The 57,671-nt window shown below is 38.9% G+C and carries 65 protein-coding genes and 2 riboswitches (1 of these 67 cut by a window edge); of the genes, 11 read left to right on the forward strand and 54 right to left on the reverse strand.

What is annotated here, in order from left to right; translation table 11 throughout:
- Positions 1 to 175: 175 nt before the first annotated feature.
- The gene (locus OMHG_RS12170) at positions 176 to 1,123 is read right to left on the reverse strand and encodes a DHH family phosphoesterase (RefSeq protein WP_010651144.1); all 948 of its coding nucleotides are present in this window, start codon (positions 1,121 to 1,123) and stop codon (positions 176 to 178) included.
- 145 nt (positions 1,124 to 1,268) lie between these two features.
- Between OMHG_RS12170 and OMHG_RS12175 the strand changes: the two genes are divergently transcribed.
- Entirely contained in the window at positions 1,269 to 1,565 is a 297-nt protein-coding gene (locus tag OMHG_RS12175) for a YtpI family protein (RefSeq protein ID WP_010651145.1), read from the forward strand.
- A gap of 276 nt (positions 1,566 to 1,841) precedes the next feature.
- Here OMHG_RS12175 and OMHG_RS12180 read toward each other — a convergent pair whose 3' ends face one another.
- From OMHG_RS12180 to OMHG_RS12235, 12 genes are all read right to left on the reverse strand, one after another.
- Entirely contained in the window at positions 1,842 to 3,149 is a 1,308-nt protein-coding gene (locus OMHG_RS12180; RefSeq protein ID WP_010651146.1) for a DRTGG domain-containing protein, read from the reverse strand.
- Between the two features lie 70 nt (positions 3,150 to 3,219).
- The gene (locus OMHG_RS12185) at positions 3,220 to 3,447 is read right to left on the reverse strand and encodes a hypothetical protein (RefSeq protein WP_010651147.1); all 228 of its coding nucleotides are present in this window, start codon (positions 3,445 to 3,447) and stop codon (positions 3,220 to 3,222) included.
- 89 nt (positions 3,448 to 3,536) lie between these two features.
- On the reverse strand, positions 3,537 to 4,076 hold the full coding sequence (locus OMHG_RS12190; protein WP_010651148.1) for a hypothetical protein: 540 nt from the start codon (positions 4,074 to 4,076) through the stop codon (positions 3,537 to 3,539).
- Complete coding sequence (locus OMHG_RS12195) at positions 4,069 to 4,611, reverse strand: hypothetical protein (protein ID WP_010651149.1); 543 nt, start codon at positions 4,609 to 4,611, stop codon at positions 4,069 to 4,071. Before OMHG_RS12195 ends, OMHG_RS12190 begins: the two co-directional genes overlap by 8 nt.
- A gap of 12 nt (positions 4,612 to 4,623) precedes the next feature.
- A complete protein-coding gene (gene pilM / locus OMHG_RS12200) occupies positions 4,624 to 5,529 on the reverse strand; it encodes a type IV pilus biogenesis protein PilM (protein WP_010651150.1) in 906 nt (301 codons plus the stop codon).
- A 12-nt stretch (positions 5,530 to 5,541) separates the two neighbouring features.
- Positions 5,542 to 6,297 carry a prepilin peptidase gene (locus OMHG_RS12205; RefSeq protein ID WP_010651151.1) on the reverse strand — a complete coding sequence of 252 codons (756 nt, stop codon included), beginning with the start codon at positions 6,295 to 6,297 and terminating at the stop codon, positions 5,542 to 5,544.
- Positions 6,298 to 6,634: 337 nt separating this feature from the next.
- Entirely contained in the window at positions 6,635 to 6,961 is a 327-nt protein-coding gene (locus tag OMHG_RS12210) for a competence type IV pilus major pilin ComGC (protein WP_237566185.1), read from the reverse strand.
- 65 nt (positions 6,962 to 7,026) lie between these two features.
- Positions 7,027 to 7,110, reverse strand: a riboswitch (cyclic di-GMP riboswitch).
- A gap of 73 nt (positions 7,111 to 7,183) precedes the next feature.
- Positions 7,184 to 8,380: a type II secretion system F family protein gene (locus OMHG_RS12215; RefSeq protein ID WP_010651153.1), complete on the reverse strand. Its 1,197-nt coding sequence runs from the start codon at positions 8,378 to 8,380 to the stop codon at positions 7,184 to 7,186.
- A 3-nt stretch (positions 8,381 to 8,383) separates the two neighbouring features.
- Complete coding sequence (locus tag OMHG_RS12220) at positions 8,384 to 9,424, reverse strand: type IV pilus twitching motility protein PilT (RefSeq protein ID WP_010651154.1); 1,041 nt, start codon at positions 9,422 to 9,424, stop codon at positions 8,384 to 8,386.
- A 10-nt stretch (positions 9,425 to 9,434) separates the two neighbouring features.
- The gene (locus OMHG_RS12225; protein WP_010651155.1) at positions 9,435 to 11,057 is read right to left on the reverse strand and encodes a GspE/PulE family protein; all 1,623 of its coding nucleotides are present in this window, start codon (positions 11,055 to 11,057) and stop codon (positions 9,435 to 9,437) included.
- Positions 11,050 to 11,529, reverse strand: a complete 480-nt coding sequence (locus OMHG_RS12230) for a hypothetical protein (RefSeq protein ID WP_010651156.1) — start codon at positions 11,527 to 11,529, stop codon at positions 11,050 to 11,052. The genes OMHG_RS12225 and OMHG_RS12230 overlap by 8 nt, the downstream gene beginning before the upstream one ends.
- Entirely contained in the window at positions 11,529 to 11,990 is a 462-nt protein-coding gene (locus OMHG_RS12235; RefSeq protein ID WP_010651157.1) for a prepilin-type N-terminal cleavage/methylation domain-containing protein, read from the reverse strand. The genes OMHG_RS12230 and OMHG_RS12235 overlap by 1 nt, the downstream gene beginning before the upstream one ends.
- A 59-nt stretch (positions 11,991 to 12,049) precedes the next feature.
- Between OMHG_RS12235 and OMHG_RS12240 the strand changes: the two genes are divergently transcribed.
- A complete protein-coding gene (locus tag OMHG_RS12240; protein WP_010651158.1) occupies positions 12,050 to 12,916 on the forward strand; it encodes a PulJ/GspJ family protein in 867 nt (288 codons plus the stop codon).
- 51 nt (positions 12,917 to 12,967) lie between these two features.
- On the opposite strand, the gene OMHG_RS12245 is transcribed toward OMHG_RS12240, so the two are convergent.
- The 6 genes from OMHG_RS12245 to OMHG_RS12270 all read right to left on the reverse strand — a co-directional run bounded on the left by OMHG_RS12245 (position 12,968) and on the right by OMHG_RS12270 (position 18,874).
- Complete coding sequence (locus OMHG_RS12245) at positions 12,968 to 13,648, reverse strand: metal-dependent hydrolase (protein WP_010651159.1); 681 nt, start codon at positions 13,646 to 13,648, stop codon at positions 12,968 to 12,970.
- Between the two features lie 268 nt (positions 13,649 to 13,916).
- Positions 13,917 to 15,473, reverse strand: a complete 1,557-nt coding sequence (locus tag OMHG_RS12250) for a polyamine aminopropyltransferase (protein ID WP_010651160.1) — start codon at positions 15,471 to 15,473, stop codon at positions 13,917 to 13,919.
- Positions 15,474 to 16,523: 1,050 nt separating this feature from the next.
- Positions 16,524 to 16,919: a DUF350 domain-containing protein gene (locus OMHG_RS12255; RefSeq protein WP_010651161.1), complete on the reverse strand. Its 396-nt coding sequence runs from the start codon at positions 16,917 to 16,919 to the stop codon at positions 16,524 to 16,526.
- A 14-nt stretch (positions 16,920 to 16,933) separates the two neighbouring features.
- The gene (locus OMHG_RS12260; protein ID WP_010651162.1) at positions 16,934 to 17,602 is read right to left on the reverse strand and encodes a DUF4247 domain-containing protein; all 669 of its coding nucleotides are present in this window, start codon (positions 17,600 to 17,602) and stop codon (positions 16,934 to 16,936) included.
- Between the two features lie 69 nt (positions 17,603 to 17,671).
- Positions 17,672 to 18,337 carry a PspA/IM30 family protein gene (locus tag OMHG_RS12265; RefSeq protein WP_010651163.1) on the reverse strand — a complete coding sequence of 222 codons (666 nt, stop codon included), beginning with the start codon at positions 18,335 to 18,337 and terminating at the stop codon, positions 17,672 to 17,674.
- Between the two features lie 27 nt (positions 18,338 to 18,364).
- Positions 18,365 to 18,874, reverse strand: a complete 510-nt coding sequence (locus OMHG_RS12270; protein WP_010651164.1) for a DUF4178 domain-containing protein — start codon at positions 18,872 to 18,874, stop codon at positions 18,365 to 18,367.
- A 155-nt stretch (positions 18,875 to 19,029) separates the two neighbouring features.
- Between OMHG_RS12270 and OMHG_RS12275 the strand changes: the two genes are divergently transcribed.
- Positions 19,030 to 20,127 (forward strand): M24 family metallopeptidase, encoded by a 1,098-nt coding sequence (locus OMHG_RS12275; protein ID WP_010651165.1) that lies wholly within the window; start codon positions 19,030 to 19,032, stop codon positions 20,125 to 20,127.
- 40 nt (positions 20,128 to 20,167) lie between these two features.
- Here the strand turns inward: OMHG_RS12275 and ald are convergent, their stop codons facing one another.
- Complete coding sequence (gene ald, locus OMHG_RS12280) at positions 20,168 to 21,286, reverse strand: alanine dehydrogenase (RefSeq protein WP_010651166.1); 1,119 nt, start codon at positions 21,284 to 21,286, stop codon at positions 20,168 to 20,170.
- A 143-nt stretch (positions 21,287 to 21,429) separates the two neighbouring features.
- Positions 21,430 to 21,585, reverse strand: a complete 156-nt coding sequence (locus tag OMHG_RS18775; RefSeq protein WP_202594347.1) for a hypothetical protein — start codon at positions 21,583 to 21,585, stop codon at positions 21,430 to 21,432.
- 125 nt (positions 21,586 to 21,710) lie between these two features.
- Here OMHG_RS18775 and OMHG_RS12285 point away from each other — a divergent pair, with 125 nt between their 5' ends.
- On the forward strand, positions 21,711 to 22,139 hold the full coding sequence (locus OMHG_RS12285; protein ID WP_010651168.1) for a universal stress protein: 429 nt from the start codon (positions 21,711 to 21,713) through the stop codon (positions 22,137 to 22,139).
- Between the two features lie 8 nt (positions 22,140 to 22,147).
- Here the strand turns inward: OMHG_RS12285 and OMHG_RS18370 are convergent, their stop codons facing one another.
- From OMHG_RS18370 to OMHG_RS19085, 25 genes are all read right to left on the reverse strand, one after another.
- Entirely contained in the window at positions 22,148 to 22,300 is a 153-nt protein-coding gene (locus tag OMHG_RS18370; protein ID WP_154648235.1) for a hypothetical protein, read from the reverse strand.
- A gap of 230 nt (positions 22,301 to 22,530) precedes the next feature.
- Entirely contained in the window at positions 22,531 to 23,124 is a 594-nt protein-coding gene (locus tag OMHG_RS12290; protein ID WP_010651169.1) for a hypothetical protein, read from the reverse strand.
- 241 nt (positions 23,125 to 23,365) lie between these two features.
- On the reverse strand, positions 23,366 to 23,710 hold the full coding sequence (locus OMHG_RS12295; protein WP_010651170.1) for a hypothetical protein: 345 nt from the start codon (positions 23,708 to 23,710) through the stop codon (positions 23,366 to 23,368).
- A 123-nt stretch (positions 23,711 to 23,833) separates the two neighbouring features.
- Entirely contained in the window at positions 23,834 to 24,103 is a 270-nt protein-coding gene (locus tag OMHG_RS12300; protein WP_010651171.1) for a hypothetical protein, read from the reverse strand.
- A 743-nt stretch (positions 24,104 to 24,846) separates the two neighbouring features.
- Positions 24,847 to 26,166 (reverse strand): phage portal protein, encoded by a 1,320-nt coding sequence (locus OMHG_RS12305; RefSeq protein WP_010651172.1) that lies wholly within the window; start codon positions 26,164 to 26,166, stop codon positions 24,847 to 24,849.
- Between the two features lie 21 nt (positions 26,167 to 26,187).
- Entirely contained in the window at positions 26,188 to 27,771 is a 1,584-nt protein-coding gene (locus tag OMHG_RS12310) for a terminase large subunit (RefSeq protein WP_010651173.1), read from the reverse strand.
- Between the two features lie 15 nt (positions 27,772 to 27,786).
- Entirely contained in the window at positions 27,787 to 28,182 is a 396-nt protein-coding gene (locus OMHG_RS12315; protein ID WP_010651174.1) for a hypothetical protein, read from the reverse strand.
- On the reverse strand, positions 28,182 to 28,355 hold the full coding sequence (locus OMHG_RS18375) for a hypothetical protein (protein ID WP_154648236.1): 174 nt from the start codon (positions 28,353 to 28,355) through the stop codon (positions 28,182 to 28,184). Before OMHG_RS18375 ends, OMHG_RS12315 begins: the two co-directional genes overlap by 1 nt.
- A gap of 62 nt (positions 28,356 to 28,417) precedes the next feature.
- Positions 28,418 to 29,866, reverse strand: coding sequence for a hypothetical protein (locus OMHG_RS12320; protein ID WP_010651175.1), 1,449 nt, complete (start codon positions 29,864 to 29,866; stop codon positions 28,418 to 28,420).
- A 293-nt stretch (positions 29,867 to 30,159) separates the two neighbouring features.
- Complete coding sequence (locus OMHG_RS12325) at positions 30,160 to 30,360, reverse strand: hypothetical protein (protein ID WP_010651176.1); 201 nt, start codon at positions 30,358 to 30,360, stop codon at positions 30,160 to 30,162.
- Positions 30,361 to 30,374: 14 nt separating this feature from the next.
- Positions 30,375 to 31,178, reverse strand: a complete 804-nt coding sequence (locus tag OMHG_RS12330) for a hypothetical protein (RefSeq protein WP_044476972.1) — start codon at positions 31,176 to 31,178, stop codon at positions 30,375 to 30,377.
- Between the two features lie 204 nt (positions 31,179 to 31,382).
- Positions 31,383 to 31,556: a helix-turn-helix domain-containing protein gene (locus tag OMHG_RS12335; RefSeq protein WP_010651178.1), complete on the reverse strand. Its 174-nt coding sequence runs from the start codon at positions 31,554 to 31,556 to the stop codon at positions 31,383 to 31,385.
- 79 nt (positions 31,557 to 31,635) lie between these two features.
- Positions 31,636 to 32,508 carry an SU10 major capsid protein gene (locus OMHG_RS12340; protein WP_010651179.1) on the reverse strand — a complete coding sequence of 291 codons (873 nt, stop codon included), beginning with the start codon at positions 32,506 to 32,508 and terminating at the stop codon, positions 31,636 to 31,638.
- 80 nt (positions 32,509 to 32,588) lie between these two features.
- A complete protein-coding gene (locus OMHG_RS12345; protein ID WP_010651180.1) occupies positions 32,589 to 33,014 on the reverse strand; it encodes a hypothetical protein in 426 nt (141 codons plus the stop codon).
- A 20-nt stretch (positions 33,015 to 33,034) separates the two neighbouring features.
- Entirely contained in the window at positions 33,035 to 33,313 is a 279-nt protein-coding gene (locus OMHG_RS12350) for a hypothetical protein (RefSeq protein WP_010651181.1), read from the reverse strand.
- A complete protein-coding gene (locus OMHG_RS12355; RefSeq protein WP_010651182.1) occupies positions 33,310 to 34,509 on the reverse strand; it encodes a GLUG motif-containing protein in 1,200 nt (399 codons plus the stop codon). Before OMHG_RS12355 ends, OMHG_RS12350 begins: the two co-directional genes overlap by 4 nt.
- Positions 34,510 to 34,524: 15 nt before the next feature.
- Positions 34,525 to 34,935: a hypothetical protein gene (locus tag OMHG_RS12360; RefSeq protein ID WP_010651183.1), complete on the reverse strand. Its 411-nt coding sequence runs from the start codon at positions 34,933 to 34,935 to the stop codon at positions 34,525 to 34,527.
- Between the two features lie 4 nt (positions 34,936 to 34,939).
- Positions 34,940 to 35,179, reverse strand: a complete 240-nt coding sequence (locus tag OMHG_RS12365) for a BhlA/UviB family holin-like peptide (RefSeq protein WP_010651184.1) — start codon at positions 35,177 to 35,179, stop codon at positions 34,940 to 34,942.
- Between the two features lie 1,605 nt (positions 35,180 to 36,784).
- A complete protein-coding gene (locus OMHG_RS12375; RefSeq protein ID WP_010651186.1) occupies positions 36,785 to 37,381 on the reverse strand; it encodes a tyrosine-type recombinase/integrase in 597 nt (198 codons plus the stop codon).
- Positions 37,378 to 37,812 carry a site-specific integrase gene (locus OMHG_RS12380; RefSeq protein ID WP_010651187.1) on the reverse strand — a complete coding sequence of 145 codons (435 nt, stop codon included), beginning with the start codon at positions 37,810 to 37,812 and terminating at the stop codon, positions 37,378 to 37,380. Before OMHG_RS12380 ends, OMHG_RS12375 begins: the two co-directional genes overlap by 4 nt.
- A gap of 130 nt (positions 37,813 to 37,942) precedes the next feature.
- Positions 37,943 to 39,127 (reverse strand): acetate kinase, encoded by a 1,185-nt coding sequence (locus tag OMHG_RS12385; protein WP_010651188.1) that lies wholly within the window; start codon positions 39,125 to 39,127, stop codon positions 37,943 to 37,945.
- 45 nt (positions 39,128 to 39,172) lie between these two features.
- Positions 39,173 to 40,126, reverse strand: a complete 954-nt coding sequence (locus tag OMHG_RS12390; RefSeq protein WP_010651189.1) for an N-6 DNA methylase — start codon at positions 40,124 to 40,126, stop codon at positions 39,173 to 39,175.
- Positions 40,127 to 40,306: 180 nt separating this feature from the next.
- A complete protein-coding gene (gene tpx, locus OMHG_RS12395) occupies positions 40,307 to 40,807 on the reverse strand; it encodes a thiol peroxidase (RefSeq protein WP_010651190.1) in 501 nt (166 codons plus the stop codon).
- 143 nt (positions 40,808 to 40,950) lie between these two features.
- Positions 40,951 to 41,403: a GerW family sporulation protein gene (ytfJ, locus tag OMHG_RS12400; protein ID WP_010651191.1), complete on the reverse strand. Its 453-nt coding sequence runs from the start codon at positions 41,401 to 41,403 to the stop codon at positions 40,951 to 40,953.
- Positions 41,381 to 41,983: a DUF2953 domain-containing protein gene (locus OMHG_RS19085; RefSeq protein ID WP_010651192.1), complete on the reverse strand. Its 603-nt coding sequence runs from the start codon at positions 41,981 to 41,983 to the stop codon at positions 41,381 to 41,383. The genes ytfJ and OMHG_RS19085 overlap by 23 nt, the downstream gene beginning before the upstream one ends.
- A 141-nt stretch (positions 41,984 to 42,124) precedes the next feature.
- Between OMHG_RS19085 and OMHG_RS12410 the strand changes: the two genes are divergently transcribed.
- A complete protein-coding gene (locus OMHG_RS12410; protein WP_010651193.1) occupies positions 42,125 to 42,925 on the forward strand; it encodes an NAD kinase in 801 nt (266 codons plus the stop codon).
- Positions 42,926 to 43,097: 172 nt separating this feature from the next.
- Here OMHG_RS12410 and OMHG_RS12415 read toward each other — a convergent pair whose 3' ends face one another.
- From OMHG_RS12415 to refZ, 6 genes are all read right to left on the reverse strand, one after another.
- Complete coding sequence (locus OMHG_RS12415) at positions 43,098 to 44,699, reverse strand: amidohydrolase (protein ID WP_010651194.1); 1,602 nt, start codon at positions 44,697 to 44,699, stop codon at positions 43,098 to 43,100.
- A gap of 189 nt (positions 44,700 to 44,888) precedes the next feature.
- Positions 44,889 to 45,089, reverse strand: coding sequence for an alpha/beta-type small acid-soluble spore protein (locus OMHG_RS12420; RefSeq protein WP_010651195.1), 201 nt, complete (start codon positions 45,087 to 45,089; stop codon positions 44,889 to 44,891).
- 117 nt (positions 45,090 to 45,206) lie between these two features.
- Positions 45,207 to 46,409: a tRNA uracil 4-sulfurtransferase ThiI gene (gene thiI, locus OMHG_RS12425; RefSeq protein WP_010651196.1), complete on the reverse strand. Its 1,203-nt coding sequence runs from the start codon at positions 46,407 to 46,409 to the stop codon at positions 45,207 to 45,209.
- Positions 46,410 to 46,415: 6 nt separating this feature from the next.
- On the reverse strand, positions 46,416 to 47,555 hold the full coding sequence (locus OMHG_RS12430) for a cysteine desulfurase family protein (protein ID WP_010651197.1): 1,140 nt from the start codon (positions 47,553 to 47,555) through the stop codon (positions 46,416 to 46,418).
- Between the two features lie 95 nt (positions 47,556 to 47,650).
- A complete protein-coding gene (gene ezrA, locus OMHG_RS12435; RefSeq protein ID WP_010651198.1) occupies positions 47,651 to 49,345 on the reverse strand; it encodes a septation ring formation regulator EzrA in 1,695 nt (564 codons plus the stop codon).
- A 167-nt stretch (positions 49,346 to 49,512) separates the two neighbouring features.
- The gene (gene refZ, locus OMHG_RS12440; RefSeq protein WP_010651199.1) at positions 49,513 to 50,178 is read right to left on the reverse strand and encodes a forespore capture DNA-binding protein RefZ; all 666 of its coding nucleotides are present in this window, start codon (positions 50,176 to 50,178) and stop codon (positions 49,513 to 49,515) included.
- Positions 50,179 to 50,350: 172 nt separating this feature from the next.
- Between refZ and OMHG_RS12445 the strand changes: the two genes are divergently transcribed.
- Complete coding sequence (locus tag OMHG_RS12445; protein WP_010651200.1) at positions 50,351 to 50,833, forward strand: GAF domain-containing protein; 483 nt, start codon at positions 50,351 to 50,353, stop codon at positions 50,831 to 50,833.
- Between the two features lie 40 nt (positions 50,834 to 50,873).
- Here OMHG_RS12445 and OMHG_RS12450 read toward each other — a convergent pair whose 3' ends face one another.
- On the reverse strand, positions 50,874 to 52,721 hold the full coding sequence (locus OMHG_RS12450) for a sensor domain-containing diguanylate cyclase (protein WP_010651201.1): 1,848 nt from the start codon (positions 52,719 to 52,721) through the stop codon (positions 50,874 to 50,876).
- A 420-nt stretch (positions 52,722 to 53,141) separates the two neighbouring features.
- On the opposite strand from OMHG_RS12450, the gene rpsD reads away from it, so the two are divergent.
- The 5 genes from rpsD (at position 53,142) to queE (ending at position 56,982) form a co-directional block, all read left to right on the forward strand.
- Complete coding sequence (gene rpsD, locus OMHG_RS12455; protein WP_010651202.1) at positions 53,142 to 53,744, forward strand: 30S ribosomal protein S4; 603 nt, start codon at positions 53,142 to 53,144, stop codon at positions 53,742 to 53,744.
- Between the two features lie 262 nt (positions 53,745 to 54,006).
- The gene (locus tag OMHG_RS17550; protein WP_010651203.1) at positions 54,007 to 54,594 is read left to right on the forward strand and encodes a hypothetical protein; all 588 of its coding nucleotides are present in this window, start codon (positions 54,007 to 54,009) and stop codon (positions 54,592 to 54,594) included.
- A gap of 403 nt (positions 54,595 to 54,997) precedes the next feature.
- Positions 54,998 to 55,042, forward strand: a riboswitch (PreQ1 riboswitch).
- An 83-nt stretch (positions 55,043 to 55,125) separates the two neighbouring features.
- Positions 55,126 to 55,794 carry a 7-cyano-7-deazaguanine synthase QueC gene (gene queC, locus OMHG_RS12465; protein WP_010651204.1) on the forward strand — a complete coding sequence of 223 codons (669 nt, stop codon included), beginning with the start codon at positions 55,126 to 55,128 and terminating at the stop codon, positions 55,792 to 55,794.
- Positions 55,794 to 56,261 (forward strand): 6-carboxytetrahydropterin synthase QueD, encoded by a 468-nt coding sequence (gene queD, locus OMHG_RS12470; protein WP_010651205.1) that lies wholly within the window; start codon positions 55,794 to 55,796, stop codon positions 56,259 to 56,261. The genes queC and queD overlap by 1 nt, the downstream gene beginning before the upstream one ends.
- Positions 56,254 to 56,982 (forward strand): 7-carboxy-7-deazaguanine synthase QueE, encoded by a 729-nt coding sequence (gene queE / locus OMHG_RS12475; protein WP_010651206.1) that lies wholly within the window; start codon positions 56,254 to 56,256, stop codon positions 56,980 to 56,982. Before queD ends, queE begins: the two co-directional genes overlap by 8 nt.
- A 516-nt stretch (positions 56,983 to 57,498) precedes the next feature.
- Here the strand turns inward: queE and tyrS are convergent.
- Positions 57,499 to 57,671: the end of a tyrosine--tRNA ligase gene (tyrS, locus tag OMHG_RS12480; RefSeq protein ID WP_010651207.1), read on the reverse strand. Its footprint extends 1,099 nt past the window's final position; the window shows 173 of its 1,272 coding nt (coding positions 1,100-1,272); its start codon lies beyond the right edge, outside the window — the gene reads right to left on this strand; its stop codon occupies positions 57,499 to 57,501.

The raw sequence follows: 57,671 nt of genomic DNA on the forward strand, positions 1-57,671 counted from the left end.
GGTTCCAGTTGGAAGCCATCACCTTTTTTAGGATAGTGCACCTATTATCAGTTTCTTTGCTGGGGTTGCAGCACAATAGAAAGGATTGTCTCACTTGCAAAAAAAGCAGATTGCATAACCCGCAGAACAAGAAATTTTCCAGCATTACGCCGTCGGGATTCCTTATGTCAGTAAATTATTTTTCAAAGTTCTTACAGACATTTTCCAGATCGGCTGTCATATTGTCCGCTTCATCCCAAGAATAGACGGTCGCTCCAGAAGCAAGCGGATGGCCGCCACCATTATAATCGGCTGCAATGCCATTGATGACAGGACCATTTGAACGCAGCCTTACACGGATCTTATCCTTCTCTTCGATAAAAAATACCCATGCCTTAATCCCCTTAACATCACGGATAATATTAACCAGCTGTGCCGATTCATCAGATGTTACAGCAAATTTGTCCAATATCTCTTCTGTCAGCCTGATCGTACATAGCCCTGAGGGAAGTAATTTAAACTGCTGCAAAATATAGCCGCTCAAACGGGATATCTTATCTTCCACACTATACAATTCCGCATATAGTTCCGAGCGTTCAAAGTCGTATGCCACTAGTTCAGCAGCATATTGAAAGGTTTTCTTTGTTGTATTTGGGTACATAAATCTCCCGGTATCTCCCACAATTCCAGCATATAACAGACGCGCTGCCCGGTCATTCATGATAAGTCCCGCGTCTTTGCCATGCTCATAAAATTCCCAAATCATCTCACTTGCCGAGCTTGCATCGGTGTCTACCCAACGTATCTCACCGTATTCATCTACATTTGGATGATGGTCAATCTTAATTAGCTTCGCACCAAGCTGGTAACGTTCGTCGTCAATCCTGGCAGCATTTGCTGTATCACAGACAATGACTAGAGCATCTCTATACATGGTATCTTCCACTTCATCCATTCGAATAAGAAAATTTAATGATGGCTCTTCATCCCCCACCGCATAGACTTGTTTCTGCGGGAACGATTGCTTGATGATTTCCTTCAGGCCACCCTGTGATCCGAGCGCATCCGGATCTGGTCTTACATGACGATGAATGATAATGGTATCGTATGACTTGATAGTTTCCATAATTTTATTTATTTCCATGTTTTTACCCCTATCCTGTTAATAATTCATGAATATGTATAACTTATCTGGCTATATTTTTGAAAAAAAGATACAATTGAATGGTGTTTTACGGATTTCCCATAAATCTAACCACAATACTTTAGAACAAATTAGGAGAGATCAAATGGTTATTTTCCCGATTATCATCGTTGTATCAGCAGTACTCTATATTTATTATAAGGTTGCCATTCTGAAAAGCAATGATGAGCTTACCCAGAAATACTTTAATGGAAAAGCCCGGTTATGTCTAGGGACATTCCTTTTATTTTTTGGCATCAATCAATATCTATTTTACAAGACACAGCTTTCTTTATTCATCGGCATATTATTTCTTATTCTTGGAGGACTTCAGGCATATAGAGGTTTTAAAGAAGCAAAACATTATCGCAATGAATGGCGCAGACTCAACCCAAATGAATAAATTCCTATAAAATAAGAGAAATACAACTTGATAGAGATATAGTTGACGTGATTTCCATCAGAAAGCATAGCTTTCATCTAGAAATCGGCCACACTGGTCGATTTCTTTTTTTAATCTCTTATCATTTGTTTACGATAATAGCTTCGGCCGATTTTCGCTATGGACAATTGCTTTCGGGTGGAGGGCGCATTCAGCTTCCTCTGAAGCACAAACCGGGAAGATAAAAAAAACGGAAAGGCTCTTTAACGAGAGCCTTTCCGTTTAACCGGCTTCCAATCAGCGATTGATCAGCTGGGCCATAATCAATCCCTTTCCTACCAGGTTACGCTCGCTGAATACTTCCACATCTATTTTCGCGTAAAGCCTGCCGACATCGAGCAATTTCGGCTTTATGATTAGCTTGCTTTCGATTTGTACTGGTTTGCTGAAATAAACAGTCAAATTTTCCACTGTAATGTCCGCCTTTTTCACTCTCATCAATAATCTGCTGCTCGCTTCGGTGATTAATGCCGTGAAAACACCATTCGATAACGTGCCCAATTGATTGGTCATCTGCGGGATAACTTTTGACTCATAAACAGCCTCGTCATCTTCGCTTGCTATCAGATTACTCGAAACAATATCATCAATAGTATCCCCAACCTGTGGCTGGCGCTGGATTTGCTGCATAGCCTTTAATACATCTTGCCTCGAGACAACGCCCTGCAGTTGGTTTGACTGATCCACTACCGGAATAAGCTCAATGCCTTCCCATACCATCGTATGTGCAACAGAAGCCAGCGATGTCTTAGCCTGGACAACTTGCGGCTTTCTGCTCATAACACGGTCAATAACAATATTTTTATCCTTCCCAACAATATCTTTGGATGAAACCATACCAACAACACGCAATTTATCATCGACGACAGGGAAACGTGTATGTGAGGACTTCTCATTCCATTCATACCACTCGGAGATAGAATCTTTTGTTTTCAGATAGTACGACTCATTGAATGGTGTTGCAATGTCACCGACAAATACGATTTCCTTCTTGATCAGCTGGTCATAAATTGCACGGTTAATCATCGCAGCAACAGTGAACGTATCATAAGTGGTCGAGATAATCGGAAGTTCTTTTTCATCCGCAAGCTTCTTAATATGTTCTTCGGTATCAAATCCACCTGTAATAAGCACAGCTGCACCAGCATTCAATGCCAGTTCATGTGCTTTGAAACGGTTACCGACGATGAGCAGAGATCCCGCTTGTGTATAACGCATCATAGCATCCAGCTGCATTGCTCCAATAACAAATTTGCTTAAGGTTTTATAGAGGCCATCCCGCCCCCCTAATACCTGTCCATCAATAATGTTTACAACTTCCGCGAACGTTAGCTTTTCAAAGTTTTCTTTTTTCTTGCGCTCAATCCGAATGGTCCCGACACGTTCAATCGTACTTACAAGACCTTGGTTCTCAGACTCTTTTATTGCACGGTATGCAGTCCCATCACTCACGTTCAGATCTTTGGCAATTTGACGGACGGATATTTTACTGCCAACCGGCAAGGAAACAATATGCTGTATAATTTGCTCGTGCTTTGTTGCCATTTATTTCACCAGCTTTCAACTGTACTATATCATTTATTTACTATTATTATACAGTTGAGCTGAATGAAACTCAATGAAAATCACGCTGCCTTCTATTATACTGATTCTGTTCCATAACTGGAGGCCTCGTCATTTGCAAAAGTGTTGCAAAATTTGCTCCAACTACGAGCAATAGGAACACAAGCCAGCCGCCCCAAAAGATCTGCTCCATGTATGAAGATGCGTACGGAATCGCCGGCCAGGCAATATAAAGAAAAAAACCACTTAAAAGTAAGCGCAATATAGCGTAATGGCGCATATAACTCTCCCCCTTCCCTTATCATTTTATGAAGGTCAGGAGGACATAAGAACCTGTCGGGACAAAGTAAAAGGAATAGCTAATTCCAGCTATCCTGCGTAAAATGCCGTGAAGGTAAGTTCCAGGAAAATCTCACTATCTTCCTGCTGCAGATTGATGGAATCAACCCGCAAAGAATGGACCGTTTCTGAAAGCCCATCCAAAAATTGATCTATTGCCTGCAGGTCTCCCGAAGTAGCATCCATTCTATAAGACGTTTCATTTAGCAGGGAATCCTTATCCTGTCCTTCAGGCTGCTGCACTGCAGCTTCCAAGTCAGTACCGATGTAATCGATGCTAACACCAGCACCACTTGCCATTGCCTGCAGTTCGGTTAGGACTTCTTCTGGAGAAGCCATGTCCAAAACCTCGGAACCTACTCCATTAACTGTCTCGCTAATGTCATTTTCTTTTCCATCAATAATAGACTCGAGATTGCCCTCATACATGGAAATCTCTTTTTCCATACTTTTCTGTTCTGCATGTAGCGGCTTTAGAATAGATAGATAGCAAATCCCATAGATTAAAAAAATCACGATAACCATGCCAAAGACAAGAAATGTATGGGTTTTCGTCCAATGTTTATTCATTTGCTGCTAACTCCTCTACCAAATTATCTCTGTCTGTTGTTACCGTCAATGTCGCTTCATAGGAATCCTCCACTTTGACAGCGGCTGTAAGCTGAGCAGCCTGAATGTAATTTTGTTCAGTGAGTGATGCTATATATTCAGCAACATCATCCAGGGTATCGAATGAAGCATCGATGATAATCTGATTTTCAATCGCATCATCATAACCGTTTAAACGTTCTTCACTTGGCAGTAATTCAACGATTTGATGATACAATGCAACGGTTGGCTTCATTTCCTTCTCGATGGCTTCTGTTACCTGCTCGGTCCTTCCGCGTTGTTTATCCGCGTCAACGTCATGCTGTATTTCCAGCATAGCAGCCTCCATTTGATTCCGCTCAAGTTCCAGGTTCTTAAGCTGGTTATCATACGTATTCTTTTGAAAGAGCAGCGCAATTACGAGAAATATTAGGAGCAGGATAAAGACTGTCCCGAGAATAATACTTGCAACAGGTTTATTTTGTTCTTTTTTCAGAAAATTAATCTCCGTATTCATGCTCGCTCCCCCTTACGAATCATTCTTTAATGCCAGTCCGAGTACATCCATATATTTGGCAGGGAGTTCTTCTTGCTCCAGACCATCTATTGGAAGCGGAATTAGACTGGACAGACTGGATTTCACCATCCCAAGAAAAGGTGAATCCCCGGTAAGAAGCAGTTGTTCGACCTTTCCCTCTCCTTTAGTAATGGAATAGTGATAGAAGTCAATAATTCGATTTATTTCGATCATGTACTGATTAATCAATTGCTGCACTTGTTCTTCATCTGTCTCTTTATCTACAGTGATTTTCATATATCTTGTGAAAATGGCTTTATGATTACGGAAGGCTGTCAGGACAATTGCATCTTTGTTCCAATGGATTAAGAGCACATGGTTTCTATCTTTCGGTTTTGTTTGATAATAGTATCGGTAGATCGATAGCGATGTAAGATCTGCAGCCATCGGTCGCAAGCCAGCTGTTTCAAAGGCAGCTTTAAAGCCCTTTATCTTATCTTCAGGATATGCAAAGAGAAGAATGTCGCGATATTTATCATCTGCATCAATTGACTCAATCGCAATTACCGGATCCGGAAACGGCAAATAGAGGCTATTGCCTATTTGCGTCTTTATATAGCCCACTGTTTCTTCCATTGCTAAGGCAGCAGGGATCTGTAATTGCCGAATGACAACCGTATCATCCGGCATGGCGAAAAACAGTCTTTTCCTTTTCCATTTATGCACATGGACCAGCTGATTGACAATTTCAACAAATACGCCATCATTTTCTATGTTTCCATCTTTAATGGTACCTTCTGGAAGTTCCACTTCACCATGCACAGTCATTCCTGCTACTGTATTGTTTTTATGATAGCTATAACGCAAGACGTGATTCGTGATCACAATATTAACCCTTCCACTTTTCATCAAACCCATGTTGTCACCTGCTTATATTAGTAAATTTAAATACCATGTTGTTAAAGAATTCCCATAAAAATAGGTTATTAATACAGCAAAAGCTATATAGGGTCCAAATGGCACTGGCTGCTTTCTGTCAATCAACTTGAACGACAGCAGAAATGTTCCGATAGCTGCACCCAGCAGACAGGAAAGGAAAAAAGCAACCAAAATCTGGTCCATGCCCAATACAATCCCGACTACACCAAACAGTTTCATATCTCCTGCCCCCATCGCGCCACGGCTTATCAAAATAATGATAAAAATGATGGCAAAGCCTATCACAGCACCAGCAGCTGCCGACCACCAGGGACTGAGCGGAACGACAAAACGCAGGAAAATGAAAAAGGGCAGGAAAAAAAGGAGCACTTTGTTTGGAATCAGCATGTATTTGAGGTCTGACACAAGAATGATCATCAGCATGGAAATCAATAATAATGCTGTAATTATTTCCAATTGGAGTCCCACTATGTAAAAGGCTGATGCGAATAGCATACCAGTCAGAAGCTCAATTGCCGGATACATAACGGATATCCGCTCCCCGCAATGCCTGCACTTTCCATGCTGGATGAAAAAGGAAAGCAACGGAATATTCTCATACCATGACAATTGATGCTTGCAGACTGGGCAAATCGACCGGTCCGCAGCAAAGGGAATGTTTTTGGGGAGGCGTAAACCGACAACATTAAAGAATGATCCGAAGATGAGTCCCAGGAGGAAGAATATGAATGCAGTGGCTGTAGTCATTCTGTTTGCTCCTTGCAATAGATTTTGTGTTAAAGAAAACGCCTTGCAATAAAGAGGTGCGAGGCGTTTCAATTGGATATACAGGTTGATTGCATTCCCTCTTTTCAGTCAGCAGAGAACGCCGGGCAATAGCAGCGGCCGATTTCTGCAGCGGGAACTAACCAATCAACAAATTTTATTTAACAATGGTTTGTCAAAGATTGCTGGTTTTACAAAAAACTTGCTAGTTAATCGGACTTTCTAGCAAATGCAAGTGCAGAAACGATAATCCTTACGAAAAGAGCTTTTTTAAACCTTTCCAGATAGAGCAATTTCTCAAAAATTGCCGACGCTCTAACTATTCGTATTTGTAGGTTTTCGCTCCTCCATTTTCCTCATCGTCCTCCGTAATCACTACTTTCCCATTAAGTCCTTCTGGAGCCTCTTCTAAATAACCGCTCTCAACTAATTTAGCAACCGTAAATGCACCGGATTCTGGTTCTATGCCGGATATATCGGCCAATCTGGCAGCATTTTCTACCAATTCGATAGAAGCCTCGTTTGCCTCTTCCTCTGCCTTACCGATGACATTGCCAACTGCTGGTACTGCAATCGCCAGGATGATTCCTAATATGACGATAACTGCCAATAGCTCCACCAGTGTAAAACCTTTCTCTTTCTTCATCAGCTTTTTCAATTTCTGCAGCATTCTTTCTTCGCCTTCCTTCCTTAATCCAAATTATTTCTATTAATTCAGTCGGCCGGTTGCACTACTAACTCCCAATTACCAAAGTGCCCAGATAAAGGTAATCGATCAAAGTATCCTACTTTATTCCTATTTACCCCTTATTGTATTACACTTTTTTCCATAAATCTACTGTTTTCGTGCTAAAAGACCTAGATAAAATCAAATATTTTCAAACATACCAAACATTGGCATAATAACTGCAGCGATTATGCCGCCTACTAATATGGTAAGTATGATAATCATAAGAGGCTCGATCAAGATTTTGATGCGATTGGATAACTGATCAACCTCTTCTTCATAGAACTCAGCCGCTTTGGCCAGCATATGGTCCATTGTTCCGGTTTTTTCTCCAATTTGAATCATTTGGATAATCAAAGCAGGAAACGCCCAATGTTCTTTCATTGGTGTTGTAAGCGAATCGCCGACTGTCAAAGACTTTCTTGTCTCAGCCAGCACATTTTCAATGACACGATTTCCAACAACCTTCTCCGTAATTTCTATCGACTTCAAAATAGGAACCGAGCTATTGACAAGGGTGCTTAACGTTTGTGTCATGCGGACCATTGCCCCCTTATGGGCGAGCACACCTAGAATAGGAAATCTCATCTTCAAGATATCCACAGCATACATAAATAGATCGAATTGCTTCAAATAGCTATATAATAAGATTCCTGCTGCAGCAAAAAGCAATAAAATCCACCAATAATTTCCTGCCAGTTGACTCAAACTCAGGATAAACTGGGTATAGGCCGGTATTTCCCCTCCAAATTGGTTAAACATCGTGACAAATTGAGGGACAATATAAACGAGCAGAAATATGCTCAGAATTACTGTAATGACACCTACTACACTCGGATAAAGCAATGCTGAAATTACTTTTTGCCTGTTCCGATACTGCTTTTCATAGTAATCTGCCATTTTAGTCAAGATCTCCTCCAATCTGCCACTGACCTCTCCGGCATGAATCATATTAACAAGCAGCGCAGGGAATATTTTGGGATGTCGTTTAGCGGCCGCGGATAATGGCTCTCCCTGTTCGAGTTTCTTATCAATATTTGTAAGGGCAATGCGCAACGCATGATTATCTGTTTGCATCATCATGGTCTTTGTTGCCTCCGAAATGGTTATACCCGCATGTATCAATGTGGCATATTGCCTCAGGAAAATGACCAAATCCTTATTTTTAGCCTTTTTGTGGATGATAATATCTTTATTCCATGGTTTTGTTTCTTCGATATTAAAAATGACCAGGCCATCTTTCTCTAGTTGGGATAAAGCCGTCCTCTGGCTATCTGCCTCTATTTTCCCTTTTATCTTTTGTCCCGAGATTCTGCGGCCACTATATTGAAAGTCCATATCTTATACGCTCCCTTCCTTCAGAAAAGGAGCAGCGGTGGTTTGGTCGATTTTATTTTCACCGATCAGTCGTGTTAAGTCCATTTCAAGTGTATGCATCCCTTGGTCCCGCGACATCTGCAGCACATTTCGAATTTGATGCAGTTTTTCATTTCGTATCAGATTCTTGATAGCTGTCGAATTGATCAATACTTCTGTTGCAACATGCCTTCCCGTCCAATCATTCGTTACAAGCAAACGCTGTGAAATAACCGCTTGCAGAACAGTGGAAAGCTGAATCCGAATCTGTGCCTGCTGTTCTGCAGGGAAGACATCGATAATCCGCTCGATAGTTGCTGCGGCATTTGTCGTATGTAACGTGCCGAATACTAAATGTCCGGTTTCTGCTGCTGTAATTGCCGTTGAGATTGTTTCCAGGTCTCGCATTTCTCCAACCATAATAATGTCCGGATCCTGGCGCAGACTTGCCCTTAAGCCATTGACAAAGTTATTTGTATCGGATCCTATTTCCCGTTGATCGATAATCGATTTATGATGGGTATGCATATATTCAATCGGATCTTCCAGTGTAATAATGTGTCTTTCCATTGTCTGGTTAATATAATCAATCATGGCTGCAAGTGTCGTACTTTTCCCGCTTCCTGTTGGGCCCGTTACCAGGATCAGACCCTGCGGATAATGGACAACATCCTTCGTCACTAAAGGCAGATTCAATTGCTCAATCGAAGGTATGCCATTTGGAATGACCCGGATTGCAAAGGATACTTCCCCGCGCTGATAAAACGTATTGATTCGAAAGCGTGAACTACCGTGTATTCCATAGGAAAAATCAAGTTCTCGATTCGTATGAAGGTACTCCAGCTGTTCTTCAGATAAAATTGTACGGACAATCTGTCTTGTATCTGATGGAATAAGTTTTGGCAAGTCCTGTTCCACCAAGTTTCCGTTTATACGGAATATGGGTGCTTTGCCGATTGTCAGATGCACATCAGAGGCTTTCTGATGATAGGCATCCTGCAGCCATTTTTCAAATTTTATTTTCATACGCTCCCCCCTAGACAGTAATAGATAACTGCATGATTTCTTCAACCGTCGTTAAGCCCGCTTTCACTTTATCCAATCCATCATGAATCAGAAAATTCATGCCTTTGCTTTTGGCATAATTCTTTATATCAGCGGTCGATTTATTATCCAGCAGCATGCTTTTCATCTGCTCGTCAAGTACAAATATTTCATGTATGGCCAATCTTCCCCGGTATCCAGTCTGATGGCATACACTGCATCCTTGACCATGATAAACATATTCTATGTCCACACCATTTTTCGCAAAAATTTCCTTTTCCATTGCAGTTGGTTCACGTTCCATTTTGCAATCGCGGCATATCTTTCGCACTAATCGCTGGGCAATAACCCCAGTCAGTGAGGAAACTACTAAATATGGCTCAATCCCCATATCTATCAATCTTGGAATCGATTCAACAGCACTGTTTGTATGCAATGTACTTAAGACAACGTGACCGGTTAAAGAAGCACGGATAGCAATCTCCGCGGTGTCCTGGTCGCGGATTTCACCAACCATAATGATATTGGGATCCTGTCTCAGAATCGATCGGAGACCTTCTGCAAAGGTCAAGCCTATCTCGGCATTGACCTGAACCTGATTGATCCCCTCCATCTGATACTCGACCGGATCCTCAACCGTTATGATGTTTACATCCTCGCTGTTCAGTCTGTTTATCGCGGCATATAATGTCGATGTCTTGCCGGAACCTGTTGGACCTGTCAATAAGACAAGACCGGATGGCTGGGAAATTAAATCTTGATAGATTCTCCTATTTTGCTCTGAAAAGTTTAATTCGGATAAATCAAGCAGGGCATTTTGCAAATCCAGAATTCTAATGACTACCTTTTCCCCGTGTACCGTGGGGAGACAGGAAATACGCAAATCAACCGGTGTCGATCCGACCGTGGTTTTAATCCGTCCATCCTGTGGCAGTCTTGTCTGTGTAATATTCATATCCGCCAAAATTTTTATTCTTGCAACCAATGAATTCTGCAGCTGCTTTGGAATGAATTTTTCCGTCTGTAAGTGTCCATCAATCCGATAACGCAAGTGCACAGTTGTTTCCTGTGGATCTATATGTATATCACTCGCTTTCAGCTGCACACCCGTATTCAGCAGCTGATCCAGTATACGGATTACAGGTGCCTCTGTTTCTTCATTGTGGTCAAGCGAAGCAGCCGCCTCATTTTTGAAATAGTATTTATTGATGGCATATAAAATGTCGTCCTTTGCCGCAATAACCGGGGCAATACGTAAACCTGTTCCAATCTCCAAATCATCGATGATGAAGTAATCCATTGGATCGCTCATCGCAATCGTCAGCGTACTATTTTGTAGTTTTAAGGGCATTATGTAGTTTTCCTGCGCCATTTCTTTTGTCACAAATCCAAGCACATTTTCTTCAATCGGGTAGCGGTACAGCGACACATGGGGAATTCCAAGCTGAAACTCAAGCACCTCGATAAGCTGCTGCTCTGTAATAAATCCTAGATCCAGCAATGCATCCCCAAGTTTCTGATTATCTTTTTTCGATTCAAGTGCTTCCACTATTTGTTCATCAGTAACAAGACCAGCATCCTGCAGTAAATCCCCGAGTCGTTTTCGGTTAATCATGTAATAAATCCCTCCAATCCGGCAATGGTATAATCACCTTTCCATTTGCAGCTGCTTCAGCACCTTCTGTATATCCCATAACTTGATAATCAATGACAATTTCCGTATAGGCAGTCTCTAAACTTATATCAAAATCACTCATTTCAAAGGCCCTGCCCTCAAACTCTTTATAAGGTGCATTTCTTACTCCAGATCTGATCTTTTCAAAAAAACGGATGATTGGCAGGATACCTGGTTTCTCTCCAGTTATCATCGATTCGTAATCGTTATGCAATGTGCTGATCCAATGCTGGAAATAATCCACCCCCATCTGCGCAGTCATCTGAGCATCTATTTCACTTTCCATTGCTTTGACCTGTCTTGAGGTATTGATCGTCTGTGTAAACATTATCAGCATGAAGACAAGAAATAGCGTGATAATCATGAGACACAGTACGAGCACTGCTCCATCTTCATTCTTATATTTAACCATCATGCACCACCATCAATCGACATATAGGTAAACGCTTCGCTTATACTTCTGTTCTTGCTGTTTACGATATTAATCTTCGTTCGGTATAGCTTAAGATTATCTTCATCGCATACATCCAATGCAAGCGTCAATTCCGGACCGTCATCCGTGAATGTATTACTGCTGAATCCTTCCAGATATATACTCGGGATGGAGGTATATCCATTTCTGCAATCCAATATAGAGTTACTATCAATATAGGACAGGATTTCACTATTTAGGGCTTCATCTTGCAGATTATTGGATACATTCGTTACCAGGTTGCTTGAGACAAGTTCATCCTCCGTGACGTCCGTCCATGCCATTACTTGAGGGAAAAATGGTACCAATGACCCAATTACTATAGCTAAAATGGCAATAGATGCTATAATCTCTATAAGGGTAAACCCTCTATCACTCATGAATTGACGGTATTTATGCACTGTTTTCTCTCCCTACCGTGACTTTTATACTATTATATCATTATTTAGGATGGTTAAAAATGAAGAATCGACAATTTTCCAATGAAAAAGGAATGACCTTGATAGAGCTGCTTGCATCTCTCGGATTAGTTGCCGTTATTATTGTATTATCCTCTTCGGCCATTATCCAGCTCATAAAGGATGAATCCAGGATAAATGATGGGATTTCCCATCAACAGGAGATGAATATTACTGTCAGTGACCTGCGAAGTCAGTACTATCAGGGGAACCAAAGATTATGCATCACGACGGAAGAACCCAAATTCAGTTTTACAGAATTAGTAAATCTTCAACCAGTAAGCGAGGATTGCATCGAGGTGGTGGATTCGGCCGAACCGATCTCTTTTTCACTGAGCGGAACAACTTCCAGCAATCAGGAGTATTCTGTACAGACTGCATTGGTCAACAATCGCACACTGCAATTGGAGCCGGTTTTGTTTAAGGACGTTAATCCGGATTACCCAAGGGATTATCAAGAAGGGAATATTTACATGTGTGAGTTCAATAAGGATACCAAATTCAGCGCTTCGGTAGACATCCAGGATAATGGCAACTCTGGTTCCAACCGAAACACGAGCAGCCTTTCAATTAAAGGAAATGGAGACAATAAAAATATCTGCAACGGAATATATACGTTCCATAAGAATGTCGCCTTTCTTCAGGATTTACATATAAAAAATCATAATAGAATAGAAGTATCGGGTGACATGTATGTGTTCGAAAAATTGGATGTTGATAATAACGCCTCCATCCATGTAGCAGGGAATCTCTACATCAGGAATAACTACAATATCGGCAAGCAGGCAGATATTGATATTAAAGGGAAGGTATGCAGGATCAAGGACGAATCGAATATCAAGAAATGTGACATCGAAATTGACATTTAAAAACATAAAACAGCATGAATCGTTACGATCCATGCTGCTGCTCTCCATCTATTATATTTCCATTGTTTCTCCAATTTCCATTGCTCTTCCTTCACCCGTCTGCACTTTATCAGCCCAGGATTTCGGATCTTGTGTGATCACTTCAAATGTATTGTAATGGACCGGAACAGATACGTTGGCGTTAATCCAATCTGCAGCAACTAGCGCATCTTCGGGTCCCATTGTGAAGTTATCGCCGATTGGGATGAATGCTACTTCAATGTCATGCATGTCCCCATACATTTTCAAATCTGAAAACAAGGCGGTATCACCGACATGATAAATCGTTTTTCCTTCGACAGTCAGTAAAATACCCCCTGGCATTCCGCCATAAATTACTGTCCCATCCTCTTCAGTATATGAAGAGCCGTGGAATGCCTGTGTAAATTTCACCTTGCCAAAGTCAAATTCATGTGCTCCACCGATATGCATTGGGTGTGTCACAACTCCTTTGCCACCCAGGTAGACAGCAAGTTCGTTTGGCGCAATTACAAGTGCTTCATTTCTTTTCGCAATCTCCATTGTGTCTCCGACATGATCATTATGCCCATGTGTAAGCAGAATCACATCCGCCTCCACTGTATCCGCATCAAGGTCACATAACTCATTGTCAGAAATAAACGGATCAATTAGGATGGTGTGACTCTTTGTAACCACTTTGACCACCGAATGTCCATGATAAGAAATCTTCACTTTCATCTCTCCCTCAAGTAAGTATTTACTTTATCTATTCGACAAAGCCTATATAATTCCTTTACCCTTTTTGGCATTTTTTAAAATACACTTCACTGAAAGCAGTGTTTTTAGACACTCAACCTGTTATGTAATTGGAAGAAAATCGGTATCCGCACTTCGGAAATTTACTTCAATCTCTCAGCAAGCAGGGACTCCGGCATTCCTAGAAAACAATGGCTTTAAGATGCAGAATTCTGGTACTGAATCCTTTCTCCTATGCCTGTTCTCAGTAATTTTTCCACGCACGTTCGTAAATTGGGATCAAGTGCGGGTCAATTAATGTGTTGGGTTTTAATATAGCGGAATTCCCGTCGGCATCTGTAATCTCTTTATCCTCATCTTTCCCGAAGCTTGTCAGGCTGGAAAGCATATCACTTGTCAGGAACCGGGCCGGTACATTGATTTCCAATTGATCAAGCGTGATTTCATCCCGGCTTGCCATCACGAACCCCCAATTTCCAAAGCTTGGAACATCCACATGGAGGTTCTCCGTATTCAGTCCTGTTGAAGCTACTGTTTCGGAAATTGTCCAATATACTTCTGTAGCAAAGACCGGGCTTGTCGCTTGAATCATTGCTGCTCCGCCTGGCAGAAGATGATTTCTTACCAATGAATAGAACTCTTTTGTATAGAGTTTATTTAAACTCTCATTATTCGGGTCTGGCAAATCAACAAGGATGACGTCAAACCATTGATCGGTTTCTTCCAGATACTGAAAGGCATCCATGTTCTTCACTTCTACCTTGTCATCTTTCAGTGAGTCCTGATTTAGTTTCCTTATTTCCTTATTTTCATTTGCCAGCTCCACAACAGCAGGATCCAGATCTACCAGTGTTATCTGTTCAACATCCTTATGTTTCAGAACTTCCTTTGCAGCAATCCCATCCCCACCTCCGAGAATCAGCACATTTTGCTGATTTTCAGCCTGAGCCATAGTTGGAAGGACAAGTACCTCATGATAGCGATACTCATCTGTCGAGCTGAACTGGAGCGAACCATTTAAGTAAAGACGGACATCCTCTTCCTTTTCATCCTGTGTTACTGTTATTTTTTGATAACTGCTTTCCTCCATATGGATTATTGGATCGTTATACATCTTTTGTTCAAAACTGAAAGCTGCTGCCTCACCGAAAAACAAACCGATCATCAGCAGGATAAAGATTATCAGTCCTGTCATAGCATGGATAATGAAGTGGCGGATTTCTTTACGGAACAGCCATAGAACGACAAGTGCTACTGTCACATTGATACAGCCGACCAAGAAGGCTGATTTCACCATTCCTAGGTGGGGACGCAGAAGAAATGCAAATAAAAGCCCGCCAATCAGACCACCGGCATAATCAGAAAACAGTACACGTGCCGTACTTCGATTCAATTCAACACCGATATCATTTGCTTTGCGAATCAATATCGGCAATTCAAATCCTGTCAGCGCCCCGACCAAAATGGTAATCAGGTATAAAAACGAGGCATCTGATCCCGCTGGAGCAAAGGCCGTGATTCCAAACATTGTAAAGCTGGAAAAGCCGCCAATAATGGCAACGCCGAATTCGATCCAGACAAAAGCAAGGATAAGATTTTTCATTACCTTTTCACTTAGGCTTGCCCCTATGCCCATACCAGTTAAAAACAGGGAAATGGTAAGTGTATATTGGGTAATGCCATCACCTAGAATATAGGACCCCAATGCACCGAACAAGACTTCAAATATAATCCCGCAAATGGATACAATTCCTGAAGACCAGTAAATTATATTGCTCTTTCTAATTGCTACTTCATTCATCTCTCTCACTCCGTCTTAAGCCTAAGCACTTTTCGTAACTTTTATTGTGTTATTTTTAATTTGCAGTTGATAGAAACCTCGACGTACAAGCAATTGTCGATTTCCGCGGCGGGCGCTTTCAGCTTCCTCGGAAGCAAACCCGGCTTCCAGCGTGCTGTACTTCCCTGGTTTCTATCAGCGATCTAAAATTATTTATAAATTTATCTAATAAAGAAGGCAGTTAGTAAACCCGATAACTGCTACAGCCGATTTCCGCTCCGGGCAGTCGCTTTCCGCGGGCACCGCTTCAGCTTCCTCAAAAGCAAGCCCGGGATCTTCAGCTGTTGGCTTTTCCCGCCAGACCTCCTTGGTTATTTATGGATTTATTATAATACAATCGAATAAGAATAAAACTCAATAAACCCGATAACTGCTACGGCCGATTTCCGCTCCGGGCAGTCGCTTTCCGCGGGCACCGCTTCAGCTTCCTCAGAAGCAAGCCCGGCTTCCTGCGGGATCTTCAGCCGCTGCTTTTCCCGCAGGAGTCGACTGCCCTGCGCTCCAATCCTCAGCTTAATAATTGAATAACAGTAATTCGATTCAGAAAGCTAAATCATAGCGGAGGAAATACACGGAGACTCCAGCGGGAAAGCGAAGACGATGAGACCCCACAGGGAGCGTTTTTTGCGAGTGAGGAGGCTCATCGCGAGCCCGCGGAAAGCGCAGTGTATTTCCGGAGTGATGATTTCCCATTATAATTTCTATAAATGGACATAGCAGCATAGTAATGAGGAAATTCACTTTGGCTTTTTGGCACCTGCGTCTGCCAGTAACGCTTCGCAGTATGCTTCCTCGGTGCAAGGGAACAAGGAAGCAATCGCAAGTCGTACCCTGGCTTAGTGCGAGCCCGCGGAAAGCGCAGTGTATTTCCGCAGTGGGATTCCCACAACATGACTTCTTTAGATAAATGGCAGAGCATATAAACAGAATAAATAAGAATTGCTTTAAAACCGCTTATACAGACTAAAAATAACGCGGCCGGGTATTTGCCCAGCCGCTTTTCTTAACAAATTATGTAATCGATGCACCAATTACAAATGCCAATCCGATTGACACACTCATCGACATGATTCCTACAGCCACATTATTATCCTTCAGCTGTTCCTCTACAGAGAATTTGCGGGTGAATACATCAAACAATAAGTAGGCAATCATCTGTAAAACAACTCCGAACGCTCCCCATATCAATGTTTCATAGATATATAGGCTATGGTAGATTGCAAATGCAAGAATGATACAAATGCCGATAACCTTTCCGGCAATCGATAATGCCACCGCCACATTACCATTTTTAATTTCTTCCATATCCTTATACTTACGGGTTAAATTTTCGAAAATAAGCAGTCCGATTAATACGACCACAATCGAAATAACAAAATAAGCTATTGTCGCTATGTATGCTTCCATTCATTCATCCTCCTTTATTTTCCTGTACCTGGGCCACCACCACGAAAAGTAGTGCTGCCACGATTTGGCGTTCCCATTCCACTACCGGACGTTTTGCCGGTATACCCTCCATAACAGTCTGCTGTCTGACATGTACGGGACATGCTGCTGCTCCAATTGTTGCCGAATAGACTATCGAGCATCCGGATTGTAAAATATGTACTCAAGAAACTTGGGGAATAATTTCTTTCCACAAATGCTTCCTCAGCGACTTCAATCAACAGCACATTTTTATCATCTTCACTTGGTTTTAATGTAACGAAGTAGCCAGGATAGATAAATATTTGCTGATTATCGACAACCTCACTTGTTTCTTCGGGCTCTGCAGCTGAAGTAATGACACTTGCAAGCTCTTCAAGTTCGAATTGTGCTGTAGCATAAATCTGCGCCGTGCTCTCTTCGCCAGCAACCGTGTCCATTAATGAAAAATGACTTGCAATGATTGCATCAATCTGGTCACTTGGACTAGCTTGTATCGATGAAATGATTTCATCTGCCGGAAGCTCTTCTGGCACATCTTCTGCCGTAATTGTTATTTCTTGATCCATTCCTCGATTGACACCACTTGTAAAAGGGGATGAGCAAGCACTTAACACGAAGACCATTAGTAAAAATCCAATAAGTAACATCCATCTTTTTGGCAACGATATCCCCCTCTCCCATGAAAAATTCGGGAGCAGTTAGCAAACTGCCCCCATTCAAATATTGATTGCTTATTTACCCATTTTAGCTTTCAATGCTGCCAGTTCATCATCGACATCATTTTTAGTCAGATCCTCAAATTCATCATCTAAGGTTCTGCTTGCCTGTGAAAGGTCCTCGCTTGTATCTGCTTCTGCTTCAAACTGCATTACTTTTTCTTCCATTCGTTCAAATCCCTGTTTGGAAGCATCGTTCCCAATCGAAGACATGGTTCGATTCATTTTTGTTCTTGTTTTTGCAGACTCTGCACGTGCTTTCAGCGAATCCTTTTTCAATTTCATTTCCTGGTATTCCTTTTTCATTTCATCCAATTTACTGCGAAGCATATCAGCGTCGCTTTTTGCACGTTCCCATGACTCATTTAATGTTGCAGCAGTTGCTTCATGATCTTTCTTATCCTGCAGTGCACGTTTTGCCAGGTCGTCATTTCCTGCTTCAATGGCCTGTTCAGCTTGTTTCTGCCTCTTCTCCACTAAAGCAAGTGCATCATTGGCTTTACGCTTTAGCATTTTTTCATTGGCAATCTGCTTTGCTACAGCACCCTCTACTTCTCGGATATCTTCACCCATATCGCGCATGAACTGATCCAGCATTTTCACCGGATCTTCTGCCTTATCCAGCATGGAATTTAATTCTGAGCTTACTACTGTCTTCAAACGTCCAAAAAACTTAAACATATAATCTCCTCCTAAATAATTTTAATTTTAAAATGAACCTGCTATAATCTTAATCTCATATGCCGCGATGGAATAACCGATGCTTGCTTCCACTTCCGTCCCCCACGATTCCAGGCTGATAAATCTTTCCTCGCCCTCATCTGCATATTCAGCATAATGGCTCTCCAGCCCTTGCAGATTAGCGTTTCTTCCTTCCCCGATAATTCTGGCTGTACCTTGTTCATCCAGATGGAAGGTCTTGTTCTCATACTCTAATTGCTTTGGATATGGTGCTGACACCGGCAGCTGAATCTTCTTATAGATGCCAAGTTCAAGTTCATCATCCATTTCAGCCGATAGCCAGAGTGTATCATTGCCTTCCAATAACTGATAGGCAAACCATTCATAGCCGCCATCACGATACGTTATTTTTCCCACTACCTCAAAATCCCTCAGGTCATAAGTAAGGATATCGCCGACCTTGATCGATAATGGTGTTCTATCTTTTGGAACCGGCTTGTTATCTTTCTTAGAAAAAATACTGGAAAACAGACCCATTTGTTCACCTCGCCCATCATGCAATTTCTATGTTTCCCTAGGTAATACGGTTTACACTGAAAAAGGTTTCAAGTAAACTGAAAAAACTTTAAAGGATGAAATAATTCATTCATTTGTTATACTTATTGTAGTATAAAAAGATGAGGTGGACACGTATGAACTCCCGAATTGAAAATTTATCCGAACAGCTTAAGAAAAATAACCTGGATAGTGCACTCGTTACATCAAAGGCAAACTTTTATTATGTGAGCAACTATTATACAGATCCGCACGAGCGTGTGATTGCCGTTTATGTAAGCAACAACCTTGACCCGATCATGGTGGTTCCAAAGATGGAAGCAGAAGATGCGAAGGCGGCAGGATGGTCTGGAGCGATAATCAGCTACTATGATCACGAGGACCCATGGCAGCTGCTGCTTGACTATTTGAATAAGAACGATAAGGTTCCACAATCAATCGGACTTGAACATGATCACATAACACTGGAACGCTTTGAAGCAATTAAACGGATACTTCCGAACACAGCTATTTTCGATGCAAAAGAAATACTTGCTGATTTGCGTGTCGTGAAAAACAAGAAAGAATATACACTTCTAAAACAAGCAGCAGCACTTGCTGATTTCGGTATCGAAACAGGAGTCATGGCCATTGCTGAAGGTGTGACCGAGCTTGAACTTATCGCAAAGATTGAATATGAGCTGAAGAAACAGGGTGTGCAGGAAATGTCATTTAATACGATGGCACTTGCCGGTGCAAAAACAGCCTCTCCGCATGGAACACCATCAACAATCGGAGTCAAACCTGGAGACCTTGTCTTATTCGACCTAGGTGTCATCTTTGAGGGCTATTGTTCAGATATTACCAGAACCGTTGCCTTTAAATCGATTACTGATGAACAGAAAACAATCTATGAGACGGTTCTGGAAGCAGAACTTCGCGCCATCAACGCTTCTGTTCCAAAGACAGCTGTCGGACAGATTGATTTCACAGCACGTGATATTATTGGAAAAGCAGGCTACGGTGAATACTTCACACACCGAATCGGGCACGGTCTCGGGATTGAAACACATGAATATCCGTCCATGCACAGCAATAATGAGCTCGCTCTTAAACCAGGCATGTGCTATACGATTGAACCAGGCATCTACGTGCCGAATATCGGCGGGGTCCGGATTGAGGATATGATTTTTATGACAGACAAAGGCGCAGAAGTAATGACTGCCTATCCTAAGGAATTACAGATTATTGACTGACAAAGAAAGAGCACTCCGGAGTGCTCTTTCTTTATGGCTATTATTTACGCAATAATACATTTGCATCAGCAAATGCCAGCCCATGTGCGTCAGCTACAGCCTGATAGGTTACATAACCATCAAGTGTATTGATCCCTTTCAGTAATGCTTCATTGTCCAAACACGCTTGCCTATAGCCTTTATTAGCCAATTGCAGTGCATATGGAACCGTCACATTAGTGAGTCCAATCGTTGATGTCCGCGGTACAGCACCTGGCATATTGGCTACCGTATAATGCAGCACACCGTGTTTTGTAAATGTTGGGTCATCATGCGTGGTAATCCGGTCACTGGTGGCGAAGTTTCCTCCCTGGTCGATCGCAACATCCACAACAACTGAGCCTTCAGACATCTTTGTCACCATTTCTTCCGTTACCAGTTTCGGTGCTCTCGCTCCCGGAATCAATACAGAACCGATAACAAGATCCGATTCTTCTACAGCCTCCTGGATATTGAGTGAATTGGAAATTAACGTATTGATGGATGAGCCGAATATATCATCCAGCTGCCGTAACCGATCCGGGTTCAAATCAATGATTGTAACATCGGCTCCGAGTCCGATTGCCACTTTAGCCGCATTCGTTCCGACAACACCACCACCGATAATCGTTACCTTGCCCCGTTTGACTCCCGGAATACCCGAGAGAATGATTCCTTTTCCACCTTTTGGTTTTTCAAGGAATTGAGCACCGATTTGCGTTGCCATCCTTCCTGCAACTTCACTCATTGGAGTCAAGAGGGGGAGCGAACGGTTAGGAAGCTGAACCGTCTCATAGGCAATTCCAACCACCTTCTTCTCGATTAGTGCTTTTGTCACTTCAGGTTCATTAGCTAGATGCAAATATGTAAATAAAATCTGGCCCTCATAGAAGTATTTAAATTCCTCATGTAATGGTTCTTTTACTTTCATCACCATTTCCTGTGACCAGGCTTCTTTTGGGCTGTCAACAATGAATGCTCCTGCCGCTTCATACTGCTCGTCTGTAAAATTGGAACCAAGGCCAGCATCTTTCTCTACGTAAACCTCATGTCCAGCGTCCTTCAATGTCTGCACACCAGATGGAGCCATTGCAACCCTGTTCTCATTGTTCATGATTTCTTTAGGTATTCCTATTCTCATTCTATTGCCTCCCCTAAGCCTGTATATGTATTCGGAACATTTGAAGATATTTGCAATTTAATTGTATCAGATGATTTTGCAAAAAGCACCATAAAATAAACAGGGAGAATTCTCCCTGTTTAGGATGAAGCTTTGTTTTCTGTTCAATTTTTGCGGTTATTGAAGGTATGGATGTTCTTGTTGTTATGCAGCTGTTCGACAACACCGCTTTGATAGCTTTCAATCAATTGGTTGCGTACTGCGTCAACACCTTTGTCATCTTCAAAAAAGTTGCGTATTTTCCCTTCTTTTTTAGACAACATTCATCACCTCCATACAAGTATTATGTCCATTTTTCTGTTGGGATGATGTTAAAAATATTGCCAATTCTGGATTGTTGGGTTGTGATATAGGGTATATAATAGTAGTGAAAGGGGAGATATATATGGAATATAAAAACATTCTTGTTGCAGTAGATGGTTCAGAGGCTGCTGAAAAGGCTTTTCAAAAATCCTTGGATATCGCTAAGCGAAACCAAGCCCGTCTGATTCTTGCGCACGTGATTGATTCTCGCACATTTGCCACTGCCGAGGCATATGATCGTACACTTTCCGAAAGATCGGAGGAATATGCGGCAGAATTACTTGATTCTTATGTGGATAATGCAAAAGCTGCCGGATTAAATAATTTGGTAAGATGTGTAGAATATGGTTCCCCTAAAGTTAAAATCGCTAAAGATATTGCTGATAACTTCCAATCAGATCTGATTATTTGCGGTGCTACTGGAATGAATGCAGTAGAACGTTTCCTTATTGGCAGTATCTCCGAAAACATTATAAGGTATGCATCCTGTGATGTTCTGGTCGTCCGTTAATGGTAAGATCAGCGCTGCAGGAAAACCTGCAGTGCTGTGGCTGTTCCATGGCGCTGATGGATCAGCTTCCATTCATAATTCATGCTCCATCTAGCCTCCAGCATCAAATCGGCTGTGTCTTTTGTTGCAGCAGACAGTGAACCCCTTCTTTTTCTCCTCATATTTAAAAAAGGCCTTGCTCGCATATGCGGCAAGGACCTTCTTTTTTCATTATTTGCTTAAACGTACCGTATCCCTTGCAATCATTACTTCTTCATTAGTAGGTATAATAATTACTTTAACCGGTGAGTGCGGATACGCTCAAACCCTTAATATAACTGACTTTTTTCTATGTAATTAATTCTAATATAGCAAACTTGTCTTGGTTATTCAAGGGTTTTGTCATATGTTTTTAGGCAGATTGTGCTACCCATTCCATGGTAAATATCCGTAATCCTGATTGAAGCAAATTAATATCAACTACACGATAATTATGATTGATAATAGAATGTTCACTTGTCATAGCAATCAATGCTGTAACTTCATTATCAGGCATGATAATCTTGATACGTGTTTCTGGCATGACGATTTGACCACTTGTCAATGTTGGACTACCTTCTTGGAATGCTACACATGGCAATTCTTCTGTCAACTCTCCGGGTTCAATAATCCATATCGGGCTGCCATGTCTATCAACTTCTTCATAGTATCCGTCAGAATAATACGTATAAGTAAATGTATTAGTCATTGGACGAATAGTTGCCTTATACTCATAAGAACGTTTGCTTTGAATATCAGTTATAATAAGGTACTTTACGCCTTCGTAAGCAATCACATCTCCACGTTTAATTTTAAAATTAGTGTGGATACTCTTATCATCAAAATTTGGAAGTGAATCAGATACCTTTGAATTGGTTAAAATTGCCTTTCTTGTTACAGTTTCTATATTTAATCTTATTGGTACACCAAACTCCTGAATCAATTGGTTAAAATCTTCTGTGAACATTTGCATTTCTCCTTTCTGTTAAAAATAAAAAAGTGTTAAAATCACCCCCTTTTTCTGATAGCCATAGCACCCTATTTTCCCATGATCGACATATAGTAAATTAGCCATTTTTAGGGGTATTTTAGCCATTTGAGAAAAAGGGAAAATAGGAAAGAAGGTGCTACATCAATCTTTCTACAGGAAATAAGGGGAATTGTCAGGAAATAAGGAATGACTAAAAAATCATGTTAAATTTAACACCTTATTTATCAAACAACATAAATGTATTTGAGTTAAGTGATGCTTGTTCATCTGTTTTTAATTTGCGTATTTTATATTCTAATTGGTTAATCCTGTTTTGAATATTAGTAGCAAAATCTGATACAGTCATATCCTCATGCTTAATATTTTTAAGTGTAGATGGTGAGTTAGCAATTGATTCCAATACAGATAATGCAGATTTATAAATATTACGCTTATTTGTATGTGATTGAGCATTGTATTCTTGATGTGGAGACAAGTCATTTTCTTCTAAGTAGACAACCAATTCAGATTGATCTAATGTGATACCTTTTGTTTCCATTTCAAGACGTTGTATATTGTTCATTTAATCACTCCTCTTTATGGCAATAAAAAAGAATCACTTATTTTAGTGATTCATGAATTGCATCTATTTTCTTTTTAATTTCTTGATACTCTTCTTCTGTAAATGTTATTCGCCATTCTTTAATTATGGATAAAAATCCGTACCACCATAATTATCTTTCAACCAATCATCGTCTGTTATAGATGGATTATTATCATAAATCCTAAAATTATCGCTCATTCCATGTAGATAGATTGCTAAAAAGAATACAAAGAAAATAACAATAGGTAAAGAGGACAGTATTATAGCGAACCAATTAGTTTTCAAATTCTTCTTTTCAGCATCTTTTTTAAATACATAGTAAATACCAAAAATTATTACCGCAGGAATACCAATTAGTAATATAAATAGCATGATATTATAACACCCCTATTAGATTATTATTTTTGAATCATCTAAGGTGCCGTTACCATTTTACCATAAATTTCTATTAAGCCATCCGTATTACCCAATTATTTTTATTATTAATAAAGTTGATATAATATAATGGATATCCTATATTTTTTCTGGGCGAGCACAATTTGATATGCTAGGGGGCAGGCAAGGCATAGGGGGGTGAAATGGTTGTAAATATAGATTGCATAGAGTATACAGTCAAAGTTGAATTTGCTTCCTATAATCTTTATTATGTATTCTCCAGAATATTCACATTACGCTTGTATCCCATGCCCAGCACAGTTTGTACTTTAAATAAGTAGATTACTAATAGTAGGGATTAGGCAATGTCAGTATGCATAGTATCGTAGTATTGATACAACCTATATTTACTATTAGTAACCACTTTAATTAATGCATAAAATACTGTATAAAAGTTTGATTTTAACTAGAAATATGTGTCGTATAATTATCATTATGTAGACATTGGTATAAAATAGTACAGTTGTTCCCCTAAAAAGTGTATAACAGAACTCCCGAAACATCACTGGCTCTTGTGTGATTCCTGTGTAATACTTTAGTACGCTAAAGTGTTAACGTAACAGGCGAAAAAATTTCAACATATTTTATTCTATTCATCTATCCCCACTAAATCAACACTTTTCCCTAATCCTGATTCCCACCAAATCGGCTATAACAGAACCATCATAATGTGACTGGCATTAATCCTCATTTACCTCTCCATTTACACCTTCATTAGCCAATCGTTCCATCTCACTTACCTTATCAATAAATGACACGTTATCCAGTATAGTTTCCGTACTAATTGCACCAATACCCTTCAACTTATCAATGATCTCAACTAATTGCTTATCATCTTTCGGCATATTTGGACTGAATACAAACTGTGTCGCTTCATAATCATCATCATCAAACACGATACCTTGCATATCCAACACACTTCTAATCTTGTCTAATCTAACCTCAAAGCCATCTTGTAAATACTTACTGTTTAAGTTTGCTTTAATCAATGATAAGTAGAAGATACTCTCTATTGCTACATCACCAACATTACTGATTGTACTTCCACCATTCAATAACACGTTAGGCATACTTGATATATCACCCAATGCATTCTTTAATGTACCATACAACTCTTTAAATGCTTGATGACTAAATGGATTGGTCACATACTTAAAGTCACCGTCATCATCTAATCTAAGTCCAATACCATTGCCATGCTTAGGTATATCTGCATTAGTTAGGTTCTGTCCAATGATGACAGGTGTACCCATGATGTGTCGGTAGTATCCATCTACTGCCTTACTTAACAGGTGCTCCATACTATCAATGATCTCAATATAATCATTCAACTCACTGTATCCTCGTGTGCTGTCACTCTCATTCTCTGTCTTATAATGGATTGGTAAACCTGTATTGTTAGGACGTTGATTAACTAACTGTATATCCTCACCCTGACTATTGTTATACTTATATACAATGTCCTCTGTAAACACGACATAGAAGTCCGTATAGTCGCTATGATAATACTGTATAAAGGCAAGCATCTCATTCGTTTCTGGGTCATATACCGGGAACGCTTCAGAAGGGTCTATAATCTGACTAAATATCTTCCCATCTTTCACATAAACATATTCAAATGTTTCACCATAACGGATTAAATCATTAAGTATTTTATAGTCAATCTTGTGGTATTTACCCTTCTTATATGTACGATTCAATTCTTTTACAACATTCTCTTTACCTGATAACTGTACAGGATTCTTACCTAATAGGAAGTTGACACCAAAATGAATAATGGTCTTAGCATAGTTTAAAGTAACCCTTTCTACTTCTACCTCTTTACCATTAAACGTTTCATTTGGTCTTGTATTCACCTTATGTTGATTTTTACCAAGATACTCTTTAATACTTGTAATCTCACGAATATGTGACTGCTGCGAAACATTATTTACTTCATCTAAGATAAATTTCTTAAACTGTCCATCATAACGATTACCGATATACTCTTGTAATTCCATTTCCTCATTCCTTTCAAATTATTATATGTACCACTTATTGCTGTCTTTGGCTAAGTTGGCTAAGGCAGAACTGATAACCTTATCGTCATGGTTGCCTTCACCTTGCTTATTACCCATCTTTCCACTTACATTTTGATAAATTTGCATCTGTTCAAGCGTTTCAACGTCATTGATTAAAATACGTCCTAATTCAAACGATTCCTTAAACTTCTCCAATAATATTGGCTTACTGGATTGGCTTGTCGTAAATCCTAGTTGGCTCTTACGTGAACCCTTATGATCGAATAGTTTTTCTTTATACAGATTCATATAAAATTTCTCGTCTTTCATCTTCTCTAATAGGACGATACCCACGTTATTACGCTCAATTGCTGTAAACGGCTCTGCATACCACATCAACAAGTCATAGACAACATCAGTAAACTTGTAAACTGGCAATTTATTTGTACCTAGTGAAGCAACTTCTATTCCTTCCTCGTCAATGATGGTACAAGTGGAACTATCCCCATTACCACTACCATGTGCAACATCAATTCCTGCATAATAATATTTTGTCTTAGGATTGTATTTATGGAATATTTTTAATTCTTTACCTATGTATTTCTGTAAACTATCAGGAACATCATCTAATTCTTTTAATGGAATATCAGGCATAACGTAATTAATACGCTCTAACACTTTGTTTTGGTCAAATACTGATTTATTGGTACTAATGAAGGATTCCATATCATTTGATGGATATTCTTGATAAAATTCTTCAATCTTCATATCTTGTAACTTGTAATCTCTCCACATTAACTGCCTTAAATCTGCACCCTGTTCATGTAAACGGATCTCGTCACCTTCTAAATCCTTCTTAGCCATACGCTTACCATACTTTGCCTTGTACCATTGTTCGGCTTCATCATACTCGCCCTTCTTACTTTCACGATAAAATGGGTGAAACCAAGGAACAAAATAATGCTTATACTTTGAATTACCTCGTTTTGCCTTCTGGTACAATGTGTAATAGTAGTTACTGATACCATTTGACGTTGTTTCAATTGAGATTCTACCCTTATCAACAAGTGCCTGTTCAATGGACAATAATTGTTCTTCTTGACTACCATTCCAGAACGCAAACTCACTTAGATGTGCCCATGTAATACTTAAACCACGCCCAATATCCTTGTATCCTGCAACGGTAGAAATGATTCGGCTGCCATTCCAAAATAGCAATTCATTTTTATTATCACGTCTTGTTTTACTGAATAAATCAGGGTACTTATCTCTGGGAAGGTTATCATTCATGAATTTTAATGTGTTAAATAAACCTTTAGCACTATCACCCTCATATGACACGATCAATATAGATTGGTTTTCCTTTGTAGTTGCTTCATAGATTGCTTTGGCAAGCATAAGCGTTGATATACCTGCCCTACGTGCTTTATTGATGATGGTGTAACGGTTATTATTCATCAACTCTGTCAATTCTTGCTGTGCAAGGTTTAATTTCATTGGTACTGTTTCATTCTGCGTGTTTACTATCTTGATAAAATTCTTAGAAAACAACTCAAATGAATCAGTTATCTTTTTTAGTTTCTGTTTAGTTGTTAATGCAACCATCTAATCACCCCATTTCTATTCCAATTCCAACCCATCATCTTCAGCAACATCATCACTGTTATTAAATATTTGCTTGACAATCTTGTTATTTTCCTTGATTTCCTTTTTCAACTGTAAGAATAGTTTTACGTCCTTATCCTCACCTTTTTCCTTTGCACGTTCGGAAACAAGATTATATATTTCTTCAAAGTCCTGTGTGGCTTTGTAATCTAAATAAAGTTGCAACAATGCTTTATATTCAGGTGTTTTCTCCCAACTAATAAAACTATTCATTGTTTTAACTTCTGTATAATCCATCAACTGTTGCTCTGTTTTCTTTGGATTACGCTTGTCATAGTAAAGGTCAAACTTCCAACGGAAATATTGTTCTTTTTTAGGGTTGATTTGCTTTAATGCTTCATCTAAGGTCATTACACTTCACCCCTTGCAATTGCTCTTGTTTCAGTGACTAATTGATTCATTTCATCTAATTTTTTATCCATTTTCTCCAACCTATAATTAGAAACAATTGTATTGCTTAATATTTGGACTAAATCTTCCTCTATTTTTGCTACTTTTTCTTCAAAACTTTTTTGATTTTCCATTGATTATCTCTCCTATTTCGATTAGTTTTTGACAATAAAAAAAGCCCTAACTTTTGTTAGGACTATAATTGTATTTTAATTGGTGGTTGATATGTTCTGATACGTTTCCGTAAACTTAAATTGATAGGTGGTGTATCTTGATCTTCATGTATCAAGTCACCCTCATGTTCTTCATCATATGACCTATCCCTATTATGGGAATTTGCAATTTCTTTACGAACACTTTTTAATTCTTCTTTAACGGTGTCAACATCAAAATAGCCATGTGTATAAATTATTTCTTTTGCTTTATGTAGCAATTCCTCTTGGACATCATCAGAATAATTATAATAGTCAAGGTATAAATCAGTTGTCCAACCAGTTATCAATTGTTCGATTGTCATAGTGTCTAAATCACCTTTAAAATCTACAAAATAAATAGTATCATCTGTCTTTACTTTGTTGAAATCATCTAAATATACATCTTCATCATCAAATGGGTCTGTTGCACCTGATTTCAACCTTTTAACAATAATCTGACCATCTTTAACTTTATCCATTTTCGCTTGTTTACGTTGTTCTGCCATTTCCTCTTTTTGTTGCCTTTTACGTTCATCAATTTCATCTTCTGCTTGTTTCTTCAACTTTTCATCAACGTGTTCAAACTTTTCATTCTTAGACATAATAAATTTACGTTTATTATCACAATCTGCAACGAAATCTTTGGACAATGGATCAGTTTTCCTTTTATGTTCCAGATAGATAACGTAATCATCAACTGTTAATTCTACCTTACCCCTTACTGTCCAATTACCTGTGTCAAATAGATAGTCACTGTTGCCGATACTCTCAATATCAGGTGTGGGATTATTTTTTCTTTCCTTCACACGTTGCATATTGGACTTTTCTTCTTCTGTAAATGGTGTTGTCTTATACTTATACATATCTTGCTTACTTTGACCAAAACGTGCTTTATCGCTTGTATAATCACCCATAACACGATATAAGAAACCTTCTTCTTCACACTGTTTCAGATATTTCTTTGCTGTATTCTCACTATCAACACCAAGAATAGTAGTCCAACGATCATTGGAACAATTAAATGTGCCTTCTTTTGTACCTTTCCATTTCAATATGGCAAAATGAATATAGATAAATGCTGTATTGTTCATGCTATCGAATGTAGAAAAAGGAATAAACTCATGCCCACCATTAAGTTTTGCAAATGTTATCTTAAACACTTCACTATCCTTTTCTGGTTCACAATCACTGTGAATCACACCTTTTTCCACTAACGATAACAAACAATTTTTAATTTGTTTACGTGAAGGTGACACCTTTTTGTAGAAGTATGTATTAAGATATTTACGTGTATATTCATCAATAAACTTGATACTTGTAATTGTTTCCTGATTATAATTCATCAACCTTCTTAACACTGACCACAAATACATTTCTTCAACATTTAACCTATACTTATTATCCTCATTTTCTTCAACAAACACATTGTAAATTAAAATACCATTTCCCATTACCTGATTATCTCCTTTTAAATTAATATTTTACACTAACCACAACCAATTTTATTTATGTGGAAGATGGTTTTGAACTTTATCTTTTGAACTTAAAAAGTGTAAACGAAACAAATATTACACATAGTATATATTGTATTAATAGTATATATTGTAAACGTATCAAAATAAGTCCATTTTTGAACCTTTTTTGATACCCCAGAGTATCAAATTTGGGTCATTTTTAGTCCTTTTTTGACACCCTATTCTATTGTATATCAATTTAGGGTCAAAATCAACCTTTTTTTGATACCCTATTTTCCACCATTTTCTTCTTTGTACTTATCCAATACTGCCTGTAAAGATGGTGACTTGCTATATAAAGAAAAAGTGCGACCACTCTTAGGATTGATTGCAATTGTCAAAGGTGTAATTTTCCCATGTGATTCATGATAGATAAAATCACTTAGTTTCCGACTGTAACAATAAAATAAATCTTCATTTTTGACTATCATGATAAAATCTCCTTTTAACTTATTGTAAATTTATAATAATTTCTGTTAGTCAATGCAAAACTAACCACATTCTTACTTAGATTACCGATTTCATCACCTTGTACCTGTCTACCCTTGCTTATATATTGCGTTTGTAAGGTGAATGTGCATGAAGGTAATTCTAATTCCGTCTCAAGTGCCCCTGACAACAGGGATAATGGTAATTCTGTCTGTAAATGACCACTTTTATCTAACTCAATATTTTTGTGCAGCATAAATTTACTTTGGACTTCTCTAAATTCTTCCTTAGACGTGTCGTTGAGTAAATCAATTAGTTCTTCAAACCCTAACATTCTAAGATACTTGTTATGGGTATTTTTAAAACGGTAATCATAATGACCTAGAAATCCTGAATCCACGCTCAATAATAACATTTTACCTAGTTTGGTTGATGGTAATGGCAAATCATAATAAGACCACATAAGGATTGCTGTTGACATAGCATATTTCTTAAAATAATTATCACCCGACACGTCTAAAATTGAGTTTAAGTTAGCCGATTCTGGATTGATTGTATTGTTCTTATTTAGACGTGTCACATGATTATCAAATACTTTACCAACTGTCCACGCAAGATCAATTCCTAACTTCTCCAAAGGGTCATTTTTGTCCGCAACATAGATAGCATTAAAGTCATAAAAATAATTAATTTTATTACCTTTAACTCTTTTCTCGATTGCACAACCTAACAGGGAATCAATATCATTTGTTAATACTGTTGCATAATGTTCACTTCCGGAACACCATTCTGGGAATTTACTTTTTAATTGTTCGTTCATAATATATTTGTGAAAGAGAAACTCTCCCACTACCTTTTATGTGCTACGTTTGACGCTTAACTTGCTCCTTTTATTCCATGACCCTTTATGTTTAAAGTGAATTTTTGTCTACCTTAAACGGTCACACTTGAATAAAAGGAGTGGTTAAGACGAATTTCTTACTTCTTTCACGCCTTCACCTCTACTTTCTGACTATGTTTTAGATTATTTTTGGTCTATGTATTGTTTATATTTCTTAATCTTGTACTCTGACATTTCACATTCATTTTTCTCATAGCGACTAATTAAACTTTGACTACAATTTAATTCCTTTGATAATTCAATTTGACTAATGTTTTTACGCCTTCTTAAAATTAGATAAATTTCTTTTTTATTCATTCTCCTTTATGTCTCCTAATTTGATTAGATTAAAAAGAGGATACAAGCCAAATGGCAAGTACCCTCTTAATGATATGTATTATGCTTGTGTTGCTACTGTAACGACACCTACACCTTTAGGTGAAGCAACTTTCAATGTAGATTCAGCGATAACTTGACCCTTAACACTGTCACCAGTTTTAGCAAGTGGCTCAAAGTGTGGCTCACGAAGATATGCAAGGTCTACATAGCCATCATTGAATACAACCATTTTATCAACAGGTGTATGTTTGCTAAGGATAAAATTAACTTGACCAAAATTAGTGTTTACACTGTCTGCTAGTACACCAAAGTTAGTTGTAACGTGATTGTAGTTGTAACGGTCTTTGTAGATAGCGTCAATTTGTTCTTTAACGTCAGCGTTTACTAATGCGTATAAGTTACCTTCTGCAAGGTCTTGATTCCAAAGGTTACGTGCAACCTCTTTAATCGTTTCTTCTGTTACAGTACCAGTTGCAGATACAGCGTTAGTAGCGTCAGCACTAGCAATCAAACCTGCCATTTTACGGATACCAGATACAGAACCGTCATCTTTGATTGAGTTGATTAATGCTTTTTCCATATTGATTTTAAGTTCAAGCAAACGATCTTCAACTTCAGCCGACAATTGACCAGCGTTCATTGCTTGTGCAGAACCGGAAATGCTTGCACCCTTTTTAAATATTTGAAGTACATTGTTTAGTTCACGTCTTGCTGTTTCAGTAAAGTTAGTTGTTTCAGAACCCTCTGCTGCGGAAATATCTTCATCATGAGAAAGAGTTTTCTCTCTGAAAGTGTAGATAGTAGAAGTTGCTTTTTCTACTTGTTTAGCCATTAGTAAAGATGTAAAAGGCGTTGCTTGAACACCAATCTTAGCGATTTCTTGTGCTAGTGAAATTTGTTCGGCGTTAGTATAATTTGTAGATCTAAACATTTATATATTCTCCTCTAGTGGTCGGTCACTACCCAATATTGTTTGTTTTTTATATGTAATAAGTGACTAATAGCCACGAATTATTTGAATAACTGACTTAACTTACTTCCAATCATGCCTGATACGTTTCCTTCTTTAGAAAACTTGTCATACTCATTTTCTTCCAAATGATTATCAGGAATATAACCTGAATCCAATTTGATCTTCTTAGTAATTTGAGTTAATGCTTCAACAATAGTTGTTAATTCTTCTTCATTCTCAACTTTGATTACATCTTTAAATGGTGTTAAGCCATTCTTTTCAAGTTGGAAGTCAACTTTTTGTGTGAAGAAATCTTGTTGTTGTTGCTTAAATGCTTTTTCATCATCTGATAATTCTTTTGGCTTATACTTAAGTAAACCATCACGTTCAGTAACGATTGGATTTAATTCTTGTGACACCCACTCATTCTTAGCGTTCTGAATTGCTTCATCTACTTGTTCCTGTGTAAAGTTTGTTTCTGACATTAATAAATCTCTCCTTTAGATTAGATAAATTTGATTTGTAGTGAATCTCTTACTACTGTTGGTTTATTGTTATAAACCCCTCTAAACTCGAAAACCACTTCTTGTTTGTCATTGGGGGTAACATAGTCATAAAAATAGACACCAACATCTTCCTTGTTCGTGTCATCTAAAATAAACTGTTCAATTTGTGTTTCAGTTGTATCATAAATAGTCAAGGTAACGTTAACTGGGTTAACCGCCTGATTATCAAATGCTTGAAAATTAACCTTTAACCTAACTGTATCTCCTGAATAGATCATTCAATCACCTCCACATACGAAGGATTTTCTACGTGTGTAGAATTTGATGGATTCGTAGACGTATACGAATTTGAAGGATTCTCAACGATTGTAATGTAAGCAACCATAGGTAAGGTGTCTAAATGTGTAATAGTGTCTGTATGGGCTTGTATGGAACGAATATGACTGAACACATTTCTTATAACTTCTAATGGTTGTCGATATACAGTTACACTCACATTAGAAATAATTGGATTAATATGACTTGTAACTTCAATCATATTATTATTAGGCGATATGACGCTTGTAGAGACGCTTGAAACAATCCGTGAAGAATAACCCTCAACACTTCTAAAAGACGCTATATGACGTTCTGTGTGGCTATGTATTGGCTTGACGTGTGAATTTACTTCTATTGTTAAAGTTTGTGGTGGTAATTGTATTTCAATATTTACATTAGATTGAATTGGATTAGCGTATGATGATACTTCCCTTGATTCTTGCTTAGATGGTACTGTCGGAACACCAAACGCTTGTAAATATGGATAATCACCATTCATTCCCCAAACAGTTGTAAAATCCCAACCAACATAAGATGATTGAGTTTTCATTTCTGCTGTTGTTAAACCTGCACCACTTCCACTTGTTGTTTGACCACTTGTTTCAGTATCCCAATAGGAACTTGTCGTTGTTGCACTTTCAATCCCTGTTAATCCACCAACATAAAGACCATCTGACTGTACAAGAGCAGTTGAATAGCAATTTTCAATAGAGTTATTTGCGTTATAACCTACTAGACCGCCAATATAAGCACCATTAGATGACGTAATCGAACCACCTAAAACATAACAGTTTGATATAAATGAGTTAGACCTTCCTAATAAAGCACCTGATTGACTGGGTGCATTTATAATATTAGGATTTTCTATCCCAACATTCCTAACTGTACTATCAATACCAGTCAAAGCGAATAATCCTGACCTACTCAATCCAGTTCCATCAATATGTAGATTGATAACCTTATAACCATTACCATTAAATACACCTGTGAAGTATGGTGACGCTTGTGAAATAGGTGGAAATGGTGTAGAACTCATTTCTATATCGTTTGCTAACTCTACATATCCATCCCAATAACTTGTATTACTAGATAATTCCCTTAAATCCGATTCCGTTTGAATTAAATAAGGGTCTGTCTGCGTTCCTGCACCTAGCATAGAACATCAGCCCCCTTAAACAGTCACCTGTGGAACTTCAATATTATGTACGATTGTTAATTTATCTTCTGCCTGTGTCATAGTGAATGTTGTAAATGTTTCTTCACTTATAATAAAACCATATTCATCTTCTAATCCAATTCCACCAAATGTTTTAGGTAATGTAGCAAACATAGGGTCTGTTCCAGATAAAACAACTTGTAATTGTAATGTTGAACCATCAGGTACAGTTTCTTGAATCCAAGTACCCATCTGGTCACGAGACATATCCTCTTGTCGTGTAGGGTGAATCCAACTTATTCTATCATCTGGTAATGAAATTCTTTCTAAACTAGCACCAAGATCATCTCTTATTTCAATCAAACTAACATCATTCTGAATTGCTAATTGTAATTTTGTATACGTTTTTGCTGTTACTTCTGCCATTTAATTAAACCCCTTTCTTTTCAAACTCTGTTAATCTTGTGTCGATTTTATCAACTTTTGTATTTACGTTTTCCATTCTGTTACTAAGTACATCAAGTGTGTCAGTAGTTTTTTCTATGTGCTGCATTAATCTTTCTTCTCGCTGCTTAGAATCCTTACGACTATCAATTAAAAGCCAAACAAATAAGATTGCAAATGCACCTTGCGACAACCATACATCTATTGGTATTTGTGCTAAATCCACGTCTATCCACCTCCTTAAATTAAAGTAATATATATGAGTAATAAATATGAGTAAAAAAAAGAAAAAGAGTAGCCAAATTAATGACTACTCAATCAAAAAGTAGAAGTCAAGACGCAAATCTCGACTAAGGTAATTATTGGGAGGGACAATAATGAAATACGATTCACCATTGTGGGGTAACAAGCCCCTTTAAATATTCAATTTTTTTGAATATCTAAAGCGAATTATTACCACTCTCTCTATTAAGATAAATATCATCTATTTGATTAGACATTTTCTTCCTATATGGTCGAGTTATGGAAAACGTTCAACCCCAGTCATATCAAGGGATTTGAGAGTTGTGAAAATTATTTTTTTATAAAAACCTTATGTATCAGGGTTTGTAGCGATTTCTAAACTTGGACATTTTATATCCTTTGTCTTCTTTTACTCTTTCTTTCCATTATTGGATAATATGGAAATCCATCAAACCCAATGGTATCAAGGGTTTCATGACTATTCATTTATTTTTTCGTGAACTTTTTATACCTATTGTGATAAATAAGCCCTAAATATCTAGCATCTTCTTTCATATATAACAAATGAAACGTTAGTTTAGACATACTTATTCTCTCTAGTAATCTTTCAATTTTCTAAATATACACGTCAGCCACGCCTTCCCTAATAGACGATTATCTCCAAATCCAAAAACCCCTTTAAACATTGGTATATCAACGTTTGTATCATTTTGGGAAAATCCAGTGTGCAACTCAAGCGGAATTTCTACCTTGCTTCCTAATTCTATCCTGTTTTTTCCTGTGTTCACTTTGACAGTTATCACACCTTACTTGTCTTTGCTTAGGATTAGATACTTTCCTTTAAAGATGCTTAACGACATTTCAAATAAAACACCCAAACCCCTTGAAACACACGGGTTTAGAGTAATTGTGCATAATAATCGTAATTTTATTTTCGTTCACTTCATATATAGAAAATAATTGAGAAACGCTGTATGCCAGTCACATCAAGTGGTTTGGCGTTTTTCTAAATGGTAAGATTTTTGTATCTTCTACATTCTCTCCTTCATTACCTTCAAACGAAACATAAATCGCTGTAACCCAGTCGTATCAAGGGGTTTGATGTTTAAGAATAACTTCACATGTATTACAAACGCGCCTTGTTCATACTGTTTCTTTGCCATTCTTTTTTCATATATAGAAAATAATTAAAGACCCCTATAACCCAGCCATATCAACGGGTTTGGCGTTTTTCTAAATGGTAAGATTTTTGTATCTTCTACATTCTCCTCTTCATATATACTATTTACCGACGGTGCCTGTAACCCTTATACATCAACTGGTTTGAGAATCTTTGTCTTCGAACATTATTTCATACTATCCTATTAAGATAAATATCATCTATTTGATTAGACATTTTCTTCCTTTAGGGTCGAGTTATGAAAAACGCTCAAAGCCAGATGTATCAAGGGTTTTCGGGGTTGCGGAAAATATTTTTTGCAACAACCCTTTAATACCAACGGTTCTAGAGCGTCTCGCTTTCTCGTATTTTTCTCCTATACCTTAAAAGCGAAACATAAATAGTTGTATCAAGGGTTTTCATAATTTTCTATTTCGAACTATTACTTCTTTTCGTTCTAGTTTTGGCTTTCTTTTTCAACAAGTTGATTGGTGTAAACTGTCCATGTTGTACTTTAATTGTGTCATCTAATACATGTGCATATCTAGCCGTTGTAGAACTATCTGCATGGTCAAGGATTGATTGCAAAACTCTAAGTGACCCATTCTGTTCAAGGAACATCTTAGATGCTGTATGCCTAAATAAATGAGGATGGATACGTTTATCAATTCCAGAACGATCTACAATTTCCCTTAAATGCTTTCTAAATGTACCAGGAGTTAATCTTGTTCCAAATACGCTAAGGAATAAATATTCACTTTCAAAGTCCTCAGTTTCATTAATTAATTCCTCAATTAACTTTATGGACTGTCTAGTTAATGGAATAGTCCTGACACGTCTATTCTTAGTACGTTGGAATGTTATAGATTTATGTTCAAAGTCAATATCTGATTTTTTAACACTTAAAACCTCATCAACACGTCCAAAAGAATCAAGCATGACATGTAAAGCAACATAATCCCTAAATTCTGTATAAATACTTTTATCCATTGATCTAAACAACTTATTGATTTCATTTACTGTCAACGTTTCGATTTTTTTTCCTGTTCTTTAATTTGTTTGATTGACTCAAATATATTAGTTGTAATACCTTCTTTCTCTAAAATATTAAAAGCCCCTTTACCGTAACGTAAATAAGAATTTACACTAGATACAGATATTCCTTTCTTGGTGTCATCTCTTCGATTTGCCTTGAGGAATGGTGTTTTTTCGTACCGTTGCCAATGGATAAAATTCCTAGCATCATCAACAGTCAAATCAGATATGTTCATTTTCTCATTAAAAAATCTATCCATATCGTTCCAAAACTTCTCATATCCTTCAATTGTGTGCTTAGATAAACCTTCCAATTCTTTTAATTTAATGACCACATTTCTAGCATCGTCAATGGAATATGTTTTTTTCTTTCTTGGAGTTGTATATTTTCTTGTTTTTCTATCTTGTGGTCTTTTAGACATAAAATAATAACCTCTTCCCTATGCAAATTTTACATAGAAAAAAGGTTATGGTTACAATGTGTTAAATTTAGCATATTCCCAGTTGATATGAACAATCGAAAACCACTACAAATACTGTTACATCAAGGGTTTATTTGCTTAAACGTACCGTATCCCTTGCAATCATTACTTCTTCATTAGTAGGTATAATAATTACTTTAACCGGTGAGTGCGGATAATTTATAAATTGCTCTTTACCACGTACGTGGTTTAATTTAGGATCCCAGTAAATTCCCATGAATTCAAGTCCAGTAAGAATTTTTTCCCGGATTGAAATACTATTTTCGCCAACGCCCGCCGTAAAGATAATGGCATCTACACCATTCATTTTGGCTGCGTAGGAACCGATATATTTGTGGATTCTTCCTGCAAATACATCCAATGCAAGCTCTGCCCGCGGGTTTGAATCGGTTTGCTGCTCGATATCGCGTAAATCACTGGAAAATCCGGACAATGCAAGCATTCCACTTTTCTTATTCAAGACGTCAATCACTTCGTCAGCAGTTTTACCGGTTTTATCCATGATATATGGGATTAGAGCAGGGTCAATATTACCCGACCTTGTTCCCATTGTCACTCCCGCAAGTGGTGTGAATCCCATGGATGTATCTATGGATTCGCCATCCTTTATCGCTGTGACACTTGCACCATTTCCGATATGGCAGGAAATGAGACGTAAGTTATCAAGTGGAACACCCATTAGTTCTGAGGCACGATTAGAGACATATTTGTGGGAAGTCCCATGGAAACCATATTTGCGGATTCCATAACTTTCATAATATTCCCTTGGCAAACTGTACAAATAAGATGATTCTGTCATGGTCTGATGAAAAGCGGTATCGAATACAGCTACCATCGGCACATTTGGAAGTATTTCCTTAAATGCATTGATTCCTGTAAGGTTTGCCGGATTATGCAATGGTGCCAGTTCTGAAGTTTGTTCAATCCGCTCAATAACCTTATCTGTTATCAGAACGGAATCCCGAAAATATTCTCCTCCGTGAACGACCCGGTGTCCTACTGCATCAATTTCTTCAAAGGATTTGATGACGCCGGTTGAGATTAAGGAATCAAGCAGCATCTTCACGGCGATTCCATGATCGGAAATATTTCCGACCGTCTTAGTCTTGTTGCCATCAACTTCAATATTGAAGACCGAATCGTTCATCCCAATTCTTTCTACTAATCCGATCGCAGTAACAGTCTCTTCAGGCATCGTGATAAGTTGGAACTTCAAAGAAGAACTGCCTGCATTTATTGCTAATACGTTAGTCATTGCTGTCAACCCCTATCATTTATTTATACATATCAAACCACGCATTCATTTTACCAAGAATGTCTGCCATTCCATTGCTATTCTTAAATGATGGCATTTGCACAAGCAGCGGTTGTTTCGGAGTGCTTGTATTTTTCCTTTTTTCTGCAGAATCAGAATGCTCTTTGTATTTTTTTCTGATTTAAAGGCAGTATCCGGCAAGCGAATTACACCGACAATATGAGCATATTTCTGAAGATAGGCCTGCAGTTTATCTGATTGATCATTATCAAATAGAAATTCCGGAATCACAAGAACCAAGTATCCCCCATCAGCTGTATACTTAATGCTTTGCTCGATTAAAAGATGATGGGCATAGGAATGGCCGGAATCAGCTTTCAATTCATACTCATTGGCCTGAATATCATCTGGATAATATCCGACAGGCAAATCAGCCACTATCAGATCAACCGGGTCCATTAGGAATGGGCGAAGGCTGTCCTGATGAAAGAACTCAACTTGCTTTTTCTGCAGGTTTGCGTTTAACACAGACAGTTGAATCAATGTTGGATCCACTTCACTTGCATATGCTTTTACTTCCTGTTTTAGCTGTCCCAGAACCGTAGTCAGCAAATTCCCAGTTCCGCTTACTGGATCAAATACCCTGATAGCCTTTTTATCCTTTGTCAGCTTATCGGATAGGTAGCCGACAATAAGACCGACAGTTTCCGGCGTCATTAAATGCTGTTGTTGTGTCGAACCCTTCATTCCTTTGAGAATTGCAAGCTGAATCGCTTTACGTACTTCCTCTGTGTGGAAGGAATCCATATTTATTTTAATTAACGTATTTTGTAATTTATGCGCTAATAGATCATCCATATCCTCGGGTGCTCCCTCATAGAACAGGAACTCCATTGTTGCCGATAAACTATCTAAATATGGCTCATTTCTATGCTGCTGGATCAATTCAGTTGTTTCGTCCAACCAGCCGAATAATCTTTCAACATTTGATTTTTCCATGAACAATCCTCCATTCACTCTCTTCACAACTCTACTATTGTACCAAACAGAATTGGTATATGTAAAAGAAATACGACGAAAGCGAACTCATCAGCGTCAAAAACTAAGTGAAATATTGAGCAATCTTGTTTTTTGGAAAATCTCTCCCAATCATTTTGGAGGAGAGATTTTCCAAAAAACTTATTCCGCTTCTTTAGCTGCTTTTAATGCCGCTTCATAATCCGGATGAGTCGTTCCCTCTGATACGTATTCAACATAGGACACTTCATCCTTGGAATTAACTACGAATACAGATCTTGCCAATAAACGGAGTTCCTTCATTAAAGTACCATATTTTTCACCGAAATCGGCATCGCGGTGATCGGAAAGTGTGTCCACCTTTTCAATCCCATTGGCTGCACACCAGCGCCCTTGCGCAAATGGCAGATCCATGCTGATTGTCAGGACATAAACATTATCCAGCTTGTCTGCCTCTTCATTAAAACGTCTCGTCTGTTCGGAGCAAACACCAGTATCAATGGAAGGTACTACACTGATCAGTTTTACCTTTCCACTGTAATCGCTTAACTTTACTTCTTTCAGATCGTTGGAAAGTACAGTGAAGTCAGGCGCCATATCCCCCACTTTTATCTCTGGTCCTACTAATGTAACTGGTTCCTGTTTGAATGTAACACTTGCCATAAAAATACATTCCTCCCTTTTTTAACTCTATTATTATTATGAAGATTGTTTCATAATCTGTCCATTATGAGTAACCGGGATAATGTTAAATTTATGTGAACTTCTGAACATAATGATGCCTTTTGCCAAGGTATGACCATTAGCTAGATATCGTAATGGGAGGGATTGCTTTTCGGTTGCTTATCTCTTTTGCCTTCTTTGTTCTCTCCGCCTGATTCTTTCATTATTTGCTGCACCTTTTCAATCACTTGCGGGGCAAAATCAATCATCTTTTCATATAAATGTGTATGCTGGTCAAGGTGGACCATCTTGATCCCCTTTTCACTTATAATCAGGAAAGCTACTGGCGTAATGGAAACACCACCACCGCTTCCTCCTCCAAATGGCAATGTGGCCTCACTATCTCCCTGTGATTGACTATTGTTAAATTCGCTTCCACCTGCCGCAAATCCAAAACCGACCTTCGATACAGGAATTATCAGACTGCCATCTGGTGATTTGACTGGGTCACCGATAATCGTGTTCACTTCTACCATTTTTTGCAGATTTTCCATTGCTGTTGTCATTAATCCTTCAATGGGATGTTCTTCTGTCATATTTATCCTCCTTGTTATTTGGCAATGTCATATTCATTTTGCCAAGCTTTATAAAAGTGTACATAGCTTGCCCTAATCGCATCGATACCATACAGTCTAACTCGGAATGAAGAAAACGCCGCTGGAAATTAGGCTCGACATGGATAAATGGCTGGCATTTCACTTGAAATCTCCTCGTAAAGAAACCTGTTACCATTCCTTTTACTGTCCAAACACCGGCACTGGCCATGCCTGTCGTAAATGCATCACCTGTACCGCCAGTGGTTATCCATTTAAAATGATGCAGGCGTACTTTTTGCAAAACTTCTTCCATTGTCCGATTTATTTCGTTTAGATTTGAATGAAATTCTTTTATTTTTTCAGGCAATGATCTGAAACTGATATCTCCAAAAGCAGGAAATTTACTATCCCGCGCTGTTAAATCCTGTTTCCTTTTAAAAATCCTTATTCCCAATATAAAAATTGAGAACGTTAACTGCTGCTCATTCTGTTCGTATGTATATTGAACGGAAATAATGATTTTTGAAAAGAACAGAAGCAAAAGAAGAATACAGAACAATCCTATGATGATATACAGCATATCGCTCCAACTTTCCAAAGTAGCCTTTTTTCATCTATTCTGTGGTATTTTCGGTATTTTTAAACATTTGCTTCTGTTTGATTAGAATAAAGTTTTTAGAAGTGATATCATGAAGAAAAATAGCTGGAGGGGGGAATAAGGATGGCAAAGAGCAAAGATTTATTCTTTTATTACCATCATGACAATGAAACAGATCAAAAAGTGGAAAGACTTCAGGAAATAGCTGAAGCTAATGATTTTCACATCGTTGACCATCATAAAAACGCCAGCATTATTGTAAGTATTGGCGGGGATGGAACATTTCTTCAGGCTGTCAGAAACACAGGATTTCGACAGGATTGTATTTATACCGGCATTATGCGTGAAGGACAGTCTGGGTTATACTGTGATTTCAATATCGATAACTTTGATGAGATGCTTCATTCACTCCAGCACGACGAATTGGAGGTTCGGAGATTTCCTGTTATCAAAACACAGGTTAATGGAGGAACGGCATTTTATTGTTTAAATGAAGTGACAATCCGTTCGACCATTGTAAAGACAATCGTCATTCGTGTTGATATAGATGGCCACTATTTTGAAACCTTTCGTGGAGATGGTTTAATTGTGGCTACTCCGACCGGAAGCACCGGCTATTCAAAATCAGCACGCGGCGCAGTCATCGATCCATTAACTGCCTGTTATCAGGTTTCTGAGATTGCCTCGCTCAATAATAACCAATACCGGACACTCGGTTCCTCCTTTATACTGAATAAAGACAGGCAACTGAAACTGGAACTGATTGAAGAGGGAAATGATCATCCAATTATCAGCCTTGATAATGAGGCACTGCCGATACGAAAGGTTCAATCTATCGAGGTATCCATGGATGATCATGTAATCAAAACAGTTAAGCTGAAAAATAATTCCTATTGGGATCGTGTTAAACGAACATTTTTATAAAAATCAAATAAGGTAGCTTGTATCCTGACAAATCCAAACGAATTCGATTGGACAGTAAGAATCCCGCTAAGATGGACAGTTTTTTTAATCTGTCCATCTTAGCGGGAGCATATCAAATTCCAGCAGAAGAATTTTACTGCTCTGATTTTTGCGATTTAACAGCCGTTTTTCATTATGGTCGTGTATTTTTCCCCTTATATACGATTCTGCCATTTACCACTGTCATGGCAATAGGGATTTCATGTATTTTTTCATGATCGACTTTGAAAATATCTTCGTCCAGGATCGTAAAATCTGCCTTGTAGTTCTCCTTTATTAGCCCTCTTTCCGTTTCCTGGCCAATTGCGTATGCACTTCCTGTTGTATACAGATGAACCGCTTCATAAACGGACAATCTTTCTTCAGGATTATATATTTCACCATCGAAGGAGGACTTGCGAAGCACAGCTGCTTCTATTCCGAGTAATGGATCAACTTGTTCGACTGGGGCGTCGGACCCGCCCGCACAATTTATGTTATGTTTGAGGAGTGTTTTCCACGCATATGCATTCATTAGGCGCTGCTCACCGATTCGCTCGATTACCCACGGAAAATCTGAAGCCACAAATGTCGGCTGAATGTCAACAATGGCCGAAAGATGCTTCATCCGTTCCAATGTTTCCTCATCCACTAACTGGCCATGGATAAGACGGTCCCGATTTCCATTTTCCAATGGGTATTTTTCGATTACCTTTACGACTTCCGAAATTGCCTGATCGCCTATTGCATGGATTGCTACCGGCAATCCATGCTTTCTAGCATTTTTTACAAGCTCCTCCAGCCCTTCACCTGTATGCATCGGCACACCATTATTGCCAGGATCATCCTGATATTCTTCCATAAGCCATGCCGTCCTGCCGCCAAACGCCCCATCCGCGAAAATCTTTACGGCACCCAGCTCCACGAATTCAGTCCCGCTTCGATACCCAAGTCCCTCCTGAATCATATCATCCATTACTTCATGATGAACTAGAAGATGTGCCTTGAATTGCTTTGTCTGATTAAGCGTTTCTTGAAAAGCAGCCAATGTTTTATGAAAACCTCCATAATAATATAGATCTTCCGTATGTCCGCCCACAACCCCTTTAGAAAGTAAATCCTCTACTGCAATGTGGATCGCGTTTTCCAGATAGTCTTGCGAAACATCAGGCATCACACGTTTGATCAGATCCTGTGCTGCATCATGAAAATAACCCGTTGCCTCACCACCTTCATCACGTACAATTATCCCGCTCTTAGGATTCTCTGTATAACGGTCCACACCGGCAAGCTCCATTGCTTTTGAATTAGCAAGTAATGCATGCCTGCACACGCGTGTTAGCATCATTGGGTTCTCCGGACTTATTTCATCCAGTTCGGATTTATGAATGATGGATGGGAATTCCCACTGATTCTCGTTCCAGCCTTCCCCTATCAACCATTCACCTTTGGCAAGCTTTGCGGTTCGATTTTTCAAGGCTGCTTTCACTTCGTCTGCTGATTTCATTTGCGACAAATCCAAATGCAGCAGTTTTTCACCATGGCTGATCAGGTGCAGATGGCTGTCAACAAATCCTGGCAGCAGCGTTTTTCCCTGCAAATCTACTTCCTGATCGATTTGATGTTTGTATTGCATATGTAATAATGAATAATGTCCAACTGCTTTTATTATGTCATCTTCTGTATAAACGGCTTCTGCAGCCTTCCCTTCATTTTCTAAGGTGTAGATTTTCCCACCATGCCATAGTATTCCCATTCTGACTTCTTCCCTTCGCTGCAATTATCTATTTAGTTAAAACTTTAATACCACATAGTCAAAAAAGCAAGAAAAATTGGGAATATACTAAATTATAGTTATCGTTTATTGGTAAATGTAAGTTTTAACTTGCCAAAATAAAGAGCTACTCCCATATTGAAGAGTAGCTCCATCCATAAATATATTTAGTTATTTTGATCCGCCAAACTGTTGTTCAGCCATAGAAACAAGACGTTTTGTAATTTCCCCACCGACAGAACCGTTAGCGCGGGAAGTTGTGTCAGCACCAAGTTGAACACCAAATTCTGATGCAATTTCAATCTTCATTTGATCTAAAGCTTGTTGTACACCTGGAACTAGCAATTGGTTTGAAGAACTGTTATTTGCCATGTAGTTCACCTCCTTGGTACTTATAGAATGTCTCAGAGAAGGGTAAACCATGCACAAATAAAATTGGTAGTTTTTGTTTGTTTCCCTATATTTTGTTTAATGGGTTTATAACCAAAACTAAAATAGGTCGTGAAACGATTCCTCCACATTGGATTGATCAGTTATTTTAACCGTTTCAATCCCATTTATCGCTTCTTCAATGGAAGCGCTGAAATCATGAGTGGATTCATAATAGTTCACTTTTTCCCGTTTCGGCTTCGTTTTTGGTGACTTGGGAACGAAAATCGTACAACAATCCTCATATGGCAATATTGATGTTTCATATGTTCCGATTCTCTCGGATATTTGTATAACTTCCTGTTTATCCATTGTGATCAATGGACGAATTATGGGGTAGTTGGTAACCTCATTGATCGTATGCATACTTTCCATCGTCTGACTTGCAACCTGACCAAGATTCTCCCCTGTTGTTAAGGAAAGGATTGACTCTTTTTCACAGACACGCTCACTGATGCGGAACATCATTCGGCGCATAATTGTCATTGCATAATCTTCGGGCATCTCACGGAATATCTCCTGCTGCAGCTTGGTGAACGGGACGATATGAATCTTAATCGCTTTTCCATATTTTGTGAGCTGCCTTGACAGGTCAAGCACCTTTTGCTTAGCACGCTCACTTGTAAATGGAGGCGAATGAAAATGGATTGCCTCTAATTGCACTCCTCGCTTCATCGCCAGAAAACCAGCAACCGGACTGTCAATCCCCCCGGATAGAAGCAAAAGCGATTTACCGGATGTACCAACAGGCAATCCCCCAAGACCAGGAACGACGCTTGATGTTATATAGGTTGCTTCCATCCGGATTTCCACTTTAACTTCAAGGTCCGGATGATGCACATCTACAAGAATATCTTCCGTATTTTTCAGTAAATGCCCACCAAGTATTTGGTTCATTTCCTGGGAACGGATTGGAAAATCTTTTGCGATTCGTTTTACGGACACTTTAAATTTATGGATGTCCTCGTTCTTCTTTAATGCATATAATGATGCTTCTTTTATTTTTTCCAGATCATTTTCAACTTTAATTGCCAGGCTTAAACTGTGAATGCCAAAAACATTCTGCAGCTTGTCCATGACCGGTTCCGGATCATGCCCATTGAGCAGCACGAACATCCTTCCCTGTGTACGTTTTACTTTTGCGTTCGGAAATTCCTTGATCTTTTGCTGAATATTTTCCTGCAGCCGAATAATGAACTGTTTTATATTTTTGCCTTTTAAAGACATTTCACCATAACGGATTAAAATATGATCATATTGCATAATTATCTACTCCAGTGCTCTTTTAAATTGTCTTATTGCCTCTGCTAAGGCTTTTGTAAATATATTCATTTCTTCCATCGTATTATCATAGGTCAGGCTGACACGCAATGCAGTGGTTGATCTGTCGCGACCGAACCCACAAGCAGCGAGTACTTTGCTTTCATCCTTCAGCTTGGACGAACAAGCTGACTTGGTAGAGATAAATATCCCCTGTTCGCCAAGCATATGGATGATTACTTCCGGCTTTATCCCCGGTACTGACATATTGATAATATGTGGTGCTGCATTTTGCGGTGTATTCACTATAATCCCGTCCATGGTGCTCAGGACATCCAGCAAATACTGCTGCAGGTCCTCTAAATGCCGCCATTCATTCTTTTCACGTTCTTTTATAAGCCGTAAAGCCTTAACAAATGAAACAGCCCCAGCCAGGTTTTCGGTTCCTGACCGGAGGGACTGCTCCTGATTGCCACCATGGAATAAAGGGAATATTTTCGTATGTTTATTCACATACAGCACTCCAGTACCATTTAATCCATGGATTTTATGACCGGAGAAGGTGCAGAGATCTATCCCGCTATCCTTTAATTTTAACGGAACCTTTCCAAGTCCCTGTACACCGTCGACATGGAAAAACAGCTTCGGATATTTCTTTGCAATCTGTCCAATCTCTATAACAGGCTGAATAGAACCCATTTCATTATTCACATGCATGATGCTGATCAGAATGGTATCTTTTCGAATAGCTTTCTCCAAATCATCTACTGATACTACACCTTTTTCATTAACAGGTAAATAGGTCACTTCAAAACCAAGCCTTTCCAGACTATTGCACGCCTCTATAATAGAGGGATGTTCAATATCAGAAGTAATGATATGCTTCCCACGGCCTTGGTGTTCGAAAGCAATACCCTTAATTGCCGTATTATTTCCTTCTGTGCCGCCTGATGTAAAAACAATTTCCTCTGTATCGGTCCCAAGAAGTTCTGCTGCCTGTTTTTTGGCAGTCAATAGTAGCTTCTCGGCAGTTCCGCCTAATTGATGGATAGATGAAGGATTGGCGAAATAATTGTTTGTGACCTGCTGGAAACTCTCCAGCACAGATGGATCCGGTTTTGTTGTTGCGCTATTATCCAAATAAATCATCATCGGAAAACTCCTCACATTATCTATACACAAAAATGTAAGGCTGACTTAAGAAACGGGGAAATCCGGTTTCTTAATGACAGCCTCTTGGTTTCTTATCTATTTATGACCATCTGATTCTCTTCAATCCGTTTTAATGCGCCTGGCTCCACTTCTTCAATCGCCTTCGCAGCATTCTCAAGCGACAGTTCATATTCATATGCCCGGAATAGTCTCTCTGCCTCCTGCAGTTTGGCTGCAAGAACCGGATCCTGACTTCGATATCTGTTCGCATATTGGATGACCTGCTCCGTCAGATATGCCTGATCAAGCATAATTTCCACTTGCTCCGCTGTCTGATCGAGTGACATTTTTGCATCCGTTAAAGCCTTTTGAACGTTCATCATATCCAGTGGGTATTTCTCCAGTGTTTTGATGACTTGTTCATTTTTTTCAAAGGCCGTTTCAAAACTGGACCAGATAAAATTAGGTACACCGGGAATATTGCTTTTCTTCAATCTCCTGTTTAGGTAAGAGAGCTGGTTTCTCATTTCAGCAATCTTTTCCCGAGCTTCCATTTCATCTTTGCGCAGATTCTGGATGCTTTTCTTAAATTCTTCATGCTTGGCCTGCAGCTCTTCAATCTTTTGGAATCCATCTTCTACAAGTTCGCGTAATTCAGAATGTGTTTTGCCATCCTCTTTCATATCGACTTCAAGCTCATTCAGCTGCTCCCTTAATACGGAGATGGTTTTACCGACAGACAAGAATCGCTCCATATCATTATTCTCAACATAATAAGCCTTTTTTATTTCCTCTACCTCAAGCTTCGTCGCGTCGAAAGTCTCACCAAGCTCTGCCAATGACTGTTCATACATAGGGATATGTGCGTCCAAATAGTTCTTCGCATGTGCTTCACTCTCAAGCATATCATACATTTCTTTAATCCGTTCCTCTATTTCTGAAATGGTTTGTTCTGCATCTGTCATATCGCCATTTTCCAATTGCAGAAGCAATTCAGATAGCCGTTCCTGATATGTATGAATTTCCTTTGATAGCCCAAGATGTTTAATCCGGTAACCTTCTTCGGTCATCTCTTTGATTCCGGATAATAGACTGTCGAGCTGTGCAGGTGTATCATGTTTGCATTTTTTATAGACAGCCGGAAAGTCATTGAGTTTCTCTTCCAGTACAGCGATTTCCGCCTTTATATTTTTAACCAGCACGCTTGCTTCCAAATAATCCCCCGACTGAACAAGTTCGAAGTATCTGGTAACCCGTTCTTCCATATCATCAAGTCTGCTGTCAAAATATGATTCAGCCTTTCCGTACTGATAACGGCTTTGGGAAAGCAGCTTACGAAGGACTTTAATAGCAGGACCGATCTCCTCTGCCTCTTTTCTGCTTGTTTCCTCTGTTTCCAATAGTTCTTCAAGCTCAAGCAAAATGCTTTCAATATTATTTTCAATAGTTTGCAGCGTCGACTCGGCTGTGTTCAAAACACTTTTTGCTTTATTGAAGCGAAAGCGATCTGCTGCTTCTTCTGCATCGAAGAGATGTTCTTCTATGTTTGGAAGTTCATGTGTGATGATATGCTCCCAGCGGCCTTTCCAAGCTTCAAACTTTTCCTGTGTTTCCCCAGACAGATTTAAGGTTTTGATTTTACTTAACTGGGCTGCTACATTGCGCCCCATAATATCCATTTTCCAGTTTTCCAGGTTATCAACCTGGTCATAAATACGTTTTCTTAATATTAATGCAATAATAATGATAACAATGACTGCTAATACTATTCCGATGACGAAAACCATAAAATGCCTCCCAACCAGTTTCCAAAAGAGGTTACCCCTGTTAACATGCTGCATATTGCTTATTATTTCTTTTTTACATGTTTTTCTATAAGTTATCATAAATTTTATAAATACATTACTAATGATACCATGGATGATGGGTTTTTGGCTAAAAATATACAAATTTATTACTTATTCGTCAGGTTTTCTCCTTGCAATTTACTAACCGACACATTTTGTTCAGACTGAATTCTATTTTCGGTAATGAATTCGAGCCACTGTTGGATGATATTAACATAATTCCTTATGAATAGCCGGTGTGAATAATCGCCGATAATCTGTCCTTTCAGGTCATTGTGCAAAATATAGGGAGTAACGAGCATTCCTTTTAGCTGCATCAGCAAATATTGGCGTGTATCTCCTTTTACGCGACCATCTATCGCTTCGAAAAAACTCTGGCGTATAAAATAATTTTCCTTTGCCAAATATGTTACCGCCATTTCTCGGACGAATACAGAATCCAGCGACAGTTCCCTGTGAATAAAACATGTCAATTGATGGTTTGATTGTTTATACTGTATAATAGTGAAAATTAACTCATTTAGTTTTTCCAACGGAGAGAAGGTATTCGACTTCTCCATGGTTTCTTCCAATGTTTTCAGGTATATCTCATAATATTCGGCTACTGCATATTCCAGCAGGCCCTGTTTGCTTTTGAAATAATAGCTGATCAAGGACACGTTGACAGATGCTTTTTCGGCAATGTCCCGGACAGAAGTACCATCAAATCCTTTTTGGAAAAACAATGAGGAAGCGGCGTCGATTACTTTTTGCTTTGTTGAGTTCTTTTTCATTGTTAGTCATCTCCTTATATTGCCAGTTCACGGAATCGATACGTTGGAACATTTCGTTCCATATTACAACATTACGACAGTGAATCGTGAAATTCCTGCAATTTCTTCTCGACAAAAAGCATGATCGTGTCGAATTTCGCCAAACAATTTATCTTCTGAAGGAGGAGTCAACTTGTTCCAGTCAACCCAAACTCCAGGTACTAGAATAAAGGATTATGAGTTATTAATTAAACAATTGGATGCATTGTCAGAAGGAGAAAAGGATGAAATTGCCATCCTGTCCAATGCGTCAGCCCTATTGAATCAGTTTCTATCGGAGGTAAATTGGGTCGGATTTTATATTTGGAAAGACGATGAACTTGTCCTTGGGCCATTCCAAGGTCTTCCAGCCTGCATCCGAATCCCGTATGGTAAAGGTGTTTGCGGTACCGCTGTAAAAGAACATGAAACACAAAGAATCGCTGATGTTCACCAGTTCCCTGGACATATTGCATGTGACAGCGCAAGCCAATCGGAAATCGTCGTTCCCATCATCGTTGATGGCAATATTTATGGGGTACTTGATATAGATAGTCCAACAACAAATAGATTTGATGAAACGGATCAGATCCATCTCGAGAAATTCGTTAACATATTGGAAAAGCACCTGAAATAATGCTTTTGAGTATAGCAAAACTAGCAGCCAATCATAGCTGCTAGTTTTTTTTGACCTGATTTTTACCATTATTTTTCGCTTCATATAGTGCCTTGTCCGAATGGAGATAAAGTGTCAGCATTTCTTTACCGTCTCCCCGGACCCAGGCAGAGACACCTGATGATAAGGTAACCGATGGATCTGTCACAAGCTGTACTTGCCTGCTCACCTTTTCAGCAAGGGCACACCCTTCTTCCAATGACATTTCTGGTGCATAGATTGCCATTTCTTCGCCGCCCCATCTTGCAGAGATGTTATCTGCTCCAATATTGTTCGACAGGGTGTCTGCAACCTGCGTGATTACCTGATCCCCCATGTAATGGCCATACTTGTCATTTATTTGTTTGAAATCATCAATATCAAATAATATCAAAGCCCCCTGGTCTCCCTTAGCCATATGTTCTTTCACTTTTCCCTCTAAGTAGTTCCGCGTAAACAAACCTGTCATATAATCGGTAACCACTGCCTTCTTAAGCTGGTCCTTCAGGATTGTATTTGCCATTGCTAAAGCCGAATGAAAAATGATGGCCTGAATCAGCTTGAATTGGTCAAAGGTGAAACGGTAGGATTCCTGATGCAGGACTATGACAATTCCCAGCACTTTCCCACCCTTCATCACCGGAAATGCCATTACGGAGCGAAAGCGGTCTGAAATGATCTCGTCCTGTTCTAAGATATCTCCGCAAAAAAGCGGTTCTGTACAACGATTGGTTCTCTCTAGTAAATGATTCATGAAGATCCTGCCATCAACAGTATGGAAGAATGTGGAACTTCCGGACAGAACCTCTTGGCCACCTTCATTAATTGTAATAAATCCTATCTCGGCAGCCTGGCAAGTGGATAGAATCTGTGATTTCACCAGGCTGACAATTTCCAGTAAATCCAAATTGGAGTTCAACAGATGCGATGTCTTGTTGATCAGCGTCAGATCGGAAACCTGATGCTTGGATCTTTGGAACATGGTTGCTGCCTCAATAGCTTTCCCTGCAAGGTTAGTGAGTTCAACCAGAAACTGTTTTTCCATCTTTGGATAATAAACTACCAGTGGAACATTGATTTCAAGAACCCCGTAGATTCCTTGCTTTCCCTTTAATGGTGCATATATATATGTGGTTTTAATTTCCGGCATATTCTCTATCTGTAATTCACCTGTCAGAAAGGCCTTCGTGCTTAGACTATTCAAAGATTCCTGATTATAGTCTAGACTCTCAACAGGCAAGGCGGGAGAAACTTCAACATCCTGAGAAAGAAGAAAACAATAGGAGATGTCCGTGTAATTTTTCCTTAATACGTGCGACAATTCCGTCAGAATGGTCGTCATATCATTCGCCGTTAGAATTTGCTTGCTCAGTTCAAATAGTTCATGGCAATGCCATGAATTACTTTTCTTTGTATAGAACCTGCTAATCATATGAAGCAGGCTAGACGTCTCCCTTTTTACAATTTCAAAATAGGCTTCGGTTGGCACTTTATCAGAATAGGAAAATACGAATTGGAATTCCTCCGCATTATCTATAGTAAAATGCAAGCTTTTCATTTCGGTACTGTCTGATCCTTCAGCTAAAACAGTTTCCGCATTAAAAAGGGAATCTTTTTCTATGCTTCTATTAAAAATGGGGCTCTTATAAATGGAGCTTTCTTTTTGTAAATCCTCATCAATCAATTTGAATGCATGCTCATATTCCTCATAATAATACACCGCAGCATCCATTGGAGTTAAGTGGTTCTTCATTTCCCTAAGTATTTGTGATAAAACCTCTGTCCTGTTAAAATTATTGCCCATTATTTTGAAAAGCAGCTTAAAATAGGATTGCTGTATTTCTCCACCAGCGTTGGTCTCCGGAACCATTTGTATCACCTAGCTTACCTTGTAAATTTTTTAATGGTATATTTAATGGTAGAATTATGCTATATCTAATTGTTTTATATTGAATAAACTGTTGAATTTATTAATCATGTGTCGTTTATCCTGTATATTATATAATAACTAGTAATATTTTCCTATAAAAAGGCATCAGAAATGCAATTAATTTTGGCGGGTTGACTTTGCGGCAATATAATTATATACTATCCTTTGTGTAAAATAATTAGGTAGCCTATGTGAACCGACGCTTGAACCCATTTTGTTCCTCAAGAGCGGCATTTCCGCTGAGGTGTATCGTGTAACTCTCTGCTGCTGGAGCGATGGTACATGAAAACAAAATGGACAACGAAACGGACACGCGCGTTTTATTTTATGCAAATAAAACAAATAAAGGAGAATGTCCTTATGTCACGTTATACTGGATCAGTATGGAAAAAATCACGTCGTCTTGGCATTTCATTAACTGGAACCGGTAAGGAATTAGATAAACGCCCTTACGCTCCTGGTCAGCATGGACCGAACCAACGCAAGAAAATCTCTGAATACGGCTTGCAAATGCAAGAGAAGCAAAAATTACGCTTCATGTATGGATTGAACGAACGTCAATTCAAAAACTTGTTTGTAAAAGCTGGTAAAATGAAAGGTATTCATGGCGAAAACTTCATGATCTTACTTGAATCCCGTCTTGATAACCTTGTTTACCGTCTTGGTCTTGCACGTACACGCAGACAAGCTCGTCAATTGGTAAACCATGGTCATATCACAGTTGATGGCAGCCGTGTAGATATCCCATCATTTGCTGTTAAACCTGGTCAAGTAATCGGTTTACGCGAAAAATCCCAAAAGCTTGATATCGTTCAAGAAGCTATTGAAGTAAACAGCTTTGTACCTGAGTACACTACTTTTAATGCAGATGCTTTAGAAGGAACTTACTCTCGTTACCCTGAGCGTTCAGAGCTTCCAGCAGAAATCAACGAACAGCTTATCGTAGAATTCTACTCTCGTTAATAAGTTACATTCTATGTATAGACTAGTATTTCAAACCCTAGAAACCTTGTTATATCAATGTTTCTAGGGTTTTTCTATGTATAAAGGTTTCCAATTAAATGTATTCTCCCCCACTTTAATAAACGAACTTTTGGGGGAGATTTTTAATAAGTAAAACGTGGGTCAGTTGCTACGAATAAGTTTAAGCAAATAAGAGGAATTAAGATTAAATTGTCGAATATGAATATATGGATGAAGAATCTTATATAAAGGAGGTTTTATGTTGACTATACTAGAATTTACTTCTTCAGTTATTGATTCATTGGCATGGCCACTCGTCGTTCTGATCATTGCATTCATTTTGAGAAAGCCCATTATCAAAGTCTTTTCCAAGCTGAACAAATTAACGTATAACAATTTAGAAATGGATTTCTCACAGAAATTAGAGAGCATAGAGAACCAAATGGAAGCACAAGAGATGTCTGTCGGTGTCATGCAGACGGTCGATCCAGATAAAATAAAAAGGCGAAATATACTAACGGTCGCAAAGATATCTCCAGCAGCCGCCATTCCAATTTCCTGGTCTATGGTGGAGCAAGAGATTCTGTCAACAATCAAAAGATTATCTATTTCAGATTTCCCATCATCCAGCTCATCATCAAAAAATATAAACCTTCTAGCAGACGCTAATTTAATCGACAATGAAACTCGTAAAGCTTTTGATGAATTGCAAAAGCTCAGAAATGAGATAGTTCCTTCTAATCCAATTACGGATAATATTACTTATTCGGATGCCGAAAAATATTATCGACTATCCATTAGATTAATCCATATACTAAAGAGTCTACAGCGTCAAAATTCTAATCTTTAAAATTAAAGAGAGCATCACCTCTCCCCTTATATAATTATTCAACTTCGAAGACTGCAACAATTTTCAATGATCGTAATCCCTTTTATCCACCAATTTAACAATTTAGATATTCAAACTGACCCATTGTCTTCGTGAACATCAAGCAGCAGATTGACATAATCTGCTGAACCAGTGAGCTAAAAGCTGCCTTATCACAATCCAAAGAACACCTAACATTTGATTATTCTGTTGTGCTTTGAAACCAAATGCACTATCATCCCTGCGGCTAGAATACCAATCATCCGAACCCCAATTGAAATAGGCATTGGCTTGAATTCATCTGGTTTCAGGAGTTTTTTCTTTAAAAGAAGCGGCGTACTGTGCTATAATTGGATATGAAAATTAAATAAAAGTCTGCATTATTGCAGGAGAGGTTCTAGCTACACCCTCTATAAAAAACTAAGGATGGACTATACCTCCTTGTGGGTATGGTTTTTTTATGTTTATGGGTGTGTGGAATTCTCTTTTGATTGATGGAAGGAGAATTTTTTTATGGAAAAAAATAATAAAGCTGTCGTTGTATTCAGCGGCGGTCAGGACAGTACAACCTGCTTGTATTGGGCATTAGAAAAATTTGATCATGTGGAGGCTGTAACATTTGATTACAACCAGCGGCATGCAACAGAAATTGAGGCGGCGAAGGCTATTGCCGATGAACTGAATGTCCCCCACCATATACTCGATATGTCGCTGTTAAATCAATTGGCACCTAATGCCTTGACCCGGGATGATATTCAAGTGAAAGATGGGGAAAATGGAGAATTGCCATCTACCTTTGTACCCGGAAGGAATCTTCTCTTCCTCTCATTTGCTACCATACTGGCAAGACAAATTGGAGCAAAACATATTATTGCTGGGGTTTGCGAAACAGACTTCAGCGGGTATCCTGACTGCCGAGATATTTTTGTGAAGTCACTGAATGTTTCCTTGAATCTATCAATGGATGATCAATTTGTCATCCACACACCATTAATGTGGCTTAATAAGGCCCAAACATGGGAACTAGCAGATCAATTAGGGGCATTTGATTATATATGCGAGAAAACGATTACCTGCTACCATGGTGTTCGCGGTGATGGATGTGGAGAATGTCCTTCTTGTATTCTCCGGAAACAAGGTCTGGATACATATTTGAAACAACGTATAAAGGAGCTTTCCTGATGTACGGCTTTACCATTGTGGAAAACCTGCAAAAATTTGACAAAGACATAAAGCGCCATGAACTGAAATATCACAGAGAGCGTGTCCTCATCAGCAAAGAATTCACCTTTGATGCCGCCCATCACCTGCATTGCTATCAAGGTAAATGCAAGAATCTTCATGGCCACACCTATAGGGCGGTTTTCGGAATCAGCGGGTATACGGATGAGATTGGTATTTTAATTGATTTTAGTGAAATCAAATCCATCTGGAAAGAACAGATTGAAATTCATCTCGACCATCGCTATTTGAATGAGACCCTTCCGAAAATGAACACAACCGCTGAAAATATGGTTGTATGGATCTATGAAAAAATGAATCAAGTCCTGATCAATCGTCCTGATGATTGCAGGCTGGAATTTGTAAAGCTTTATGAAACACCTACCAGCTACGCGGAAGTAAGACGGGAGTGGATGATACATGAATAAGTTCCCTGTACTTGAAATATTCGGTCCTACCATTCAAGGAGAAGGCATGGTCGTCGGCCGTAAAACGATGTTTGTAAGAACTGCAGGCTGTGATTACAGCTGCTCCTGGTGCGATTCTTCATTCACCTGGAACGGCAGCGCAAAGGTTAAAATCGAGAGACTTACCGCCACTGAAATCATGGAACGATTAGATCAGACAGGCGGCAATCATTTTGACCACGTTACCATCTCTGGCGGAAACCCCGCCCTGCTAGCAAACCTCCATGAACTTATCGCTCTATTGCATGAACATGGAATGGAAGTCGCACTCGAAACCCAGGGAAGCCGCTGGCAGGAATGGTTCCTCCAAATCGATGATCTGACCATCTCGCCAAAACCGCCAAGCTCAAGAATGAAAACAAATTGGAAAACATTGGACTTTATTATAGCTTCATGTACAGAACATAATCGTTTGAAGCATATGAGTTTAAAGATTGTTATTTTTGATGAAGAGGACCTTCATTATGCCGAAACCGTCCATAGACGCTACCCAGAAGTTCCTTTCTTTCTACAAGTAGGCAATGATGATCTGGAAGAAAGCGTTCCTGCAAATCTTGCCGGAACCTTATTAACTAAATATGAATGGCTCATTGACAAGGTAATGCAATCCCCAAACCTAAATCACGTCCGTGTGCTTCCACAAGTGCATGCCCTTGTTTGGGGTAATAAACGAGGCGTCTAAAATCATACAACGCCCTCCACCCTTTTGGAGGGCTTTTTTTAATGCTTGCATTTAAACAGATTCTAAGAACGCCAGCCGGCCGGGAAGCCTGTGCGGGATGCAGGGTGCGGTGCGGGGTGCGGGATGCGGGGTGCTTGTCCTTCTCAGTTTCTGCTACAGAAGCGATTAATTTGTGAACATCAGCATTTATATTGTGAACATCAGCATCTTTCCTGTGAACTTCAGCGTTTTCTCTGTGAACATCAGCATTTCTCCTGTGAACTTCAGCATTTCCTCTAAACTTCAGCATTCCCTCTAAACTTCAGCATTCCCTCTAAACTTCAGCATTCCCTCTAAACTTCAGCATTCCCTCTAAACTTCAGCATTCCCTCTAAACTTCAGCATTTCTCCTGTGATCATCAGCATTTCCTGCTACTAGAAATTTCTCAAGCAGTCCTCGAATCCGCATCGGATCATATAACTCCGCTCCATCACTTAAACACAAAATAAGCACCAGCCTAAGCTGATGCTTTATCGTTATTTATAGGTTACAAGAAAATATTTCTTTTTCCCTCTTCGTATAATGGTGAATTGTTCTTCGATCCGGTCTTCAGAAGTTATGCTGTGGTCCAGATTCTGGACTCTTTCTCCATTAATATAGATTGCACCGCTTTTCACATCTTCTCTCGCCTGTCTTTTCGAAGAAGAAA

It is taken from the genome of Oceanobacillus massiliensis str. N'diop, from assembly GCF_000285495.1.
GTDB classification, from domain to species: domain Bacteria; phylum Bacillota; class Bacilli; order Bacillales; family Amphibacillaceae; genus Oceanobacillus; species Oceanobacillus massiliensis.

Excerpts from the sequence above, each read along its gene's own strand:
- queC (WP_010651204.1), top strand. The coding sequence starts at position 55,126 with ATGGAAAAAAATAATAAAGCTGTCGTTGTATTCAGCGGCGGTCAGGAC.
- thiI (WP_010651196.1), bottom strand. The coding sequence starts at position 46,409 with ATGCAATATGATCATATTTTAATCCGTTATGGTGAAATGTCTTTAAAA.
- OMHG_RS12330 (WP_044476972.1), bottom strand. The coding sequence starts at position 31,178 with ATGAACGAACAATTAAAAAGTAAATTCCCAGAATGGTGTTCCGGAAGT.
- OMHG_RS19085 (WP_010651192.1), bottom strand. The coding sequence starts at position 41,983 with ATGCTGTATATCATCATAGGATTGTTCTGTATTCTTCTTTTGCTTCTG.
- refZ (WP_010651199.1), bottom strand. The coding sequence starts at position 50,178 with ATGAAAAAGAACTCAACAAAGCAAAAAGTAATCGACGCCGCTTCCTCA.
- OMHG_RS12265 (WP_010651163.1), bottom strand. The coding sequence starts at position 18,337 with ATGTTTAAGTTTTTTGGACGTTTGAAGACAGTAGTAAGCTCAGAATTA.
- OMHG_RS18370 (WP_154648235.1), bottom strand. The coding sequence starts at position 22,300 with ATGAGGAGAAAAAGAAGGGGTTCACTGTCTGCTGCAACAAAAGACACA.
- OMHG_RS12385 (WP_010651188.1), bottom strand. The coding sequence starts at position 39,127 with ATGACTAACGTATTAGCAATAAATGCAGGCAGTTCTTCTTTGAAGTTC.
- OMHG_RS12325 (WP_010651176.1), bottom strand. The coding sequence starts at position 30,360 with ATGATAGTCAAAAATGAAGATTTATTTTATTGTTACAGTCGGAAACTA.
- OMHG_RS12255 (WP_010651161.1), bottom strand. The coding sequence starts at position 16,919 with ATGGAAGCATACATAGCGACAATAGCTTATTTTGTTATTTCGATTGTG.
- OMHG_RS12215 (WP_010651153.1), bottom strand. The coding sequence starts at position 8,380 with ATGGACTTTCAATATAGTGGCCGCAGAATCTCGGGACAAAAGATAAAA.
- OMHG_RS12420 (WP_010651195.1), bottom strand. The coding sequence starts at position 45,089 with ATGGCAAATAACAGTTCTTCAAACCAATTGCTAGTTCCAGGTGTACAA.
- OMHG_RS12305 (WP_010651172.1), bottom strand. The coding sequence starts at position 26,166 with ATGGAATTACAAGAGTATATCGGTAATCGTTATGATGGACAGTTTAAG.
- OMHG_RS12300 (WP_010651171.1), bottom strand. The coding sequence starts at position 24,103 with ATGCTATTTATATTACTAATTGGTATTCCTGCGGTAATAATTTTTGGT.
- OMHG_RS12175 (WP_010651145.1), top strand. The coding sequence starts at position 1,269 with ATGGTTATTTTCCCGATTATCATCGTTGTATCAGCAGTACTCTATATT.
- ald (WP_010651166.1), bottom strand. The coding sequence starts at position 21,286 with ATGAGAATAGGAATACCTAAAGAAATCATGAACAATGAGAACAGGGTT.
- OMHG_RS12340 (WP_010651179.1), bottom strand. The coding sequence starts at position 32,508 with ATGTTTAGATCTACAAATTATACTAACGCCGAACAAATTTCACTAGCA.
- tpx (WP_010651190.1), bottom strand. The coding sequence starts at position 40,807 with ATGGCAAGTGTTACATTCAAACAGGAACCAGTTACATTAGTAGGACCA.
- queE (WP_010651206.1), top strand. The coding sequence starts at position 56,254 with ATGAATAAGTTCCCTGTACTTGAAATATTCGGTCCTACCATTCAAGGA.
- OMHG_RS12230 (WP_010651156.1), bottom strand. The coding sequence starts at position 11,529 with ATGGTTAAATATAAGAATGAAGATGGAGCAGTGCTCGTACTGTGTCTC.
- OMHG_RS12240 (WP_010651158.1), top strand. The coding sequence starts at position 12,050 with ATGAAGAATCGACAATTTTCCAATGAAAAAGGAATGACCTTGATAGAG.
- OMHG_RS12195 (WP_010651149.1), bottom strand. The coding sequence starts at position 4,611 with ATGAATACGGAGATTAATTTTCTGAAAAAAGAACAAAATAAACCTGTT.
- OMHG_RS12210 (WP_237566185.1), bottom strand. The coding sequence starts at position 6,961 with ATGAAGAAAGAGAAAGGTTTTACACTGGTGGAGCTATTGGCAGTTATC.
- OMHG_RS12225 (WP_010651155.1), bottom strand. The coding sequence starts at position 11,057 with ATGATTAACCGAAAACGACTCGGGGATTTACTGCAGGATGCTGGTCTT.
- OMHG_RS12345 (WP_010651180.1), bottom strand. The coding sequence starts at position 33,014 with ATGTCAGAAACAAACTTTACACAGGAACAAGTAGATGAAGCAATTCAG.
- OMHG_RS12415 (WP_010651194.1), bottom strand. The coding sequence starts at position 44,699 with ATGGGAATACTATGGCATGGTGGGAAAATCTACACCTTAGAAAATGAA.
- OMHG_RS12310 (WP_010651173.1), bottom strand. The coding sequence starts at position 27,771 with ATGGTTGCATTAACAACTAAACAGAAACTAAAAAAGATAACTGATTCA.
- ytfJ (WP_010651191.1), bottom strand. The coding sequence starts at position 41,403 with ATGACAGAAGAACATCCCATTGAAGGATTAATGACAACAGCAATGGAA.
- OMHG_RS12170 (WP_010651144.1), bottom strand. The coding sequence starts at position 1,123 with ATGGAAATAAATAAAATTATGGAAACTATCAAGTCATACGATACCATT.
- OMHG_RS12315 (WP_010651174.1), bottom strand. The coding sequence starts at position 28,182 with ATGACCTTAGATGAAGCATTAAAGCAAATCAACCCTAAAAAAGAACAA.
- ezrA (WP_010651198.1), bottom strand. The coding sequence starts at position 49,345 with ATGGTTTTCGTCATCGGAATAGTATTAGCAGTCATTGTTATCATTATT.
- OMHG_RS12355 (WP_010651182.1), bottom strand. The coding sequence starts at position 34,509 with ATGCTAGGTGCAGGAACGCAGACAGACCCTTATTTAATTCAAACGGAA.
- OMHG_RS12220 (WP_010651154.1), bottom strand. The coding sequence starts at position 9,424 with ATGAAAATAAAATTTGAAAAATGGCTGCAGGATGCCTATCATCAGAAA.
- OMHG_RS12285 (WP_010651168.1), top strand. The coding sequence starts at position 21,711 with ATGGAATATAAAAACATTCTTGTTGCAGTAGATGGTTCAGAGGCTGCT.
- OMHG_RS12275 (WP_010651165.1), top strand. The coding sequence starts at position 19,030 with ATGAACTCCCGAATTGAAAATTTATCCGAACAGCTTAAGAAAAATAAC.
- OMHG_RS12360 (WP_010651183.1), bottom strand. The coding sequence starts at position 34,935 with ATGGCAGAAGTAACAGCAAAAACGTATACAAAATTACAATTAGCAATT.
- OMHG_RS12190 (WP_010651148.1), bottom strand. The coding sequence starts at position 4,076 with ATGAATAAACATTGGACGAAAACCCATACATTTCTTGTCTTTGGCATG.
- OMHG_RS12295 (WP_010651170.1), bottom strand. The coding sequence starts at position 23,710 with ATGAACAATATACAACGTCTTGAAATGGAAACAAAAGGTATCACATTA.
- OMHG_RS12335 (WP_010651178.1), bottom strand. The coding sequence starts at position 31,556 with ATGAATAAAAAAGAAATTTATCTAATTTTAAGAAGGCGTAAAAACATT.
- pilM (WP_010651150.1), bottom strand. The coding sequence starts at position 5,529 with ATGGGTTTGATGAAAAGTGGAAGGGTTAATATTGTGATCACGAATCAC.
- OMHG_RS12350 (WP_010651181.1), bottom strand. The coding sequence starts at position 33,313 with ATGATCTATTCAGGAGATACAGTTAGGTTAAAGGTTAATTTTCAAGCA.
- OMHG_RS12320 (WP_010651175.1), bottom strand. The coding sequence starts at position 29,866 with ATGGGAAATGGTATTTTAATTTACAATGTGTTTGTTGAAGAAAATGAG.
- queD (WP_010651205.1), top strand. The coding sequence starts at position 55,794 with ATGTACGGCTTTACCATTGTGGAAAACCTGCAAAAATTTGACAAAGAC.
- rpsD (WP_010651202.1), top strand. The coding sequence starts at position 53,142 with ATGTCACGTTATACTGGATCAGTATGGAAAAAATCACGTCGTCTTGGC.
- OMHG_RS12450 (WP_010651201.1), bottom strand. The coding sequence starts at position 52,721 with ATGGTTCCGGAGACCAACGCTGGTGGAGAAATACAGCAATCCTATTTT.
- OMHG_RS12410 (WP_010651193.1), top strand. The coding sequence starts at position 42,125 with ATGGCAAAGAGCAAAGATTTATTCTTTTATTACCATCATGACAATGAA.
- OMHG_RS12185 (WP_010651147.1), bottom strand. The coding sequence starts at position 3,447 with ATGCGCCATTACGCTATATTGCGCTTACTTTTAAGTGGTTTTTTTCTT.
- OMHG_RS12290 (WP_010651169.1), bottom strand. The coding sequence starts at position 23,124 with ATGTTCACAGAAGATTTTAACCAATTGATTCAGGAGTTTGGTGTACCA.
- OMHG_RS12205 (WP_010651151.1), bottom strand. The coding sequence starts at position 6,297 with ATGACTACAGCCACTGCATTCATATTCTTCCTCCTGGGACTCATCTTC.
- OMHG_RS12430 (WP_010651197.1), bottom strand. The coding sequence starts at position 47,555 with ATGATTTATTTGGATAATAGCGCAACAACAAAACCGGATCCATCTGTG.
- OMHG_RS12250 (WP_010651160.1), bottom strand. The coding sequence starts at position 15,473 with ATGAATGAAGTAGCAATTAGAAAGAGCAATATAATTTACTGGTCTTCA.
- OMHG_RS12270 (WP_010651164.1), bottom strand. The coding sequence starts at position 18,874 with ATGGGTCTGTTTTCCAGTATTTTTTCTAAGAAAGATAACAAGCCGGTT.
- OMHG_RS12380 (WP_010651187.1), bottom strand. The coding sequence starts at position 37,812 with ATGTCTAAAAGACCACAAGATAGAAAAACAAGAAAATATACAACTCCA.
- OMHG_RS12180 (WP_010651146.1), bottom strand. The coding sequence starts at position 3,149 with ATGGCAACAAAGCACGAGCAAATTATACAGCATATTGTTTCCTTGCCG.
- OMHG_RS12390 (WP_010651189.1), bottom strand. The coding sequence starts at position 40,126 with ATGGAAAAATCAAATGTTGAAAGATTATTCGGCTGGTTGGACGAAACA.
- OMHG_RS18375 (WP_154648236.1), bottom strand. The coding sequence starts at position 28,355 with ATGGAAAATCAAAAAAGTTTTGAAGAAAAAGTAGCAAAAATAGAGGAA.